The sequence below is a fragment of the Colwellia sp. E150_009 genome, from assembly GCF_053543955.1.
Map to the genome: position 1 here is coordinate 1 of NZ_JBHFOM010000006.1, position 57,671 is coordinate 57,671.

32 protein-coding genes and 2 pseudogenes (1 of these 34 running past the window's edge) are annotated in these 57,671 nt (G+C 37.6%); 12 read left to right on the forward strand and 22 right to left on the reverse strand.

Annotation, left to right across the window (positions count from 1 at the left end):
• Window positions 1-134: 134 nt before the first annotated feature.
• Entirely contained in the window at window positions 135-443 is a 309-nt protein-coding gene (locus ACE1OF_RS04280) for a DUF6957 family protein (RefSeq protein ID WP_448893007.1), read from the forward strand.
• A gap of 364 nt (window positions 444-807) precedes the next feature.
• On the opposite strand, the gene ACE1OF_RS04285 is transcribed toward ACE1OF_RS04280, so the two are convergent.
• The 19 genes from ACE1OF_RS04285 to ACE1OF_RS04375 form a co-directional block, all read right to left on the reverse strand.
• Entirely contained in the window at window positions 808-3,498 is a 2,691-nt protein-coding gene (locus tag ACE1OF_RS04285) for an RHS repeat-associated core domain-containing protein (protein ID WP_448893008.1), read from the reverse strand.
• Window positions 3,489-5,513 carry a hypothetical protein gene (locus tag ACE1OF_RS04290; RefSeq protein WP_448893009.1) on the reverse strand — a complete coding sequence of 675 codons (2,025 nt, stop codon included), beginning with the start codon at window positions 5,511-5,513 and terminating at the stop codon, window positions 3,489-3,491. Before ACE1OF_RS04290 ends, ACE1OF_RS04285 begins: the two co-directional genes overlap by 10 nt.
• On the reverse strand, window positions 5,506-7,041 hold the full coding sequence (locus ACE1OF_RS04295; protein ID WP_448893010.1) for a hypothetical protein: 1,536 nt from the start codon (window positions 7,039-7,041) through the stop codon (window positions 5,506-5,508). The genes ACE1OF_RS04290 and ACE1OF_RS04295 overlap by 8 nt, the downstream gene beginning before the upstream one ends.
• A 121-nt stretch (window positions 7,042-7,162) precedes the next feature.
• Entirely contained in the window at window positions 7,163-9,922 is a 2,760-nt protein-coding gene (locus tag ACE1OF_RS04300; protein WP_448893011.1) for a hypothetical protein, read from the reverse strand.
• Window positions 9,923-10,076: 154 nt separating this feature from the next.
• Window positions 10,077-12,854, reverse strand: coding sequence for a hypothetical protein (locus ACE1OF_RS04305; RefSeq protein WP_448893012.1), 2,778 nt, complete (start codon window positions 12,852-12,854; stop codon window positions 10,077-10,079).
• 150 nt (window positions 12,855-13,004) lie between these two features.
• Entirely contained in the window at window positions 13,005-16,787 is a 3,783-nt protein-coding gene (locus tag ACE1OF_RS04310) for an Ig-like domain-containing protein (protein WP_448893013.1), read from the reverse strand.
• Between the two features lie 91 nt (window positions 16,788-16,878).
• A complete protein-coding gene (locus ACE1OF_RS04315; protein ID WP_448893014.1) occupies window positions 16,879-17,628 on the reverse strand; it encodes an IS5 family transposase in 750 nt (249 codons plus the stop codon).
• Window positions 17,629-17,782: 154 nt separating this feature from the next.
• Window positions 17,783-21,592, reverse strand: coding sequence for a hypothetical protein (locus ACE1OF_RS04320; RefSeq protein WP_448893015.1), 3,810 nt, complete (start codon window positions 21,590-21,592; stop codon window positions 17,783-17,785).
• A gap of 68 nt (window positions 21,593-21,660) precedes the next feature.
• Window positions 21,661-24,504, reverse strand: a complete 2,844-nt coding sequence (locus ACE1OF_RS04325; protein ID WP_448893016.1) for a hypothetical protein — start codon at window positions 24,502-24,504, stop codon at window positions 21,661-21,663.
• A 177-nt stretch (window positions 24,505-24,681) separates the two neighbouring features.
• Complete coding sequence (locus ACE1OF_RS04330) at window positions 24,682-26,925, reverse strand: hypothetical protein (RefSeq protein ID WP_448893017.1); 2,244 nt, start codon at window positions 26,923-26,925, stop codon at window positions 24,682-24,684.
• Between the two features lie 44 nt (window positions 26,926-26,969).
• Complete coding sequence (locus tag ACE1OF_RS04335) at window positions 26,970-28,046, reverse strand: fibrinogen-like YCDxxxxGGGW domain-containing protein (RefSeq protein WP_448893018.1); 1,077 nt, start codon at window positions 28,044-28,046, stop codon at window positions 26,970-26,972.
• Between the two features lie 284 nt (window positions 28,047-28,330).
• Complete coding sequence (locus tag ACE1OF_RS04340) at window positions 28,331-30,271, reverse strand: Ig-like domain-containing protein (RefSeq protein ID WP_448893019.1); 1,941 nt, start codon at window positions 30,269-30,271, stop codon at window positions 28,331-28,333.
• Window positions 30,272-30,320: 49 nt separating this feature from the next.
• A complete protein-coding gene (locus ACE1OF_RS04345) occupies window positions 30,321-31,265 on the reverse strand; it encodes a fibrinogen-like YCDxxxxGGGW domain-containing protein (RefSeq protein WP_448893020.1) in 945 nt (314 codons plus the stop codon).
• A gap of 62 nt (window positions 31,266-31,327) precedes the next feature.
• Window positions 31,328-31,657, reverse strand: coding sequence for a hypothetical protein (locus ACE1OF_RS04350; RefSeq protein WP_448893021.1), 330 nt, complete (start codon window positions 31,655-31,657; stop codon window positions 31,328-31,330).
• Window positions 31,658-31,800: 143 nt separating this feature from the next.
• Window positions 31,801-33,897 carry a hypothetical protein gene (locus ACE1OF_RS04355; protein WP_448893022.1) on the reverse strand — a complete coding sequence of 699 codons (2,097 nt, stop codon included), beginning with the start codon at window positions 33,895-33,897 and terminating at the stop codon, window positions 31,801-31,803.
• A gap of 50 nt (window positions 33,898-33,947) precedes the next feature.
• Window positions 33,948-34,922, reverse strand: a complete 975-nt coding sequence (locus ACE1OF_RS04360) for a fibrinogen-like YCDxxxxGGGW domain-containing protein (RefSeq protein ID WP_448893023.1) — start codon at window positions 34,920-34,922, stop codon at window positions 33,948-33,950.
• A gap of 54 nt (window positions 34,923-34,976) precedes the next feature.
• Window positions 34,977-35,306, reverse strand: a complete 330-nt coding sequence (locus ACE1OF_RS04365; protein ID WP_448893024.1) for a hypothetical protein — start codon at window positions 35,304-35,306, stop codon at window positions 34,977-34,979.
• A gap of 139 nt (window positions 35,307-35,445) precedes the next feature.
• Window positions 35,446-38,193, reverse strand: coding sequence for a hypothetical protein (locus ACE1OF_RS04370; protein WP_448893025.1), 2,748 nt, complete (start codon window positions 38,191-38,193; stop codon window positions 35,446-35,448).
• 2 nt (window positions 38,194-38,195) lie between these two features.
• Complete coding sequence (locus ACE1OF_RS04375) at window positions 38,196-42,704, reverse strand: hypothetical protein (protein WP_448893026.1); 4,509 nt, start codon at window positions 42,702-42,704, stop codon at window positions 38,196-38,198.
• Window positions 42,705-43,065: 361 nt separating this feature from the next.
• On the opposite strand from ACE1OF_RS04375, the gene ACE1OF_RS04380 reads away from it, so the two are divergent.
• From ACE1OF_RS04380 to ACE1OF_RS04400, 5 genes and pseudogenes are all read left to right on the forward strand, one after another.
• A complete protein-coding gene (locus ACE1OF_RS04380; protein ID WP_448893027.1) occupies window positions 43,066-43,653 on the forward strand; it encodes an exonuclease domain-containing protein in 588 nt (195 codons plus the stop codon).
• A gap of 341 nt (window positions 43,654-43,994) precedes the next feature.
• Complete coding sequence (locus tag ACE1OF_RS04385; RefSeq protein ID WP_448893028.1) at window positions 43,995-44,270, forward strand: HU family DNA-binding protein; 276 nt, start codon at window positions 43,995-43,997, stop codon at window positions 44,268-44,270.
• Window positions 44,271-44,454: 184 nt separating this feature from the next.
• A pseudogene (locus ACE1OF_RS04390) lies at window positions 44,455-45,051 on the forward strand (tyrosine-type recombinase/integrase).
• Window positions 45,052-45,393: 342 nt separating this feature from the next.
• Window positions 45,394-45,918, forward strand: a pseudogene (locus ACE1OF_RS04395) (DNA-3-methyladenine glycosylase I); the annotation flags it as partial.
• Window positions 45,919-45,941: 23 nt separating this feature from the next.
• Window positions 45,942-46,736, forward strand: a complete 795-nt coding sequence (locus tag ACE1OF_RS04400; protein WP_448893124.1) for a class I SAM-dependent methyltransferase — start codon at window positions 45,942-45,944, stop codon at window positions 46,734-46,736.
• Window positions 46,737-46,892: 156 nt separating this feature from the next.
• On the opposite strand, the gene ACE1OF_RS04405 is transcribed toward ACE1OF_RS04400, so the two are convergent.
• Window positions 46,893-49,025 carry a TonB-dependent siderophore receptor gene (locus ACE1OF_RS04405; RefSeq protein ID WP_448893029.1) on the reverse strand — a complete coding sequence of 711 codons (2,133 nt, stop codon included), beginning with the start codon at window positions 49,023-49,025 and terminating at the stop codon, window positions 46,893-46,895.
• Between the two features lie 243 nt (window positions 49,026-49,268).
• Here ACE1OF_RS04405 and ACE1OF_RS04410 point away from each other — a divergent pair, with 243 nt between their 5' ends.
• The 6 genes from ACE1OF_RS04410 to ACE1OF_RS04435 all read left to right on the forward strand — a co-directional run bounded on the left by ACE1OF_RS04410 (window position 49,269) and on the right by ACE1OF_RS04435 (window position 55,869).
• Window positions 49,269-49,955: a response regulator transcription factor gene (locus ACE1OF_RS04410; RefSeq protein WP_448893030.1), complete on the forward strand. Its 687-nt coding sequence runs from the start codon at window positions 49,269-49,271 to the stop codon at window positions 49,953-49,955.
• Window positions 49,952-51,289, forward strand: a complete 1,338-nt coding sequence (locus tag ACE1OF_RS04415; protein WP_448893031.1) for a histidine kinase sensor domain-containing protein — start codon at window positions 49,952-49,954, stop codon at window positions 51,287-51,289. The genes ACE1OF_RS04410 and ACE1OF_RS04415 overlap by 4 nt, the downstream gene beginning before the upstream one ends.
• Before the next feature lie 81 nt (window positions 51,290-51,370).
• Window positions 51,371-53,527, forward strand: coding sequence for a TonB-dependent receptor domain-containing protein (locus ACE1OF_RS04420; RefSeq protein ID WP_448893032.1), 2,157 nt, complete (start codon window positions 51,371-51,373; stop codon window positions 53,525-53,527).
• A 132-nt stretch (window positions 53,528-53,659) separates the two neighbouring features.
• Window positions 53,660-53,950 (forward strand): hypothetical protein, encoded by a 291-nt coding sequence (locus ACE1OF_RS04425; protein ID WP_448893033.1) that lies wholly within the window; start codon window positions 53,660-53,662, stop codon window positions 53,948-53,950.
• A gap of 3 nt (window positions 53,951-53,953) precedes the next feature.
• Window positions 53,954-55,561, forward strand: a complete 1,608-nt coding sequence (locus ACE1OF_RS04430; protein WP_448893034.1) for a PepSY-associated TM helix domain-containing protein — start codon at window positions 53,954-53,956, stop codon at window positions 55,559-55,561.
• 2 nt (window positions 55,562-55,563) lie between these two features.
• Window positions 55,564-55,869, forward strand: coding sequence for a DUF3325 domain-containing protein (locus ACE1OF_RS04435; protein WP_448893035.1), 306 nt, complete (start codon window positions 55,564-55,566; stop codon window positions 55,867-55,869).
• A gap of 119 nt (window positions 55,870-55,988) precedes the next feature.
• Here ACE1OF_RS04435 and ACE1OF_RS04440 read toward each other — a convergent pair whose 3' ends face one another.
• Complete coding sequence (locus tag ACE1OF_RS04440) at window positions 55,989-57,608, reverse strand: PepSY-associated TM helix domain-containing protein (RefSeq protein WP_448893036.1); 1,620 nt, start codon at window positions 57,606-57,608, stop codon at window positions 55,989-55,991.
• Window positions 57,605-57,671, reverse strand: the final stretch of a protein-coding gene (locus ACE1OF_RS04445) for a hypothetical protein (RefSeq protein ID WP_448893037.1). 233 nt of this gene lie beyond the right edge of the window; the window shows 67 of its 300 coding nt (coding positions 234-300); the start codon falls outside the window, past its right edge; it ends in the stop codon at window positions 57,605-57,607. Before ACE1OF_RS04445 ends, ACE1OF_RS04440 begins: the two co-directional genes overlap by 4 nt.

Genomic DNA, 57,671 nt, shown 5'->3' on the forward strand with positions numbered 1-57,671 from the left:
AACACTGAATTTAGCAGATGCTATAGTGAAAGACCAATTCATACTGAATTCTATCCATTATATTGCTTAAAAATCTTGGCAATATTCAGCCCTAACTTTTAATATGAATGCCTATTTTTTTGGGGAATGATGCCATGAATACTATTGTAAAAGATTGGATTATTGTCTCTGTTTTAGATGATGAGCAACTGATCGGAGAGGTTTTATACGGCACCGTTATTGATGATATGACTTGTCGATTTGCTTCTGGAGATTATGTTAGCACTTCCCAGATAATGAATATTGATTCCTCTTTAATTACTACCGCTACAGGCAGCCTTTATCAAGTCCTCGGCAAAGGCCGCAGGGCTATTGTTGATTTTGATGACTTTGAACTTTTGCGTAATGGTTTTAGTCCAGAACATATAAAGGTATTAAAACAGTCATCATTACTAATTCACTAACCTTAGCGCCAAAAACAACAAAACCAGCTGCCGCTGGCTTTGAGTTGAGAGCAAAATTATTTGATCTCGATAGCTGAATCCTAGCCCCGACTAGCGAGGCTTTGGATTCAAAAATTCTAACCGTTTAATATAACCAGTTAAGATCCATTTTTCCTTTTCAATATTTTAACTAGAACGTTAAGATTGAAAATGTAAAACAAAATAATTATAAATATTGAAGCCACTTTAAACCACGACAATGCATATCCAATACTCCAGCCATAACTAAGATAAAATAGGAACGTAATTGCCCCTACGCCTAGAACACTTGCTATAGGAATATAAAAAACATATTGGAGAATTAGTTGCTTTTTAGTCATAAGTTTTAACACCTTCCATTATCCTGACAATTTGAATTGACTGTATCAGCTACAGAAGTCACAGCGTTTGTTGAGTTACCTACAATGTTACCTAAGGTCGCTCCGGGTTGCACGTTATTGAACATTGGTACGGCCTTAGCGTTCCCAAATGAAACTAGTGACCCATTCGCTTGCATTTTACCAGCTCCAGCTCCTGCAACAAGTCCAAGACCTGCACCTTTACCTGTCGCTTCAAGAACCTGTCCCGGAACTATAGTTCCAGTCTTATCAAGTTGGTTAAGTGAGTTGTTTACTGCGTTTGTTACGCCACCGGAAATCTCACCGCTTAACCCTTCTGTCAAAACTTTTGATGCTCCAGAACCCATGCCGGATGCAGGTTTTGTTAATGCTCTTATAGCTTTACTAGCTAATTTACCAGCAGCCCCACCTGTACCGCCAGATACAAAACCAATACCCGTTTGCATTCCAACTTCCCCCCAATCACTTACGCTTCCATCTCGTGCAACTTGCGTAATAACCTCTGCAACTCCACCAATTAAAGCACCCAAGAAAAACTGTCCAAATTTACCTGTTGGGTCATTCATATTAACAGGATCATTTCCCACATAAGCATAAAGATTCATCTGATCTTCATAACCCACAGGGTCAGTTTGCAGGAATCGCCCTAGCTTTGGATGATAAATCCGTGCTTTGTAGTAATACATCCCCAACTCAGGTAAAGCCAATTGACCAGTATAGCCAAAACGACCAACATTGTTACCATGTGGAATACCATACACATCGTAAGTATTAATGTTTGTCATAACATTATCAGTATTACTGACACCAACAATAGACCCTTGATAATCACTGTGTAAATACTGACGATTATTACTGCCAACCGAGCTACCACTGTACATCAATAAAGGTTCATCCACGCCTGAGCCGTGAACATAACGTTTTAATATCGTGCCACTGGTATTATATTCTGCAACTAAAGCATCACCATCATAAAGAAAACGAGTGGTAACACTACCACTGACCATTTGAAACAAACGTCCTAATGGGTCGTAGGTCAGCGTAGCATTATCAGAGCCAACCGCAGTTAATAATCGATTTTCCACATCATAGGTATAAGTAGTGAAACCATCAGAGGTAAAATTGCCTTGTGTATCGTGAGTAAAGGCCGTCGTGACTGAACCATCATCTATGCTGCTATATTGATTTAAGCCATTTGTTATATAAGTACCTAATAAATTTTCGTCACCGGTGTAATTAAAGTCCTTATTAGACAAGGTTTTAGTTTTTACCTGGCTTGCTGGGTTATAGGTAAATCCATATTGTGTGACTAACTTCTCTTGTAAGGAATGGCTGAGCGAACCTAGTCGTAAGACACCATCATATTGGTAGTTTGTATTGTTATTACTACCGCGATTGATATCGCTGCGTAAACCTTTACTGTTATAAATTTGTGTTAATACCGAAATACTGGTACTTTCAAATACCTCATCAAGTCTATCTAAACCATCATAATCATACGTAAAATACTTATTGTCAGGGTGAGTAATGCGAGTTTTGTTGCCGTTCTCATCATATCGATAACTTAAAGTTTTAGTAGTGCCGCCCATATTAGTAGTACTACTAATTTGACGGCCAAAGCCATCAAAATCATTGGTGATACCATTATCGCCTGCATCATCAGCATCACCGTCTCCGTTTCTATCAAACTTAGCGGTTAATGCTAGTCCCTGTAAGTCATAGGTATAGTAAACGTCTTCTGTGGTGCTATCGGGCCAGTCTTTTTTTACTCGTTGATTGAGGTCATCATAGACATATCTAATAATTTTAGTATTAGCAATATCATCATCACTGCGTTTATGTAGCTCTTCAAGGTTACCATTATCATCGTAGACATATTTCTCAAAATCTAACGGATTATGCGAACCTCCTCCTACTGTAGCCGCATCGGGAAAGTACCAATATTCCAATCGACCATAATCATCATAGGTTTGTTTGGCATAATTACCATTAGCATCCGTTACACTGGTACGTCGACCGTTAGTATCATAAGTATTGGTGATATATGTTTGTTCTTTTGTTGTGCCAACAGCACGCTCTTCGGTTAATACTTGGTCGAGACTATTATAGGTATAACGATAAATTCTGTCTGGGCCGACTTCCCCTTCTGCACCTAAAGTACAAGCGCTTGTTGGTAACGCACCATATGAGGAAGAATTCATACGTACTGCTTTACAATGAACTCGCCCATAGTCGTCATAGCTATACTGTGTTAAGGACATAACACTATCACTTGGTGTTGCAGTGTATGCTGTTAACTTCCATCCATAATCATTATAGGTAAACCCTTGTTTGGAGGCGATAGTAAAACCCTCCCAATCCACAGGAGCGATGGTCTCATTTTGCCAAGTAGATAATTCGCCTTGCTCAACCCTTTCCAAAAGACCGCTAGAATTATAGATGTTACGTGTAGCCAAATACTTTAGTGTACCGGCTGTACCGTCTGGGTCTGGATTAATAATCCCAGTAACTTGGCCATTTAAGTTATAACGAATGCCCGTTGTATAAGCGCTGGCAGATTGTGCTGCCGTTACAGGTGAAATGGTCAACACAGCAAAAATGAACAAGAGCGTATGCAGGATAGACAATATAAAGCGAGAGGAGAAAATCATTAAATATTCCTTATGATTTATAGACATGTTGTTACTCCTGCTTTAGGTTTAGTCTCACCTATTTTATTACCGTAAATATCATGGTCATAACAGGTGCGTAATGTTTTGCCGTCTGCGCTAATACTCTTGCCTTTTAATAATAAGTTACTTGTGCCATATTCATATGAAATAACTACTTCGTCGCTACCTTCACAAACACCTTCAATATAATTACTGTTTTGACAGTGCTTTTGTGCTGTTAATAGCCAAATACCATCTGGAGATGTCTCCGCCGTATTACTATTAATTTTATAGGTAGCAAATTTTTCGGTGTAGGTATAGCGCGTTTGTGGTGTTATACCTTGCTTGTTGGCGGGTGAAGTAACCGTTTCTACTTGCCCAGATTCTGGATGATAAGTGTAATCGGTTTGTTTTTTAAGCGCGTTTTTAATCCACTTTGGTTTATTACATACTTTAGTATTATCACAAGTTACAGGGTATAACGCCTGAATTTGCGTTTCTTCAGGCTTATCTTTTTGCATGGTGATATATTCAAGGTTTCCTCGTAAGTCATAGCTGTAATTCTTTTGAGGTCCAGAATTTGACGAAACTTTTTCTACAAAATTTCTATAATTATCTTCAAATTTGAAAATTCCATCTCCAGATTTATATATCTCATAGAGCGATGTAGGGTAGGTTACATCTCTTGTGACATAAAAACTTCCCTTCCAAGATAAAGAGTTTTTCAGCGGCCCCCCTTGTCCAATGGGTAAATCTAACGAATAAGCACCTGTTCCTCTTTCATTTGTTGCTGATACAACTTCGCCCAATTCAGTTATTAGCCAGCCATAACTTACTCCCCCAGTTGCACTGTAACTAAACTTATTTCTGTATTTGTAAGTAGAAGAAAGCACTGCACTTGTAGCTGGTTTAATACCAACCAATCTTGGCATTATTTTATCTCCAGGCTCGAAACTTACACTTTCATTGATACTTGTAGGGTCATCAAGATCACTCAAAACCAAATCGTGCGCCTCATAATGCAATTCAGTACTACGCGCTAAGGCATCGTTAACTGTAAACACGCTTTGTCCTATGTGAAATGCTCTTGGCATACCACCTGGCCATGTAAAAGTAGCCTTGGGCCAAGTATTCGTTAACGTACAAGGTTCAGAAGACTCAATTGAACAATATTCGATTGCGTTATTGATACCGACAATATATTTAGGGTTATGCTCGGACCATTGCAGAGCGCTTTCCGCTGGAATTCCCGCACCTATTGCTCCATTTTTAGCAGGATCTAATGGTCGACTATCGTCAATGTAATCATATTTCAGTTGAAATCCTGTATTTGTCGTTACGCTTCGCGAGCCATGCCTTGTTATCTTATAACCATTAGGGTATGTGATATCAGAAAGCGCGCCATTTGAGCGCGCATTGTCATATGCATCTCTTATAAAACGAACAATTGTACCATCAGATAGCGTCCAAATAAGATATTCCCTATCATCACTCACTTCTAATGTTTCACGAGTATCGCCTAAAGCCTCATAGCTATAATTTTCAGTGACGGATGTCGTTACAGTCGGTACAAAAGTACCATCAACGTATATTTTAAAATCAGCACTTCCTACGGGCGCAAATAAGCGCATCACATAAAAATTATGATAACTCACATTTTCATACATTAATGACTTCCCGAGTAGTGTATACCTCGCATTTCCAGCAAATTTGTCGGTATAACCACGAAAGCCTTTATATTCAAAGCCATTTGCATGTGCACTTATACTATGAGAAAGCCCCATGGCCCCACCAATTGCAACAGTATCGATTGAAGTTGTAACTTGACCTGTTGTCAAATTCACACCAAAATCATCAATCGTTTGATATTTAGGCGGAGCTATATCATAAGCATCGATAGAGCTAGAAGAAGCAGAATTGGTCGTTGAGACCTCTTCTGCTTTTGTATTTAGTGTAAAGAAACAAATAAATAATATTGTAATTAAAACATAATAGGTGGTGCTTATGTCCTTAGCGCGTACATTCAATTCATTATTAATCATTTTGTTTACTCCCTGCGGTAATTCGATTACCCGCTTTATCGTATTCATATGCTCTATCACCATTTTCTGTATCAATAACTTTGATTAAACGCCCTAGTGCATTGTATTGGTATTCAATGATTGTTTTTTTCGGCTGATACTCATAACCACCTTCTGTTTGACTAAAATTAATTTCAGTTAAACCGTCTTCACTGGTAATTCTAAAATCTTCTAATGCATCACCGCTAAATTCACCAAACTCGATAGTGTAGTTAGTTGATGCACTTACGCCAGCAATGAGGCGTTTCCATTCTGCAGCATCTAGTGCTGTTTGTGACCAAGAGCCATCACTATTATCAGTTAGCTTTAAATAAGTATCATCTGCTACCTTAATAAACAATTCACCATTAACTTCATAGACATTACCTTTAATTTCTGGCGTAACTTGCAGCTGAACATTATCAAGCACAAACTCTGTAGGCGTGGCTTGATCACTGTCCCCAGCTATCGTTAATTTGATATTACTGACTTCTCGAAGTGGGTCTATTGCCACATCTAACGCTAACGGGATTAATTCCGCTGACGTGGAAGTTAACTGAAATCCAGAGCTACTATCTGACCATGAGCCCCCAACGTAACTAACCCGTACCGTCACTCTCATTTGACGAGTGGTATGAATAAGACCACTTAAATTAACATTAACTAAATGAGTGCCTGATGCTGAAAAATCAGTATGAGTATAAGAAATATCATCCCAGTCATTCACTGAGCCTTTAAGACTTTGCTGTCCTACGAGCGGGCTTTCCGTTTCATATAACATGGATACATTAGCATTTTCTGCTATAAAATCATTACCCGCCTCAAAATCACCATGTTCGATAAGTCCTGCTGGAAAATCATCAACAAGAATATCATCGGTAACCGTAAAGTGAGCGATTTGCTCTACTACTTCACTACCACTGGTCACTTTCGTGGTTAAAGCATAATTACCCGCAACAAGTTGTTCAAAGTCGTGAAGGTATTGCTCACCACTTAACACGCCGTCCTGCCAATTAACCGCACCATTATTTAGAGATAAACCGAACTCGACGCCATCACCAGCACCATTTAAAACAACATCTTCTGCTAAAACAATATCAGCTCGCGCCACAAAGTTAAGTGCTGATGAAATCACCGCATCAACGGGGGTTTGTTGCTCATCTATTTGTCGATACACAATATTAACGTTGCTGGCTTGTTCAATGCCACTAGCAAGGTCACAATTATCGGCCGTCATCACTTCAACAGGCTCGCCCCTTCCATTCGCTATTTTAATCAGCGTATGTAAGCCATCTTCACCGTTTGCATTAACTGACCACTTTTGTTGATTTTCTGCCGATGCACACGTTGCTATATGAGTTTTATCATCCTGAGTTGTAAAAACAGCCACATTATTGTCAACCGTTAGCGCGGTAATATAATTCGCTGAAAAGGCTTGTGGTGATATGGCAGCAAAGGCAAGTAACAAGTATTTTGTCCATTGCTTTTTAGCTGCTTTCAAGTGTTCCATGTATTCGTCCTTTGTCCTATAAAAATAGAGTTTAAGCCTTTAAAACATTGACGCTTAAACTCACAATTGTTTAGTGTTCTTTAATTAATGTATCTACTTATTTAATACATTACATTAACCCTTAATTATTTGTGTTCGTTTCTAACGCAGTGCCGAGCAATTCGGTTTCAATATTTATCACACGTTGTGAATTTGTGCTGTCTTTCAGTTGAAAAAATTCACTGTACTGTCGAGGGAAGCAACCGTCGCTAAAACAATTTCGAATATAAAACCAGCTGTCACTTCCCGCTGTATTGTAAATGAATTGCTCATCAAGCTTTTGTTTAACCACCCTATTAGTAGGGCTGTATCCATATTGTTTATCCGGGCTTTTTACTAAGTAGCTTGATACCGCGAGTTGTTGACCACTCCATGAGACTTTATATTCATTTTCAGAGAGTTGTTCTATCGAGTTAATCGATATTGCCGGTAAGCTGTCAATACTTCGATTAAATGACTGCCTTACTTCAGTATATTTACCATAATTATCGTAAACAGTGGCTCTGATAGAATATCGGCCTAAATAAGGGCCAATAAAATGCTCGGAGAAGTCGGCCTCATAAGGCGCTTTTTTCACAATAATTGGGGCAGGATGTATTCCAGGTCCAGATAGTCTAAAATCAACTCTGTCTACGCTGCCATCATCATAGGGCGATGCTTTTAAAATAACTGGCTCAGCGATACTGATTGTCGAATTTTTTAATGGCCAGTCTATGACTAAACTTGGTGTTGTACCGCCTTGCCTTGGATCGGGCCAATCAATATCGATTTGATTACTCATATGTGAATTTTTAATTGTTTTCAACATTCTTCCAGCATTAACTTTGAATGAGATAACCCCGTTTATTGCATCCCCAGGAATAGCAAACGTATATTGCCCATCGGCCCAATTAACAAAGGATTGCTTCATCCACAGATAGCCGTTTGTTGTATGGTAACCAATGTTAAAATCATAGTATTCTGCTTGTGAAACTGCGTTCCAATTCGCTGTAAAGTTATAATCACTACTTAATTGAGGCACTACAGAAAGCAACTCTGGTGTTGTCAACTGCCTGTCAGAGCGGCCCGTTACTTTATGTCGCTCGCTCGTTCCATCAAGGTTGTTAATAGTGATGTAAAACGTCAATAAGCCATTGGGCACTTGGTCTGAAATAGTTTCAGTAAATTGTAACTCGTTTAATGTCACTGGTTTTTCTACAGTGATGCTTTCACCGCTTAAGTTTTGGTATTGATAAGTCAGTTGATAAGTTGCTTGACGCTCATGTGAAAATTCAAAATTAAACACACTATTGTTACTTGATGCATATAACTTACCAGTGGGGGCGGCATTGTTTAGCCATACTTGACCGACAATAGTTTTCTCAGGCTCTATAACAACAATATTTGACTTGTTTTCATGGCATAGCTCAACTTTACAGGCCTTAATATAGAATGAATGTGCTTCAACTTGATGACGAAATAGCGTTACTGAGCCACTAGCAGAATCTATGCTCACCTCTTGTTCAATTCCGTCTACAGTTTCGAATAGTTTAAAATATACACCACCTTTTGGTGGTACCCAGCCTAGTTCAACTTCACCTAACTGTATATTATGATTAGCTAAGGCTAGCTTTAATTCAGAAGAGGATATATCAAATTCATAGACTTTTGCCGAGCGTGCTTTATATCGTGAGCTTACTGTTGTCGTGTGAGGTGCGCCAAACACCCCCCCAATGTCAGTAAAAGCGACAGCTGAATTACCTTGCCTGGTTTCAAATATTTTTTGCCAATCACCAAACAAATCACGTTTATAATGTCTTGCATAAGTTTCAGATCCCAAAAGCAAATTATTATCTTTCATCGCTACGCTTTTGCCTAAGTTTAGAAAGGCAGCGCTATTTTCATAAATTCTATATACTTGCTGCCATTGTTCATTTACTTTTTCATAGATATAGGCAGCTCCTGCTCGATGGTTGTCCCATGGTGTACTCCTTCTCTTATCTCTGTCAGTAACTACTATGGTATTATCATCGATGGCAATAGCAAACCCATATTGTTTTGGTTTTTCTGAAGGTTCGGGGGCCAAAGTCGCTTCTAATACCCAATCACCGTTAGTATTATCATAAACATAAACTTCTTGAATGTTTCCACTGCTAACTATACGAGTACCCGCAATGGCCATTTTATTGCCATCGATAGCTAAACCAGAAAAACCAAAATTCAAACCATTTACCGGTGATTTAAATATTTTCTTTTCAACCCACTGATCTCCTTCTAATTTATACATATAAACGGAAGCGATATAACTCATTCCGTAAAAAGTATAACCACCTACAAGTAGGGTATTCCCCGACATTGCCATGGTATTACCAAAGTTTGTCCCTTCAAATTGAGGTGATTCAGTTGGTATCAATTCTTGATGAAGTAACCATTCACCTTCAGTTGAGCGTTTATAAATGAAAACAACGCCTCTTGACTTTATTCCATGAACCCCATACTTAGGTGAAGAAATAATAGCAAATTGATCTGATAACAATACTTGTTGGCCAAAGTTTGAATATTCGTCGGCATGATCCACTTCAAACCTAACTTCTTTTACATAACTGCCATCGCTTGATTTTTTATATAAGTAAGCACCACCTTTATATTTAGACTGAATTATTTCTCTTGGAGTGCCGACTAATATTCGGTCATTATGATAAGCAATTGATGAGGCGAATTCGTCCCTCCACCGCACGTTTTCAGGGCTTAACTCTTGTATGAATACTGGTTCACTAGCATAGATAGGGGATGAAAAAAGTGAGGCAAAAAAGAACGCTGTACAACAACCAAAAATAACCGCAGCTCTAGATAAATCAAACATCCATATTCCTAAGATAAGTCTTTTATTTAAAATCAAGTAAACAACCAGTGGACGGCTCTTGACAACTTGACGGCATAGACTACTAAATAATAAAAACAATGTATATAACTAGTTAAAAACTACAGGTATTATTCAACTTCTTCTGCTACAACTATTAGTTATTTGTATTTAACACTGTGCCGAGTAGTTCTGTTTTAATATTTATCAAACGTTGCGAGTTTGTGGCCTCTTTTAGTTGAAAAAACTCACTGTATTGTCGAGGATTACAATCGTCACTAAAGCAATTTCGAATGTAGTACCAGGTATCGCTATCTGCTGTGTTATAAGTAAATTGGTCATCCAGATTTTGTTTAATTCCTAGATTATTAGGGGCGTACCCATACTGTTTTTCCGGACTTTTAACTAATAAACTAGATACAGCGAGTTGTTGGCCACTCCATGTGATTTGGAAAGTATTTTCAGCGAGTTTTTCTATCGAATTAATCGATATTGCCGGCAAACCTGCAATACTTCGGCTAAAACTCTGAACCACTTCAGTATATTTACCATAATTATCGTAAACAGTGGCTCTGATATAATACGAACCTATGTTAGAGCCATCAAAATATTCAGAGAAGTCAGCTTCATAGGGAGCCTCCTCAATTATGATTGGCTTTGGTTTTACACCCGGGCCAGAGAGCCTAAAATCCACTCTATCTATACTACCATCATCAAAGGGAGTCGCCCTTAAGATAACTGGTTCGGCTATACTTATAGTGGAGTTTTTTATTGGCCAATCAATGGTTAAACTTGGCGGCAAGCCACCTTGATCTTCGGCCCCCCAGCCAACATCAATTTGATTGCTCAGGTTTGAATGTTTTATTAAAGCAGATTGTGCTGTTGGCGATAACATTGCGGCACCGACTTTAAACGAAACAGCATCAGTTATTGCTTCATCTGGAATGCTAAAGGTATATTGACCATCCGCCGAATTGTAGAGTGATTGCACTTTCCATAAATAACCACTGACTGTATGGTAACCAATAAAGAAATTATATGCTTCTGCTTGTTCAACGGGATTCCAATTCGCTGTATATTTATAGTGATTACTTAAATCATTTACCACGGAAAGTAACTCAGGTGTTGCCAGTTTTCTATCTGTTCGCCCAGTAACTTTATGTCGTTCATTCGTACCATCGGTGTTGTTAATGGTTATATAAAAAGTCAGTAAGCCATTAGCAACTTGGTCTGAAATAACCTCAGTATATTGTAACGCGTCTAGTGCAATAGGCTTGTCTACAATAACGGTATTACCACTTAAGCTTTGATATTGATAATACAGTTGATAGCTTGCTTGGCGCTCATGCGAAAATTCGAAATTAAACGCGCTATTTTTACTTAATGCATACAACTGACCAGCAGGAACGGCATTATTTAGCCATATTTGGCCGACAATGGTATTTTCTGGCTCAATGGTGATAATGTTGGACTTACTCTGATGACATACTTCAAGTTGACAAGCTTTTAAGTGAAATGAATGAGCAGCAACTTGATGACGGTATAAGGTTACTGAGCCACTGTTAGAATCTATCGCCACTTCTTGTTCAATGCCTGCGACGGTTTCAAATAGTTTAAACTGCACATCTCCTTTAGGTGGTGTCCAGCTCAACTTAATTTCACCCAGTTGTAAGTCATGGGTTTGTAAGGATATTTTTAATTCAGAAGACGAGATGTCAAATTCATATACTTTTACTGAGCGATGTTTAGCTATTGTCATGTGGGGTCCACCAAATACGCCACCATTGTTGGTAAAAGCAACGGCTGAATTTCCTTGCCAGATTTCAAACATTTCTTGCCATTTGCCAAATAAGTCGCGCTTATAATGTCTACCCTTTGTCGAACTACCCAACAGCAGGTTATTGTTTTTCAGCGCTGCCGTTACCCCCACCTTTTCAAAGTCACCACTATCGTCAAAAATTCTGTGTGTTTGCTGCCATTGGTTGTTGTTGTTTTCATAAATATAAGCGGCGCCTGCATACCAACTTGCCCATTGCTCGCTTCTTCTTTTACCTGGGTCAGTAATGACGATGGTATTATTATCAATAGCAATGACAGAGCCATACTGTTTAGGCTTTTCCGATGGTTCAGGTGCCAAGGTTGCCTCTAATGCCCAATCACCGTTAGTGTTATCGTACACATAAACTTCTTGAATATTTTCAGTACCATCTATCCGAGTACCTGCGATGGCCATTTTATTGCCATTAATGGCTAAACCTGTCAAACCATACCTCCAACCAGTTACTGGTTTTTCGAATCTTTTCTTTTCAACCCACAGCCCTCCCTCCAGCTTATACATATATACGTAAGAGTTATAATAAGAACTGTAATGATAACCCCCAACAATCAAGGTATCATTCGACATTGCCATGTTTTTACCAAACTGCTCCCCCTTAAGAGCTCCATCTGGCACCAACTCTTGATGGAACTGCCATTCACCTTCAGACGATAGTTTATAAATAAGAACCACGCCTTTTTTAATTATTCCATTAACGGTATAGTAAGGTGAAGAAACAAAAGCAAATTGATCTGATAACAATACTTGCTTGCCGAAGTATGAATATGTGTCGGCATGATCTACTTCAAATCTGACTTCTTTTACATAACTACCGTCGCTTGATTTTTTGTATAAATAAGCGCCACCAGGAGTTTTATACTGACTATTCAAATCACTTGGGGTACCGACTAATATTCGATCATTATGATAAGCAATTGATGAACCAAACTGATTTGTCCTATACACAACATCAGGGTTTAATTCTTGTTTGAATACAGGTTCGTTGGCATAGATGTAAGGTGATAAAAGAGTGGCAAAAAAGAACGCTGTACAACAACCAAAAATAACAGCCGCTCTAGGTAGACAAAACTTCCATATTCCCTTAGGTAAGTATTCCATTTAATATAAAGTTACTTTATTTACGTTCAAATAAAGATTACCAAACAATAAAACCCATGTATACATATAGTTAAACATATAAATTATTCGGTGAATTCTTTTTCAACACCGAACTGTATACTTTTATTTATTCTCTCTACAAATCAACTATCAGTTATTTGTACTTGTTTCCAACGCTGTACCAAGTAGCTCGGTTTTTATACTTATCAAACTTGGCTGACTTGTGGTGTTTTTAAGTTGAAAAAAATCACTGTATGTTCTGGGAGAGCAAGTATTGCCTGTGCTATAACAGCTAAAAATATAGTAATATTTACTATCATTCGAATGTGAAATTACAATATCACCACTCATTATCCGATAGTCGTGAATGAAACCTCCATATTCTTTAGTCGAAGTTTGCGCCAAGCTACTATAAATAGCGTTTTCAGAGCCAGTCCATTCTAACTTATAATTTCCATCTGATAATTTAGTAATACTTTGTATGGTGGGCGTTGGTAAGGCATTTTTGTTTCGAGATAAACTAATATTTTCTCTCGCTGTTTTCCCGAAGTCATCATAAGCTTTAACTTCTACATGGTAACTGCCAAACATAGAACCATTGAAGTTAGCAGTAAAGTCGGCTTCATATGGCGCAGTTTTATCCTCATAAAGTAAAACGCCAATGACATCGCCACTAATTTTAAAGATGACTTTATCAATAGAGCCATCATCTTGTACTACTGCAGAAATTTTTACAGGATCATCAAGTGATAAAACTTGGTTATTATTGGGTGTAATCGAGACTATTTGCGGTGCAGCACCACCGGTATCACTTGTACGCCATTTTAATTCTTCTGGCATACTGTTCAGAGACTCTTGAATAACCCTGTTCTCAGTATGTGCCACCACATAAACCGTAATAACACCTGGCTGAGCATTTTCTCCACTTGGGAACGATCCTACAGATAATCTTTTTGATGTTGCGTAAACTCGCTCTGAATGACCACTTACTTTCGATACACCATTATGAAAAACCATTATTACAGTATAAAAATCAGCGTAATCCACTGGTGTCCACGCCACGTTGAAATACCAATCGATATTTGAATCATTAGTGAAGCTGGTGATCATTGGAGTACTCAATCGTCGATGTAAATAGCCGACAACTTTACGGGTTTCGGTCGGTTGATTATTACTATATTCAGTTAAATAGAAAATTATTAGCCCGTTACTGGCGTCTTCAGGCAAAGTTATATCTAATTGATTTTCCATTCCCGCAATATAATTGTGTACCGTTTGTTGCTGCCCTTCAAAATCAATATATTGATAACTGACTTGATATTGTGTTGCATCGCTAATTTCTGGCCAGTTAAGATAAAAATCAAGGTCGGTGCTTTGAGGGTAACCTTGCGAATTAACTGCATTATTAAGGAAAACATTGCCAGCTAAGGCTTCATTAACAACTACAGATTTTTCAGTGCCTTCTTTACTGCACCCTCTAATATTGCACGCTTTAACAGTAAAGTCGTAACTACCAACGTCTAATGAAACTGAATATTCGAACCCAGACGTAACTTGGTGCACTGAGGTTATACCATTATTAGTTTGACTTATTTCATAATAATCGACGGTACCAATAACTTGTGGCCAAGTTAATTCGTAATTGGCTACTTCATATATTTCGTCTGTAATATCAAGCGATGCAACATTCGCAGGTAAGAATATTTCAAGTACTTCCGTTACCGCATTATTAGTAAAATTGCTACATCCAACATCATTACATGCTCTAACTTTAAAAGAATACACTCCATCTACAATATTTTGCATCGCTTGATTTGCATTACCTGAATAGATAAGTCCCAAGTTTTCTTCATACAATTCGTAGCGGTGCTCGTTAGTTGCATCACACCAGCCAACAAGAAAATCTTTATTATTCGCTGCAATATCGGGGCTGTTAATACAACTTGGCACTGTTGGTACAGGGATGAAAGCAATATTAGAAATACTAACCGAAGTATTACAAACACCTTTTAAGCAACTTTTGACGTTGAATTCATAACTTCCTGCTAGCAAATCTGGCGTATCATAACTAAGTCCGCTACTAGTTGTGCCAAGTGGCAAAAAGTTATCACCATCCCGGCTATACTCTACAATATGGTGTTGACCAACGTTATTTACTGTCCAGTTTAGCAATACATTGTAATTTTGTATTTCAGCAGAAACATTAGCAATTACAGGTGGCTTCTGAACAACGGATTGACTAACAGTAGATTCTTCAGAGCAGCCATTTACATTACATGAGCTCACCCAAAATACGTATTCCCCACCGACTAAGTCAGCAACAGTATGATGCTGTGCCCTGCTTGTAGAGTTTATATTAAATTCACCGTGGTCTGATATGGGCGAAAATGTATTTTCATATCTTATTTGGTGGTTTTCGGCTTTTCCATCGCTATTAATAGTTAATGAAATTAACCCATTATCGAGCGTTGATACGTTAACACTTGGTTTCTGTGGACTTTGCGGTACGTTAATCATTGATTGCTCATTCACTACAGACCATAACGAACAAAAATCAACTTCACATGCAGCAACCCTGAAAGTATATTGTCCCGTAAGTAAACCTGATAAATTTATACTGTTAACGGTATAGTTACCAAATAGTTGCCAACTACCATTTTCCAACTGATATTCCACAATGTAATTATTAGCTGTGTTAATAGTATTCCAATTAACGTCAAATGAATTTTTTAAATTATTAATACTAACAACAGGTTTTATTAAAGGTATTTGTATTTGCAGTGATGTGTCAATATCAAACGTTGAGATACTATAGGAACCTTCGACGTCATCTCGCTTAGTACCCATTACCAAGGTATAATCACCCGCCTGAAGATCCATTGTAAATAATGTTAATACTGGTATTCCATGTGTTCCTGTTGAACTTCCTTGTTGTTGTTTTATAACAGCTCCACTGGAATTAAGTAAGTATAAATGGACGCCATAATTATACCCTTGAACGGTAGACGATATTTCAAGTTGAATATTACGCGTTGATGAAAGACTAAATTTATAACGAGGGTTGTCCACAGAGCGATAATCGGAGCCGCCTGAGCTGACCCAATTACCGTTAGTTTTTTTAGGTGTATTTTTTATTAAGGGTGAGTCTAAGTCGAATGTTGAGATAGTATAGGTTCCTTCGACGTCATCTCGCTTAGTACCCATTATCAAGGTATAATCACCCGCCTGAAGATCCATTGTAAATAATGTTAATACTGGTATTCCATGTGTTCCTGTTGAACCTCCTTGCTGTTGCTTGATAATACTTCCATTCTCGTCAAGTAAATATAAACGAACGCCATAGTTGTAACCTTGGACAATCGACGTTACATCAAGACGGACATTTCGCGCGGCTGACAAGCTAAATTTATAACGAGGATTATCTACTGAGCGATAGTCTGTTCCGCCTGAGCTGACCCAACTTCCACCTGTTATTCTGGCTGACATCCTTTGCAGTGTTGTGTCAGATGTTGATATGCTAAATGTACCACTTTCACTATCTCTTTTAGTACCTACCACTAAAGTGTAAATACCTGCTTGAATATTCGAAGAAAACTGGGTTAACACTGAAGCCCCGTTAGTCCCTGTGACGCCTCCTCGTTTCTCTTGGATCACCACTCCATTGGCATTAAGCAAAAACAAATGGATACCATGATGAAAACCGCCATTGAGAACGGCAGACACTTCAAATTGCACATTTTTCGCGGATGAAAGACTAAACTGATAACGAGGGTTGTTTATTGAGCGATAATCTATACCACCAGAACTAACCCAATTCCCATTTGTAGCCCCAAATCCATAAACAGAATTAGAGATCCCTCCTAATAATAGAAGTAAGAAAAACAAACAAGTGCATTGTTTTATTGCATTCTTACCTAACATCCTTGTAATCAAAATATTTTTCCTTGTTAAACAATACTAGCTTGAGAAAACTAACAATTAATAAATGTATTTGTAATTTATATATCTAGGGGCTGTTGATCTTTCACATTGGCAGCCAAATCATTGAACATGCAAGAGCCAGCATAGTCTCAAACTGTAGTTTCAACTTATCATACCTTGTTGCTATGGCACGGAAGTGCTTTAGCCTTGCGAATGCATTTTCAACTAAGTGCCTGTATTTATATAAACACCAATCAATATCACCATTACCTGTTTTAGAGTTCTGTTTCTTAGGTATTATGGGGCTTGAGTTCCGTTCACGAACTTTATCTCTAATAGCCTCACTATCATACCCTTTGTCCGCAATTACAAAATCACTCTGCGGTAATAATTCAATCAGTTCATTCGCCACCTTACTATCATGAACATCACCACCTGTAATAATGAATTCAATCGGTAACCCATAACTATCAACGGCTAAATGAATTTTACTCGTGTTGCCACCTCGGCTAAGAGCAATAGCTTGCTCATGCTCTGAAGCTGCGCCTGTACTATGTTGATGAGTTTTAACATAACTGCCATCAATGAATTCCCATTCAGTACCGCTATTTTGGGCTAGTGATTTGAATAACCTCATTAATACACCTTTTCTTGACCAAAGAAGAAAACGACGATAAATCGTATTCCATAAGCCAAAACATTCAGGTAAATCTCGCCAAGGACAGCCCACACGTAAACGATAAAGTATTCCCTCTAGCGTTTGTCGATGTTCAAGCTTGTTATAAACTCTATCTTCAAGCAATATAGCTTTTAGTTTCGACCACAGCTCATCAGTGAGCATTAATCGGGGCATGACAATCTCGTTTAGTTTGGTTTTGGCGAAGTAAATTATACTAGATTGTCACTTACGTATAAAATTCAAACAAAGATCAACAGCCCCTAATTAGAATGGTTAACTTTTTTACAACATTAGATACCTTTTACTAATTATATCGGTAATTTAATCATCAATTATTTGTACTAGCTTTTTCAAATGCTGTACCAAGTAGCTCAGTTTTAATGCTTATTATACTTGGCAGACTTGTTGTGTCTTTAAGCTCAAAAGTGGCACTTAGTTTTCGCAAGGTGCATTCCACATTAAAACAACTAAAAATTCGATATTCATTGTCTATTGGCTGATTCGTAATCGTGGTTGGGCTTACGGCATTACTGTTGATGGTTTGATATATATCACTGCTGCCGATTGGTCTTCTAACAATCATATGTTTTACCGCATCGCCACCGGTCCAGTTTACAATAAATGTGTTGTCTTCGGGATTGGAAATACTTTCTATGGTCGGCGTTACATTGGTATCATAATCGCGTGTAAATCGGTGACTTTCACTGGTGTTTTTACCATAATTGTCGTACGCGGTGACCTTTATTGAATAAGTGCCCAAAGCGCCACCATCAAAGTATTTGCCAAAATCTGCACTGTAAGGTGGCGTAGAAATTTCTTTGGTTCGTACAATACTATCGGAAGTATGGCTATACAGTGTAAAAATCACTTTTTCGATACTGCCATCGTCAACAACCTCTGCTGACACTATCAATCTATCTAATGGGGAAGAGTGTCCGTTTTCAGCGGGTACTAACTGATTAATAACAGGCGGCATGCCACCTGTTGATGGCGTGCGCCACTCAATATCTGCCGGTAAACTTAACGCTGACGGTGCAAGTTGGTCACTGTAGTTATATGCTTTTACCTGCATAGATATAATACCGGGCACTGTTTGTTGACCTATATAGGTATTCACTAACTCTGGCACATGTATCCATTGCTCGGTGGCGCTGGTATGCTCTTGTACTTTTGGGTAACGTGTAGTACTGCCATTTGAGGCGAAGGTATACACTTGATAATAATCAGCGTGCGCTACGGCATCCCATTTTATTTGAATATACTCATCGCTTGTTAAGTTATTGATTAAACTTAGGTTCTCTGGTTCTGCTAGGCTTCTTAGCATATCCCCCTGAAGAACTTGTGTTGGAATATCACCACTACCAAAGGTCTTCAATGTAAAATAGACCTCACCATTAATCGCATCATCTGGCAGGTTAATAATAGCGGTAAGCTGCGTACTGGCATGGTCGATCGTTGTCTCAATAAGCTGACCACTAAAGTTATGATAAACCGTGGTTAGTTGATAACCCGTGGCATTTGACACATTATCCCAAGAAACAACAAACTGCCCTGTAGGATTTTCGCTATCGCCATTATCGTCAAAACGAAAATTCACCACATTAGTTTCATCTGAAACGGTTACGGTTTGTATTGGTGTTTGGCTACTACAACCATGATGATTGCACGCGCTAATTTGATAGCTATAATCTCCGGGGATATTTTGCTCAATAGTGAAATTTTCCCAAGGGTTAAACTGCTGTACTTGGTTGTTAACCGATAATTGATAGTACTCAACACCATCAATAGGACACCATCTTACTTGATATTGTTGATTTGCATAAACGGTGTTAGGGGCAATTAAACAGCTTGGCATTTCAGGCGCATTGCTTGGTGCAGGCCTTTCAACTAACTGACTGTAATTGGTCGACAAGGTGAAATCAGCAGTTTTTCCCTCTTGCGAAGTCGCAGCAACAACTTGATAACGACCTGGCATTAATAAGCGGTCAATCACCGCATCTTTAACCCAACCATTGATATTAATCCTTTCTCCGATGGTTACTGTCTGTCCATTTTCAGCAAGCAGATATAAATACGGGTTTATCAAAAACTGGTCTGTATGTAATTTTAATTTTACTTGCTGCTTTTTATCTATATCCAACCAATAATGAGGGTTTTTAAAGGAGGTCGTGTTTTGCCCTGCGGACGATGACCAACTGCCATTTTTAGTGTCGACCACAAGCTGAGGCATATTACTGATAACCCCATTATAGGTAGAGACGGTAAATTCACTGGCCGTAGTATCGTTATAGGTGGATGCTACTAGTTGGTATTGACCCGCAGCCAAATATTTAGAAATGGTTATTCTTTTATTATCTGACTCATCACGAACACCATCAAGCAGTACTTGCCCATGTTGATCTAGTAACTGAAACCAGGCCCCAACCATCAATTCCGTTTCTAAATCAATATTAACTTGTTGTGCTTCATTAACGGTTAAGAGATAACGCATATCGTTAGAAGTAATGGGCGAGTTTGCCACTCCAGCAGCCCACTGGCCTTGCTTTATTGAAGGAATAAGAGGAGTGATATCGGGATGCAATGAGTATAACGTATAATTTCCCGAGCCACTTTCATACACCGTAGACAATATTATTGTGTACTCACCTGCTTCTAAATTTTGACCTAACATCAGTAAGTTTGGTTTTTTACTTGAAACCCTAGTAGTTACAATAACTTCATTATTTTTGTCAACCAAGCTCATCTTAGCCCAGTCACTTAAAAAAGTATGAAATTCTACTGTTATATATTCTTCTTCAGCTAATGTTAATTTAAATCTAGGGTTTTTCGCAGCAAAAATGTCGTCAACATTTGAATTTTTAATTTCACCTTCAATTTTAGTTGTTGTATAGGGTAATAATGTAGCCCCTGTACTTATTAGCTTAAATGGTTTATTTATTTGACTCGCAACACCTCTAGTATAAGGTAATGCTAAAACATAATAACGCCCCTTAGTAAGAAACATGGATAAATTAATATTATTTTGATTTAGCCTAGTTTGACTAACTATCGCGTTAATTTGTCTATGATTTTCGTCTTCTAACAAAATCAATACCGCAGTATTTTCTTCGGGTGATTTCAACCGAATATCAACAGTTGTATCTTCTGAAATATCCAAAACATAGCGTGGAGCAGAAGGTGACTGTTGGCCATCAGAATACCCCCAATAACCATCAATTAGGCTTCGGGCGCCTGGATTACCTCCGATGTATACATTCTCACTTTCAACAAAAGTGGAGCAGATCTCCCTTCCAGGAATACAAGCCTTGACTCTATATTGATAATATCCATCAGTTAAATTTTCGATTTGAAGTTGCTTGATATCTGACAGTGTTTTGTAGTGTTGATATGGTTCATCGTTAATACTCTGTTCGACAAAATAATACATTGGCAGCATATTGGCATGTTGCCAGGTTAAATCGAGCTGGGAATCAACAGTGGTTAACAGTAAACTTGAAATTATTCGAGGTGTTTGATAAAGCCAGCTACTCCAGTATGATTGAGGTGTGCAACCATTTGAAGTACAAAGGCTAATTGTAAATCTGAATCCTCCTCCTGGTAATAAACGGCTTGCGACATCTTCAAGTTCGTTCCACGAAATATTTGATAACGTCCCCGTAATGGTTGGATTAGCTTGGCCCTGATAATTCAAATCAAAAACACCATCACTGTGACTATTGCTAACAAACATGTATATAAGACCATCTCCCCTTGTTTCAGCATGTATATTTAGTCTTTCATCAATATAAGCTAAAGATATTTCTGTAACCTCTGTTTGTACTGATGGCTCTGAACATCCGGTACTGTTACATGCACTCACCCGATAACGATAATCACCTGAAGAAAGTTTAGAAAAATCAACCGCTGTGACTGAATAGCTACCGACGATTTGCCACGCCTGCTCTTTATATGAATTTTCGAGTTGATAACTCGTAGCGCCTTCAACACCTGTCCAACTAACCGTAAAGTTTCGGCTGTTCTCTTGAATAGACAAAACAGGGCTATCTAAAACACTAAAAAATGCATTTACCTTACAGACTAGAGTTAAGTTAAACACCAATACCATAATACCAATGACAACTGTTCTATTTAAATGCATATCCCTTAATTTTCCATTGTTTTAAATCAGCCTATTTGTGCTAATTTCTTATTGTTTACAGTGACGTTTTAATTCTTAACTGTTCCCAGTAATTCGGTATGAATAATCAACTTTGAATTAACATTGATGTTCACAGGCAGTGACGGAGTACAACCAGCAGTATTACAGGCATCAAGTCTAAAGCGATATTCCCCATTTGCAGATCTAGCTATTACAAATGACGATGCATCCCCAGGAATGATCTCAGGGCTAAGAACAAAGCTTGCGCCGTTAAATGATTGATATAGCTGATAACTCTCTACATGCTCAGCCAGCTGCCAAGATAATTGAATATTTTCCAGACCATTGTTTATCTTTTTTACGACTAGCTCTGGCGCTTGGGGTTTGGTTACTAAGTGATACAAAATAGTTTCAGACCAAGCAGAAAAGTATTGTACGCCATCGAGTGTCTCTTTCGTTTTAACTCGAAATTCATAAATAACATTTACTTCTGGGTTGAATAGCGCAGTACTATAATTGGCGGTATTGGTGAATTCTTGCCATGAGCCCTTGTTAAGGCGCTTTTCAATAAAATGTTGCCCTGTTGTTGATGCAGATTGCCACGTTAGGCTTAGATGAGGTTGGTAACCTGTATTTGATCTGACAGTCAATGAATGCGGTATACTGATTTCGCCTGATTGCTCTAACACTCTAATCGGCGCAGTCATTGACACATAGGGCGTATATAACCCACCTCTTGACGCTCTTACGCGGTAAAGGTGAGCACCCGGCTCTGTATTACTCACATTAAACTGCTCCTCAAGGGTAGAGCCAACACCAAACCATAAACGATTGTTCATATCATATTTTTGCACTTCATAGCTGACACCCGCATTGGTTGATGTAGTACCAATCTGCCAACTGACATTTATATGCTCGCTGTTTGACTCAACAACATGTTCCGCATATACAGATAAAGGCGCAAGCAGGGTATTTTCACTATTAGTGACTGTAATACTTGGTCCTAATACCCAGTCTGAAAATTTGCGCGTGGTGTTTGAGCGCACTTTAATTCTAAACTGATACGTGCCGCTTAATGGTTGAAACAAAGGACTACTCTTGTTAGCAGTATTGGTATACTCTTGCCAGTAACCATTGTTATATCGGTATTCAAGATAATACTGCACATTTTCTTCAGAAGAATCCCAGTTAATTGAGATGAAATTGTTACTTCCTGCATTACTATAGTGTGTTGTGATGTTACTGACTATACTGGGTACAGCATCTATGGTGAAATTTTGTCTTAGAAATCGAGAATAATTGCCTTGTTCGTCAATAGATCTTATTTTAATAATATAATTACCATCTATTAAATTAGAGGTATTTATCTGAGTTTCAGAAGTCGAACCATCAAAAACTTCAGACCAAGCATTATTAATTTTCACCTGATAGCGTTCTGCACCAACAACTTGTGGCCAATGCAGATAAACTTCATCAACGTCGATATAAGTGTTTACCTCTGACGGGGGGGGAATTTGGCTAATCTCATTTCCTCTCGGGTAATAATCACTATAAGTCCATTCGGAGTGAAATTGCTCTGGTAGATATCTAGCCTCTGTGCGGGCTCTAAAACGATAAAGGCCACTGTTTATTTTCCCATCTACCCCTATAGGAGCACCATTAACTTGTGCTGAGGAAAATAAATACGCTCTCCCCCCTCCAGTTAAATTTACAAAATGCCATTCACCATTATCTATTTGCACTTCATAACGCCATTTATCAACAACTTGGTCAGAAAAATTATCAGTCGTTAGGGTAAAGCCCTTGTCTTCTGTTATATAAGGGTCAACACTTAAAAAAGGAGGTGTAGGGGTTGGTGGTTTTTCGACTATGTTAATTTCGTTACTATATACCCAGTCTGAAGTTAGACCGCTGGCCGCCTTTGCCCGAACACGCATCTGATATGGTCCACTGGCAACGCTATTTTGCGCATTGACTGACGTTGTAGTGGTAGAGCGATATTGATTAGTATGCCAAATATTATAATTTAACTGGTTATAGTCATATTCATATTCAGCAACGCCAAAGACTGGTTGCCAATTACCGTTATAACCTCCATAAATTACATCTTCTAATTCAAAAGGATACGGCTTTTCAATTTCCACTTTGGCATATATTTGCCCATACCAATTACTGAATAATGCATTTCTTGTTGACCTTAAACGAAAATAATAATGGTCGGGTGCTAAATCCTTTATTTCCATTCGGTTTAACGATTTATTATATGTGACTTGCTCGCTCGGCAAGCTATACCAGCTAGTTAAACTCGTTTTTATCTGTAAGTTGACCCCATCATTACCAAACATCCGAGTCATTTTAATGTAGGTTGTATTACCAACGGCGCTAGCTGTTGAGCTGACAATGATGTCTTCCCTAGGTAAAAATGGCGCAATAAGTGGCACTTCCACCACAAACCAACTACCTCCGCCACGACGTATTCTAACTTCGGTAATAGCCTCGCCGACTTCATAACTACAACCGCCCCAAAAATACTCATCTGGTGGGTTACCATAATTATTGGTGATTTCGAAATGCGAACTAGAGCTCCTTTCATCACCATTACCGCATGATTGCCAAGAATTCTGGTTATTACGTTTTTGAATCTCAAAGCTATATTCGCCACTTCCTTGCCAAATCAAACCTATTGACCTATCTCTTTCGAAATATGAACGAACAACACTATGCTCCATATACCCATAAACGTTGTAGCCTGTATAGGTTCCTAAAAAGGCACGGCTCACGGTGGTGGCTGAAGCAGTTGATATAAAAAAAACATGAGTGAAAAATAAAAAAAGAATTAATTTAAGGTTTTTCAGGCGATAAGAAAAAACGCCAGCAATAGCAGCGATGAATACATCCAAAATTACTTTCATCCTTGTTCCCTGTAGGTACAACTTAAATATGCTCTGTGAAAACCTGATTTAGCCTTCAAAATATGCGGAGCTAAACTAACAACAAACGATACTTTTTGCAATTATTATATCTAGTTAAAATAGTTGACTATTTTTTATTATTAGATTCATTTTCCGATTATCTTAGCAAATGAATCATCAGTTACTTGTACTTGTTTCTATTGCAGTGCCTAGCAGATCTGTATGAATGATGATGGAATTACCCCAAACACTGACTTTTACAGGTAGAGACTGAACACAGCCAGCCGTATTGCATGCTTGAAGGTAGTAATAGTGCTCACCTATCACATTACTTGCTAAAGGGATCTCTGTTTGACTAATATCTGTTAGCAATAACACATCTGTATCGACATCCATTTTCTCAAATAAACTGAGAGTTACAAAGTCAGTTCGAGCTCCAATGCTTAAAGTAAAACTGCCTGTTCTATCTGGTAAACTTTCCAACGATAGTGTCGGTATTTCTGGCGGTATAGTCGCTTGAAGGTTTAACTGAAAGTAATCGCTGTATGCTCTAGGCAAGCAGCTAACTCCAGCACCATAACAACTTTGAATGTAATAAAAGTCATTTTCATTGTTACTTGGTGTTAGCGTTACTGATTTTGAAATATCGTTAATATAAGGGCTATTGATAAGACTGCGAGCTTTAGTGCTCACTTTAAACAAATGATTAACCAATGCACTATCAGAGCCTCGCCACTGAATATTATATTTGCCATCATTTTGCTGACTAATTGTTTCAACGATAGGCGAGTTAATTGACGCAGCATTGCGAGTGACTACGCGATATTCTGAAGCAATTTTTAAGTAATTATCATAGGCCGTTGCTTTTAGGTTGTATTGACCAAACATTGAGCCATTAAAGGATGACGTGAAATCAGCGATAAAGGGCGGATTTTCTACAATTTTCATCTGGTTAATGTTTTCGCCCGTCACTTCAAAAATAACTTTATCAATATAGCCGTCATCTTCGGCAGTTGCGGTTAATATAAAGGCATCGTCAATACCGATACTGGTATTATTTTCAGGGGTAAATGATGTAATAACAGGCCTAGTACCCCCTGTATTTTCCGTGCGCCAAGCGACCTCAGCAGGTAAGCCTTTCCAAGATTGTTGCAAAGCACCATTTGCTTTTTGAGCAATAACATACAGCGTTATCTTTTGGTCATCGTCGGGCAAGCCGCCATAAGTAGCGATATTGAACCCTTTACTTGTCCCGTTAATATTATAGATATAGATAGTCGTTTTTTTACCATCTCGGTAAAAGATAGCTTCCAATGTATAGTTATCCGCTAGCGCTACCGATGTCCAACTTGCAGTAAAAGAAGTGTCGTTAGTATTATTAGCACCAAATGCGTTAATTATTGGCGACGCTAGAACGCGATAAAGTTTACCAACGACCTTTCTGGTTGTTGTTGGTTTACCCGCAATATATTCGGTTAGATAGAATGTGACTAGCCCATTAGCGCTATCGTCGGGCAAAGTAACAACGGCAGCATTTAACTCACTATTGACTATATCGCTAACGTCAATTTGTTGATGGACGGTTTTACTGCTTAGTGTGAGGTCATGATATTTATAACTTAACTGGTATTGCGCTACCTCGGGGTTATCCGGCCAATTAAGGTTAAAGGTTAAATCAGTACTCTGTGGAATATTTTGACTGTTTACAGGATTAGATAAATATAAATCGCCTACGAGAGCTTGCTCAATAGTAATGCTTTGTACATCACTATTGTCACTACACCCTGATGAATTACAAGCTCTGACGATAAAATCATAGTTACCTTCGTGCAAAGATAATAAGTAATTGGTTGCTAAAGGCGTATTATCATCTTTTTGTACTATTTTATGAATAACAGATTCACCATTTATCCATTGTTCTACTTCGTAATAACTAACAAGGCCAGTGCTCGCTTGCCATTGCATGGTATATTCGGCAATTTCATAAATGGTTTCAGGAAAGGTAACATTATTAGTAGATGATGGAATGGCCACTTGATCAACTATTGTCGTTGTTATAGCGCCTAATACACTGCAAATATCATTAACACACGCTTGAACTTGGTAGTTATAATTACCCTCATTGTTTTTTATTAGGTAACTAGTCTTCGGCCCTGAATATACCAGTAATGCATTGTTCTCATATAGCTTGTAATCACTTGCTCCATCAACACCGCACCAGGAAATTTGATATTCTTCCTGAAAAATGACTTCTGCAGGTGATTCAACGCAATTAGGAGGCGACACTGGCTTTCGTCCATCTTTAAATTCATAATCGATTATCGGTGTAATCCAATTAATAGTCGTTGCAGCATTTACAATGCTCAGACTAAACAACCACAAGATCATCACACTAATTAAAAAACTAAATTTTGTTTCCATTGATATATGCATCCAAATAAATGGCTAACAGCAATAAATAAGAGTTACTTAACCCAAACATTAAACGAGGTAGATGGAACACTATTAGACATAGTCTCTTCTAAGACTGAATATCCGCTGACGTTAAATGCCCCATGCCCACCTTGGCCAGTTATCCAAGAAGTGATATTCACACCCGACCAGCTACTAGCCGTTGCTAGCGTGCTTATGAAAGCACTACCAGAGCCATTGTAATTACTGCATGAATTATTTTGGCTGAATTTTCTTGCGTCACTTAAACCACCTGTTTTAAACCTAACCGTTCTACACTCATAGTTAATAGGTCTGCTATTCAATGAAAATTGAAATTCACCGCGTTCATGAGTATCCCCTGTTCCATAGCGCCAGTCCATGTTTGGATATGAGGTATGGCAGTCGCTTGACAAGTTGCTATTAACCTCGTGTCGATAAACACAAGTCGGCTTAAAATAACGGATTTTTTGCTGAGATGATTCATCTAATACAACTTTGTAGGCAACATTAACCAAGGTATTTATTAAATCATCGGAAAGTTTAAAGGTAGCGCCTTGATCAGTATTGCTACTTTCCATATTTAGAGCACCTGTGGTGTTCCAATTATCAATATCATCTTGTGCACCACGCATGACCAATGTCCAACCGCCATCAAGAACATCCATATGACAAAATACATCTAACTGCCCTGTGCCTGGTTGTATAGTATAAATACCGTCTTGTGCACTAGGGATGTTTTGTAAAATTTCATCGCATGAAGCATAGATACTGCTATTAACTGGAGCGTTATTTTGTGTGCCAAAAGACAAATTTAATGGTGATTCAAATGCCGTTATATCACATGTGTTTTTCGTTTCAACGGTCACATTGATCTTCGCTGCAACTGCAGTCATCAACATAGGGTACATGGCTCGTCCCATACCCTCACTAAGCGATATTGCCCAAGTGTCATTATTTTCAGCAGTAACACAACTGGGTATTAAGTGAGTTTTCGAGTTAACTACAGAAAAGTATAAAATGTCATTTTCTACTTTTAAAAAACTTACTTGTCCTGCATAACTATTGAAAGTACATAGCAAAATTAGAGCTAGGCTCGATATTTTATTCATGTTTAAATCGCCATTAATTAATATATAAAGGTTTGAATTTTTCTGTCTATTCGCATGACATAATTTATCTTATGTCATAGTCGATAATTTATAAGGGGATAAAGAATTGCGCGTGCCTAATGATGCCGCGAAGATATTCGCTGCTATGAGTATGTTTAGAACTACTTTCATCCTTGTCCCTGTATTAATAACTTAACTTGTCCTATGAAAACCTGATTTAGGGCTTAGCCTTCAATATATTCGAGGCTAAACTATCAAAAAATCACTGTTGTCTTACATGAAGTTTAATTCTTAACCGTTCCCAGTAATTCTGTTTTTATAGTGATGATGGAGCCGGTACTTGACCAGTTTTTTAGTTGAAACTCATCACTTTCTTTTCTAATTTCGCAATTTTCACCATAACAACTTTTGATGTAAAATCTATTCAATCTCTCATCAGCTGTCATTAATGGATAAGTAAAGCTTGGAGCACTTAAGTGTCTATATATTCTTGGATACCACTCTCCAATACCATCAGTTTTTTGCATTAGATGGTTTGAAGTAGCACCATTGTTTTCGCCATTCCAAGATACTTGAAAGTTATTTCCTTCCAGCAACCTAATTTCAGTTACTACGGGACGAGGAATGGCATCAGCATTTCGTCTAAATGAAATAGATTTAATGGTTTGTTTGCCATAATCGTCTATTGCAGTAACATCAATATAAATACGCCCTGTATGACTATTGTTTAACATATTTGCAAGGTCAAATTGGTAAAGGTTATCCGTCACTGGGTTGAATTCATCCTTAATCCTCGGAGCTACATTATCGCCCTGTACTTTGATTATGACTTTCTTTACAGCGCTATCGTCGGTAATCTCCGCTGAAATAATGATTGGCTCTATCAATGAATAAGTATTTAAATCACGTGGACTGTTTATTGTAATTTCCGGAGCTGACCCGCCCGTATCAGATGTTCGCCAAGATAAAACGTAAGGCTCGCTACTTATTGAACCTTCTAGCTGATTATTATTGCTCGATGCTTTTACCTGAGCATATATAGTCCCTGCTTTAGGAAAAATACCAAGCGAAGATATAGAAAAGTTACGCTTTAAGTCTGCTGTGTTAGCAAAAGATGTGCTAATTAATGAATCATCTACGCTACTAAGGTAAAATATTTCCACTTTATAGGTATCAGCCAACGGTACAGCTTGCCACTCAACAGTAAAATATGTGTCATTAGCACTACTATACGAGAAATCAGTAATGACAGGAGTAGCAAGTTGGCGCCGCAGCTGTCCAATCACTTTAGCCGAGTACAACGGTTCCCCATCAACAATAGGCATGAGATAAAAGGTGACTTGACCATTTTGTGCATCTTCAGGCAACGACACATGAAAAGATTCGGCTTCTGCTCCTAAAGCTAACTCCACTTCATGACGCTGCCCATCAAACGTTTGGTAAGAATATTGCAATAGATAACCATCTTTTAACTCAGGTACTTGCCAATTCAAATAGAAATTCAAGTTTGTGCTTTGAGGTAAGCCATTACCATTTTCAGGATTATCTAAATAAATAACATCGGTTGCTGCGGCCTGTATGCTAGTTGTTACGGCTTCTGAAAATTGACCACAACCAGATTCGTTACATGCCTGCACTCGATATGTTCTTTCGCCAGGTGTAGAAAAGAATTGCGCTATATCCTGAGCGCCTACTATTTCAATGACTGATTGACCGTTTTCTGTAATCTCTAACTGGTAATGTTCAATATAGCCTTCTGCTGCCGACCAATTTAGCTGGTAGGCAACAGCTTCATAGTTGGTACTGTTTAGGTTAATATTCGGCTGTCCTACTGGTGTTTTTAATGGCGCTATTGATATGGTTTGATAACTAGTATCGTCACTACATCCCGAACTATTACACGCCCTGACTTTGTATGTATACTCACCTTCTATATTACTAGTAATAAATGAAGTTGCAGCGCCCACATAAACAGCTTCAGCATGTTGATTAACTAATTGATAACTTGTTGCTCCGTCAACGCCACACCAAGATATTTGAAACTCTTCCTGATATTCTGCAAATGTTGGAACATTCAAACAATTTGACATCGGTATAGAGGGTAACTGACCCTTAGTGATAAAGTCAGATACAGGCATTAACCAACCAATGCTAGCATGTACGTACGATGTACAAGCTAACAGAAGCATGCATGAAAATCGAAAAATGGAGAGTAGCTTAATCATCACAATAACCCGATTATTTGCTGAAAGTAAGAATTATTATCAAAGATAGTTATCGAACCCAAAGATTAAAAGAAGCACTAATATCAGGGCTAGATTTTTGAGACCCGTCACCCAAAGCATATTCAGTGCTTGAATCTAAACCAACCTGCCAACCGATGACGCTATTAAGACTTGTATTAATAAAGTAAGTATTGGTACCAGATAGCTTTGAGTGCCCTACTACCCCCCCGAAGCTAGAATGTGTCCAAGGATATAATGCAGGATTTTGAAAGTCTGCCGTTTCATAAGAAACAATGCAATCTCCACCTGCTGATGCATTATGCCTGTATGTGCATGTCGGCTTAAAATATCGTGTCATGTTATTGTGTGTTACTCGGTAACCGTGACTATTCAATAAATTAATAAAGGTGTCTGAATACTTAAAAGTGGTGCCATCAGGTAGGTTTTTATCCAATACATTGTACTCTGTAGTATGACTATGCCAATTAAGTGGAACATCACCTTCTTGACCATGCATCACAAGCATCCAACCTCCGTCCCATTCCATGTCACAATAGGCGTTAATAGTACCAGCGGTGCCTGGACGAATAGCATATAAACCATCTTGTGCAGTTGGATTATTTTGTACAATTTCATCACAAGACTTATACAATCCAGCACTTGTCGGCAAAGCGTCGTCTGTACCAAGAGCAATTTCTATTGGTGATTCAAATCCCGTAACGTCGCAACTATTTTTAGAGTTTATGGTCACCAAGGAATTTGCTGCAACCGCCGTTACCAACATAGAATACATCGCGCGGCCATTTAAATTTCCCATGGGGATAGCCCATTTTTGTTGGTTTTCAGTTGCAACACAGTCGGGAATTGCATGAATTTTCGCTGAAGTTGTTGAAAAATAGACAACTTCATCTTTTACACTTAAATAACTAATTTTCGAGCTAGCAAAAGATTGGCTAGTTACTGCAATTAAAAGCAAAGTTAATAATTTTTTCATTGTTATTTCTCTATTCAAAATAGTCTGCATTATTTTAGGGATATCAATTACAAAAAAGCTGTTCAGCCAATGTTTATCGCTTCAGGTTTTTCAATGGTCGTGGTATTAGTACAAGCATTTGCTGACTCTACCGAAATACTTAAGTTACTGGCATAAGCGGTGGTTAGCAGAGTGAGTTTTTGGTCAGCGTCTTTTTCAGCCAATTCAAACACCCACAGTTGACTATTTTCGGTAGCTACACAAGATGGGAGGCTATGCTCTTTGGCTTGCTCAAGCATGAAATAGACAAAGTCATTTTTTACACTGAGGTATTTGACTTTTGAAGAGGCGTTCGCGCTTATTGATGCAGAAAATATCGTTGCTGCAATGAGTACATTTTTCACTACTTTCATCCTTTTTCCTTGTAATTTTTCAGTATCCAGTAAAGGTTATCTAATAACCCTCAATTACTTGGGCGATAATTTATCAACTTGGTTGTCTCTACGCAAGAAAATAATAATTCATTTGAAAACAGATAGTTTTAGGTAACGAAAGTTTATTTAATTGGCGTACCAAGCAATTCTGTTCGAATAGAAAATCCTTTTGGCTGAACTGTTGGAACGAGTAAAAAAAACTCGCTTCTTCTTACTTCACATGCTGCACTACTTGTACAGTGATTAGCTTGAACGCTGTGGCAATCAGTACCAAAACACGTTTCAATATAATAAAGCTCTTCATTGTTACTACTTGGTGTTACGGAAAATTTCTCGGGCTCTATATTATAGTCAACTATACTAACTAAATTTTCATTAATTTTTTTATAAAGGCGTTTAACGTCGGCGTGTTGATAGCCAGTCCATTCAATCAAATATTCGCTGTTATTTTCGGCTGCTGTAATATTACTTATTACAGGGGTGTTATAACTACCCACTTCGCGAGTAAATGTAATTAACTTGGTTATGTTGTTTCCACTTGTGTTAACTACATTAATGAATAAGTTATAATTGCCCGTTTTGGCGGTGCTATTACTTTCAAATAATGGCTCAAAGCTTTGAAAATAATTAAAACTTGAGTCCATAATTTTGTAAGAAAAATCAATTTTTGGCCCTTGCAAGGTATATTCAATAAAATCTATACCAAGCCCATTCTCATTACTATTACAAGTGCCACTAACTCCTTTATCACAAGCGAAAACATTGGCAATTATGATGTCGTCAAGTGAAAAGACTGTAGAAGGTAAAGGTGTTATAACATCCAACACTAACTGGTTACTCCCTTCTCGCCAAGCAAGGGTTTTTGTTTCTGTTAAATTAGACATTATTTGTAATTGCACTGCACTAGGGTAACTATCTGGCCGCATTGCTTGCCCCTCAACATGCACAGCCCCCGCAATTGGCGTTACACCATTTTTATCTGCTAATGAATTGAGGTTAAATTCAGTAACAAATTCACCATTTTCTTCAGTTGGTAACGGATAGTTTGGCGACGATTGGTCAGCATCATAATACAAAACTCCTCTGTACCTTTGTTCATTGCCGTTTTTTAAAGCTGAATAACTAACAAAAATTTGATAACGGCTTGCTTGGTCAATTTTTTTGAATTTTACTTTGAAATAATGATCACAGTTTCCTGTGGTATCACATTTTCCCGTCATATTAGAAAAATGACTGATGCTAGGTCTTGCAAGCTGTCGCTTAATTAATCCATTAACTTTAAGTGAATTTACAGCATTATTTTGCCGATAAGGGATAAGATAAAAACTGACCAAACCGTTGCGTACATCTTTTGGCAATACAATTCGCTGAGAAAAAGCATTTCCCGGTAAATTATTAATGGAGTGTTCGAGCCACTCTTCGGTATCTAGGTCGCTATAACCATAAATTATATCGTAACGGTCAATGTTGACCTGTTGCTGCCATTGCAAATCAAATACACCGTCAATGCTGGCGTAACCTCCCTCCCACGGCACTAAATTCGTTATTTCAAGACCTTGTTCTATAGCTGATTTCACCTGATAAGATATAGGTTCTGAATATTCACCACATACCTGTTCTATACATGCACGAATACGGTAACTATCACTAGAAGTGGCATTACTCATTTCATAGTTTGTCGCTACAACAATGATAGTTTCAGTGCCACTATCGTTGTTGTGTTCAATTTCGTAATGAGTCGCATTAGATGTTGCACCCCAAGTTAACAAATAATTTGCTTTTTCAAAAATTGTTGTTGGTTTTATGATGCCTATTAGTTTACTGGGTGGCTCAGGTGGAGATATTTTGATAGTAAAAGTATCTGAATATATTGAACAGCCACTTTTAAAGCAGACTCTTAACCAGAGCTGATGAAGACCTTGTTGCAAGTGATTTGTACTATAAGACAAATTGTCATGGGTAATATCTACAGTCGATTCTGCTAAGCCTACTAATTGATATTTAATAGCCCCCTCAACAGCACACCAACTAATGGTAACGGTAGCACCAAAGTGTGAATCAGATGGCACATTTATACATTGTGGCGGCTTTGTTAAATCAATTTTATTAGTGGTAATAAAGTCTGATACAGGTACTTGCCACACAGTTGAAGCCTTAACTGAGAATGGCACGATATATATCAGGCAGTAGCAGACAAAACTCGCTAATAACTTGCTCATATTAAATCTCTAGGTTGAAGGAGCTTTATAAATCAAGAATTAAACTTCAACTAACGTACCCACAAATTAAACGAACCTTCATAATCTGCACCATTTCGCCAAGAGGTACCATTTGCATATGTTCCTCTCCGCAATGTTCTGTCTGCTACAATCCAGCCATAAGTTTGATGGTTAGTTATTATATTAAAGGATTCATTACCATTATCTTGTACATCTTTCAGACCTAAGTAATATCTATTTGAGCTCGATTTGGGGATATATGTATCATTATAAGGCCATCGATTTACAAATTCTTCAGATTCATATGAAACTGCGCATTCATAACCACTCGAATAGTCGGTTTTTCCTAAATGGTTGTATGCACATGTGGGTTTAAAGAAAATGCTTAAACCGTTGTGATTCACCCGATAAGACTCTGTCTTTAAGTAATTAATTAAGTCATCACTAAACTTAAATGTGTTTCCTGAGGGGGAGTTATCATTTGCCACATTAATTGAAGCAGTTGACGTAGACCAGTTAGACGGAATATCGCCTTCTTTACCCCGCATAACCAAAGTCCAGCCACCGCTAAACTCCATATCACAATAGACGGTGATTATCCCTGGTGTGCCGGGCTGTATAGTATAATGGCCGTCTTGCGCTGCAGGGTTGTTAATGAGTATTTCATTGCATGATTTATAATAACCAGCGCCAACAGGCAAATTACCTTCTTGACCAAAGCTAAGTTCACTAGGCGCTTCAACGCCAATTATTTCGCAAGTGTTTGCTGGTTTAACGGTAAGTATGCTTTTACTAGCAATTGCAGTAACTAGCATTGAATATTTAGCCCTTCCAATATTATCGTCTAACGAAAATGCCCACATATTGGCGTCTTCTCCTGCTCCACAACTAGGAACCGTATGTTGCTTTGCATTGGTAGTAGAAAAATATACCGCATCATTTTTTACACTTAAATAACTAATGTTGGAATCGGCAAAACTGCTGACAGCAAAAGCGGTTAACAACAAAGGAAGTACTTTTATCATGATAAATCTCTTGGTATTTAAATTCGGTTAATATAAGGGAGTATATAATGGCAGTTAACCAATATTTATAGCGTCAGGCTTTTCAATAGTCGTGGTATTGGTGCAAGTATTGGCCGTTTGCACGGAAATACTTAAGTTACTGGCATAAGCGGTGGTTAACAGGGTAAGTTTTTGGTCGGCATCTTTTTCTGCTAACTCAAATGCCCAGAGTTGGCTATTTTCTGTTGCAACACAAGAAGGTAAGATATGCTCTTTGGCTTGCTCAAGCATAAAATAGACAAAATCATTTTTTACACTGAGGTATTTTATTTTTGAAGACGCGTTCGCGCTGAACGATGCAACAAGTATTGTTGCTGCAATGAGTACACTTTTAACTACTTTCATCCCTGTTCCCTGTAAATACAACCATAACATGTCCCATAAAGGTCTGATTGTAGCCTTCAAAATATGCGCTCGTAAAATAACAATTAATAAATGTATTTGCAATTTTTATATCTAGTTAAAATATAAAGACATTTGTATTTTACTTAGTCACGGCCGTTCCTAATAGTTCTGTTTTAAGTGTTAAGATATTTTCATCAACGAAGGGATTTAGAGTGAAATTTTGACTGCTTTTACATGTACCAGAATAACAGGCATAAATATAATAATAAGAAAAAGGGTGCCTAGCGACGACTCTTGTATAACCGTTGGTTATTGCATTAGTTACCGCATATCGTTCACCTTGGTCATTAACACCCACAATCATAGTTCTGTTGGCATAATTGGTACCATTCCAGGTAATGCCATACATGGCATTACCTAAATTTTCTACGCTAATTACCTGGGGTGGTAATACATCGGTCGCAGAAAGACTAAATTGATACTTTTGTTGCGACGATTTACCATAGTTATCAAAAACGTCAATTGTTAACAAATAAGAGCTGATTGTTTGACCATTAAAATACTCGGAAAAATCATGACTAAAAACATGACTGATACCATAACCAGCTGGATCAGAAAAATTTATTGCTGGCACGTTAACATTAAGCCCAGATATCTTAAATATAGCTTTGGCAATACCGCCATCATCAGAGGCCAATACTGACACATTAACCGGTTCCCCTAGCGTCATTTTAGTTTTCGTGGGATTTTGTAACTCTAGCATTGGCGGATAACCACCAACATCTGGTGTCCGCCATAACACTTCCCTAGCGATACCACGATTTGACTCAGTTATTGCTTGATGACGTTTTTTTGCCACCACTTCAATAAAAACAATGCCTTCAATGGCTTTGTTTTGTGAGAGGTTAAGTAAATTAAATTCTTTTTGGGTTTCTGTGATCATTGAAATAGTGGAAGACTGTTTACTACCATTAACAAAATACACTACCTGTAAATCATAAAAATCAGCTAATGGAGATGGCATCCAACTGGCAGTAAATTGGGTATCGTTATTTAGGGAATAAGACAAATTGGTGATTTCTGGGGCTTCCAAATAGCGTTTTAGCTCACCAGTAACTTTATGCTGTTGCGAACTGCCATCGTTAAAAAACATGGTTAAATAAAAAGTAATAAAACCATTAGCGGTATTTTCGGGCACGTTAATGGCAAAACCTTGTTGATCTACCACTATATCTTGAGTACTCGTTTGTGGTTGCAGGTCAAAATCGTTATAGCTGTAACTTAGTTGATATCGGTTGGCTTGGTAGTCTTTAAATAAGGAGAAGTCGAATAGAGTGGAATTACTTTGCGGCCATACTCTTCCGGTAGGAATATTATGGTTTAATCCCAATTCACCTGACACAACGTTTGATTCCCCCCAGACAATTAGCGGCTCCGATGTCTGTCCATCACATTGCGTGTTACAAGATTTAAGCACGAACTGATATTCGCCGGAGCTAAGCAAATATAGTGTCTGTTTGCCTAAGCTTGAATTTATCGCGATTTCGGTTTCCAAACCATCTGGAGTACGCTGAATTAAAATGTAATGGTTAGTATCTATGGGTGGATTCCAAGTTAAAACAAGCTCACCAGTTGAGACAGTATGAGATTTTACTTGTAAGGCTGGCCAGTCTTTTGACAAATCAAATTTAAACGATTGCACGGTTTCGGGGTTTGAATGAATATTGCCCATTAATATGCCAATGCTGGAAATGTTAATATTGCCGCCCCAGTTATATACTCGCATGCCCTCGCCCTGAATATTGCCAATATGTATGTAGTTTCCTAATACGCTTTTTTTATAGTGCGAGGCTAAACCTCTGCCGCCAAGCACTATATTATTATTAGCAATATCAATTGAAGAGCCTACCCAATGGCTTAGTTGATTATCCTTTAAAATGGCAACTTCATGCCAGTTTAGTAAATTGTCTTGCTGGAAAACATAGGCGGCGCCAGATGTGATGCTTTGACTGATGTCAGATCTCTCACTATTAGCACCGACAACTACGGTACCGCCGTCAATACCAACACTCCAACCAAACGTTGATGCGTCGAAACCCTTACTGGCTTTTAACGTTGTTTGATAATGCCATTGTCCTTGTTGATTTTTATTAAAAATCAACGCACCTCCAACACTCCCCTTGCCTAATTGGTAACTATCAGCGTAATCACCAACAACAAGATTATTGCCAGAAATGGCAACGCTGACCCCAAAGGCATAACCTCCATTAGGTGTTTTTAATATTTGGCTTTCAGCCCATTCAGACCCGTCAAATTCGTATAAGTAAACAGAACGACCATAGTTACCACTATAACCACCTACCACAATAGTGGTGTTTGACATAGCCATTGTACGACCAAAATTATTACCGCTACGACTGATTACCCCCTCACTCGGCACAATTTTTTGAATTTCAAGCCATTGCTCGTTTGGTTGCTTTTTAAAGATATAAATAGCGCCTATATAATCATTACCAAAGTGGGGCTTTCTATTGGCCGCAACAACCGCAACATCACCATTTATGGCAACAGAACTACCAAAACTGTCACCCGCTAAGCCATCACTGGCCACTAGCTTAGCTTGTTCAATGTATTGTCCTGAAGGCAATTGCTTATAAATATAAGCAGCACCCGCCCTAGCTCCGTCAGCATTAAGCCCTGCATTGGCACCTATGATAGCGTAATCACCAAAACTATCATTATCAATACCAAAGTTACTGCTGCTGTCGGCGTCACTTGCTGTAACTTTTTCCCATAAATGTACTTCATAGGCCTTAGCGGGCAATGCGATAAGCATAGAAACTAACAATAAAGTACTAGCTAATAATGATTTTATTTTTAATGACATGTTTATTGACCTGATGGGGGAGCAACTGTTCCCAATAAATCTGTTTTGATGCTAAGTATCGATTTTTTTTCGTAAACGTCAGAAGTGAAATGGGAACATTTTTCAACCTCTTGGTTTGATACCGAATCCTTTATTAAGTAACAAACTGCTACCCCAAAATTAATACTCTTTGTTGTTGGCAAAGTGAAAGTATATTGGCTTCTATCATTTATGTAGGCCTGAGTGTTTTGGTTGTAATAAATTCGGTAGCGGTTAAATTGTGGCGAACCTGTTAAATCCTGCCACGTCGCTGTTGCAGTGCCATCGTTATTATCTACTATTGTCAAGTTGTTCGGCGCTGCAATTAAGTCGTTGTCAGCCCTCATCGTATAATAGGCGCTTTGAACAGTAGTTCCGCTATTACTGCTGGCAATAATGCGGTAGTTATAGAGGGTATGCCCTAGCTCAGCTAGGTCGAAACTAAGTGAAGCTTCGGTAGCTGAACTTTGAGTGATTCCCAAGCCTATTTCTCTGGTAATAGTGTCAGAATATAATATTAGCCTTGCTTTTTTTATTCCTTTAGGGTGCGAAATAGTTGCGTTGATAGTTCCAGGATTCATTGGGTTTACATATCGATATCCACAATTCATTTCACCGCTAGGGCAACCTGGTGGTGGCGCAGTAAAAACCAGCTCAGGTGCTACTATCTCACCTGCTAGATATGATATTGGCACATAATCATCTGATTTTCGGCCAAAACCAGCCGATGAGCTTAAACGATGCGCCTCACTAGTTAGCCTTAAATGGTCGCCATTAGTTGCGTCAAAAACCCCGCTAACACTCCAAACAAAGCTATCGGAATCTGTTTTTTCAATGAGATGAAGATAATCAGTATAATAACTGTCCGCCGTAAGGCGATATTTATAACTTTCATCGGTATATGGCTTAACCCAGATTTTAAACCAATCTGGTGTTTTCATTGATTTATCCGGTGCATCAACAAAATACATTTGTGGCCCCAGCGGTAGTTTAATCTGGTAAGTTTTTGGCGGCGAGTAACAACCAATATCATTTCGACATAAGAGTAACCGAACAGCCGCTGCATCAACTCCTTCACTGTGTTTAATAAAACTAAAAAGGCGAAGTGTATTTATCGTGTTGATATCATCAAATGCTGATTGGTCAATTGATAGCTCTTGCCAACCATCTACGATAGGTTGGTCAAATAAAGTTTCATCTTCAGTATAAAAATAACGCACATAATCGTTTTCGCCATTTAAATCATATTGAAAATCGCCTTTAAAGGCTTTAGATGAGCTAGTTGTAACAGGGTGAGCGGTAAAAGAATTGCCACCTAATAAAATAGTCAACTCTTCAAAAGTAGTATCTCCACCAGTTACCGTCGTTAGTTTGAACTTCTCACTAACATCAGCATTTTCCAATGTAATACGACAAGCGTTATCAGTACCTGTACAAATAGGTACTTCCACACAAATGTATATTGTATCGCATTCCAATTGACTCGCTTCTTGCCAAACACCACCGACTTCATGCTCTAACTTAGTTAACCCTTCCCAAACACCATTGACCTCATGCTCTATCTTAAAGTTTGCATTTAAAACTTCCGGCCATCTCATGTCAATGACCCAGTTGGTGTCAGTACTGTTACGCCAATCGAGTTTATACTCCCATTTATTAACGTTTGCATCCTGTAATAACTTATCAACAGGTGTCTCTATTTGTCGAGGTTCAACATCAACTGATGTCTCAGCAATGGTTTGTGTAAAGTCGCTACCTTCCCATGTGTAACTAGCAACTAGTTTAGCCTCAATAGCTCCCGTTTCATTGATATCAAACCACAAACCTTCAGAAAATCCCGATGCATAAGTACTAAAATCACTTGATGGATCCCTACTCGCGGTTTCGAAGTTATTATTTAGTGAATAGGTTTGCCAATCAAATGTTTGAGTATTGGTTATATATCGATAATGTAATTTAACATCACACCGTTGTGGACAATAGTAATCCATCGGTTTGATTGGGCTAATGGTAGGGTTTTTATTTGTGCCCCACTTAGCCTGTGCATAAATTCCATTATGCATTATCCCTTTTCGATTTAATGGCGTTATTGTTAATTCAGGGGGTTCAGCCTCTTTAATAATAGAGAATTGAGCAATACCCCAAGGAGAGACTTGTACTGGAGTTATCTGAACGCTTCCAGCATTGCCGATATAGATTTCATAGTCCACATATTCAGGCCCAGGTGTATATGAATCTGGGTAAGGGTATTTAATAACACTACCGCGAGTAGTAGATGTAACTTCAATTTTAGGGGTTTTATGAAGAGAAGGTAGTAGCGCTTTAAATCTTACAATACCATCACTTGCAAAGGTTTCTGATAGTTTGAATTCTGGCCTTATAGTATAAAACTGACTTTGGCTAGACAATTCAACATCTTTTGCTCCACCAATTCTGTCGGCAATGAGCTTTGCATGTAAAACAGGGCCAGTATCATCTTCCTTATCTACAATATATGGACTTCTGGGTTTTAAATCGGTCAAATCTACATCAAAGGTGAAATTACTTAATTCTTCTACAGGAATCAAAATGCTATTTTGAACGCTACCTTGAGAATAGGCTTTATGTTGATACTCTAACCTGAAATTTTCATATTTCTCGACTATACTCGCTTGACCTATCTGAATATTAATTGGCGCATAAAAGGTATCTTGTTTTAAGGGATTTAAGGTGATTACGTTAAGCTTATGCAGACTGACCTCCTCCATAAGCACTTGATTTTGCCATGCTCCATCAATGAAGGCATCGCCTGTTAGCTGCCAATCGATGGCACTTGCGGGCGCTACAGCTGAAGTATCAACGGTAATAGTACAAGATTGACCTTGCGAGCACTGATACTGCGCTAAATCGACAGTAGTCTTAACACCGTTTACCGTATAGCTAAATGCTAAATTTTGTTTTTCTCCTGCAAGTAACTCACTGGGAATATTAAGTGTAATTGTTTCAGTTTGATATTTCCCAGTGTTAACTGGGACAGAATACGTAACAGGTAGCGGAATAAATTCGCTAAATTTAGCGTTGATAACGCTCAGGGTAAAATTATCAGAGATACCGGCACTTGTAGTCGCGGCAACGACAATATATTTCCCTGGCACTAAGTCGAGTTTAATACTGCCATAATTTTGCCCTGTACTCGGTGTTGCAGGTATTATTTCGCCTTGCTCATTAAGTAAATACAGATAAGGTTCGCTATTATTGTCTGAATTAATAAGAATTTCATAACGACCAGCCTCTTCAATGGTTAACGTTACCGGCTTATTGCCTTTGTCTTGATAGCTTTTCCCACCAGAAGAGATCCAACTCCCTTGGTACGTTTCAGGAGTAAGCCCTGACAGCATTCCGCCATAGGTTGATAGCGTGAAATTTCCATTCTCGTTATGGCTGGTGGTTGAGGCAACAACATTATACATTCCAGCTTGAACGGAAGCTTGAATACGGGTGATATTACTTGAACCTCCACCTTCTGCAACTATCCCACCATTTTGATTTATTAAATACAGGTAACCATTATGAATAATTCCTGTGCTGTCCATTTGAATGTCAACAATGCCATTTTTATATACTTCAAGCTTGTAGCGAGGGTTGTATCCAAAGGTTATATTATTTCCAGTCGTTTTATCCCACTCCCCATCTAGGGTTGATGTTGTTTTGGGGGTCATCGGGCTCGACAAATCGTAAGTTGTTATGGTGAAAGAGCCTATACTGCCGGAGTCTTTTGTGACCGAAAGCACTAAGGTGTAATCTCCTGCCTGTAAGTCTGCTGAAAAACGTACAGGCGATGAGCTACTTGATGACATATCAGTTCCCTGAAGTTCATTTATCACAAGCCCTTGAGAATCTAATAAATAAAGATAAAAACTCTGTTGATAAGCACCGGATGTAAAATTTCCTGATATATCAAATGTAATATTTTTGGCTTCGTTAAGATTAAAAGGGTAATGAGGATTATTGATAGAATGAACATCTTTAGCTACAGCTCTTACTGGAAGTGCCCAACCACCTTCTGTCGTCGATGCTATTTTGGCGGTCATCGGGCTCGACAAATCGTAAGTTGTTATGGTGAAAGAGCCTATACCGTAAGACTTAATAGTTGAAACTACTAACGTATATGAACCAATGTCTAATTGATGAGATAAACTCAGAAATGATTTACTTCCTTGCTTTTCTTTTAAGACTTCTCCATCAGAATTTAATAAGTATACATAAAGCCCTTGCTGGTATGTGTTTGAAGTAAAGTTTGATGATATTTCAAACAACACTGTTTTAGCTTCGGTGACACTAAACTGAAAATGAGGGTTTTTGGTTGAGTGAATATCCTTTTCAACAGATGACTCCCAATTGCCTAGTATGCTACTTGCATAAGCGAACGTGAGCGTCGAAAAAATAAATGAAGATAATACTAAAACAAGACTTAATATTTTTACGAAATTGATATTACAATGGCGTGAGGCCATATCCTTATTCCTATCCAAAAAATAACATCAAAAAACGTTAATTTTGTCATAAGTTGACAAAGTGAACTGCGCAGTCTATCGCTGCTTTTTAACGTTGTAAATAATAACTTAACGTGGAGTTGGCAAATAACAAATTTCATCTCCCTCCCAAAAAAGAACATCATCAATCATTCTCACTTTATCAACTTCACTCCTAAGATATACTTTCTGCCCTAACTTCAATGTATAAGGAGTTAGTAATATAACGAGATAAGATTTTTGCCATACAAATCCTAACAATAATTCTCTAAATAGGGTTATTATGGGAGTTCAGGAGCGAGATTACTTAATGAAATAGCCCTTAAACTAAAAGAAATATAAAATGAAAAGTAACAATGATATTCCTAATGGTTTAATAGACACTTCAACTTTTGATTATTATGTCATTGTAGACTTAGAGTCAACGTGTTGTGATAAAGGAACAATCCCTACAAATGAAGGTGAAATCATTGAAATTGGTGCTGTTGTCGCCAAAGGTAAGAGCCTATCATACCTAGCCTCCTTTACAACCTTTGTAAAACCAATAAGGATAACGACGTTAACACCCTTTTGTACTGAATTGACGAGCATTACACAACAAGATGTCGACAGTGCCCCTAAGTTTTCTGTTGCCGCATCAACGTTTGAACAGTGGCTATCAAAATATCCCAATCATCTCTTTTGTTCTTGGGGAAATTACGATAAAAATCATTTAAACTCTGAAAGTCTTCAGTATAAGATACCTTGTCCTATTCAAGCGCCCCATATTAATTTAAAAAGATATTTAGCGCGATATCAAAAAGTAAAACGAATGGGGTTACAAAATGCGTTGTTACATTACAATATCCCTTTTGATGGCGTATGCCATCGAGGTGTTGACGATGCGAAAAATGCCCTTAAATTATTGCCTTATTGTTTAGGTCGACAATAAATTTGAGCTGTAAAATCCTGCACACGAGATTTATATTCAAAGTATAACTACCTGCTTTTATCAACCTCACCTTTAGTCACAGTACAATTACATTGGCGCAATGTCTCCAAAGTGTTAAAAGTTAGCTTGTTGATATGGGCTCCCACAGTTAGCAATGAGCTTGCAATGGACCTTAGCTAGATATTTCCTTTTTCACTAAGTAATCATAAATTCTATGCAGCAATGTGCCCCTTTCCGAGTTAGCCCTAGGCATCTACGACGACTAAGAAAGACAATTTATATTGCTCTCTCCATTGTTATTTTTTAGTATGTTCGTAACAACAATAAAAGGAATAACAATAATGAACAAAAGCGAATTGATAGCTAAAATAGCTGAAGGCGCAGATATTTCAAAAGCTTCGGCTGCTCGTGCGTTAGATAGTCTAATTGGCTCTGTAACAACTGAATTAGCAAATGGCGGTGAAGTAGCCTTGGTAGGTTTTGGTACTTATAAAGTCAATGACCGTGCTGCTCGTACTGGTCGCAATCCTCAAACAGGTGCAGAAATACAAATAGCTGCAGCGAAAGTGCCCGCATTTAAAGCCGGAAAGGCATTAAAAGATGCGGTTAACGTATAGAAAATTTTGATTTTCAAATTAGCCGCTGTTAATGCGGCTTTTCATTTTTACTTTAATAATTTTGATTACTCCAGCTCCCAGTTTCCTATATCAACTATAGATTCACCTTTAATTTACAACGAGCTTTTATATACCCCACCTTTTCAACTTAACTAATAATTCCACACACCAATAGGAGTTGATCATGACAGCTTGGAACAAAGGTAAACGAGTTGGTCAGAAAAAAGCGTTTAAACTTGAAGAGATTTGGCGCATTCGAATAAGATTAGAAATTGAAAATAAGTTAGAACAACTCGCTTTATTTAATTTAGCTATAGATAGTAAACTTAGATCGTGTGATTTAATAAGCTTAAAAGTTCGATATATTTCATCAGCCTCATTAATTCAATCTCGTGCGATGATTGAGCAACAAAAAACTCACAAAGAAGTTCAATTTGAAATAACACCAAAGACTCAACAGTGCTTGAACTAGTGGGTATATTTAAAAAAACTATCGCCCTCTGACTTCTTATTTCCTAGTCCAAGAAAACTAGGGCAACATATTTGTTATCACTATTATGCTAATATCGTCAAAGGTTGGGTTTCCATCTTAGGCTTAGATATCACCCAATATGGAACGCACTCCCTTAGACGAACAAAAGCATCCTTAATCTATGCAAAGACAAAGAATTTAAGAGCCATACAGTTATTGCTTGGGCATTCAAAACTGCAAAGTACAATTGAATATTTGGGTGTTGAAATAGAAGATGCTTTATCTATTTCAGAAAATACTGAAACTTAGTGTTTATCGGAAATATCTCAAAACCTGAGGAGCAGTCGTCCCAGACTCAAAACCAAGATAGAAAGTATGAAGTTGTGGCCAATATTACTGAGACACAACAGATAATTAATTTTTAATAACTTGGTGTTCAAAGCAAATATTATTATTGGCAAAATTGAATGTTATCCTGTGCGATTGTACAATTAGGATAATATGGACATATATGTACAATTTTTACATATTTAGTCCATAAAAAATTACTTACTTTATGGACACCTTGAATTCATGCCATTCTCTTATTTCACTTACAAATTAATACATTATCTGTGTTCGTATTTTAATTCCTTATGGGTGGTTACACGTGTGGTGGAAAATAAATGGCCTGATTTTGAAGAAAGTTTTTTCAATTTTAATATTGAAAAAATACTGATGATGCCAGAAGAAATGCTAGAACAAAAAGCAGCAGATCCTAAAATTATTCGTAATTACAGCAAAGTAAAAACCATTCAAGCCAATGCGCAAATGATATTTAACCATCACATTGAACATAAAGCATCGTTTGCTCAATTTATTGCCGACTGGCCAAGTAGTGATATTATTGGCTTATGGACTTACCTAAAAAAGCATGGGAAACGCTTAGGAGGCAATACTGGCCCTTACGCTTTGCGCTTGTTAGGCAAGGATACTTTTATTTTAAGTTCAGACGTTGAAGGCTACCTTAGAGCGCAAAAAGTCATTGATGGTGGCTTACAAAGCAAAAAAAGTTTAACCGCCATTCAAGCCTATTTTAATCAACTTCAACAAGAGTCAGGGTACAGCCTTACCCAACTCAGCCGATTAATCGCTTTTGCCAGTGGTGATAACTATGTTCATGTTGAACAAGCATAATGAATGACTCACACCCTAAAAATATTGCTGTTGCTTATTGTGATGCTATTGACAGTGATCGTTGCAAGCTTATTGCGAAAAAATGGCATTTAAACTACCTAGGTGACTCAGCCGCAGCAACTAAACAAACACAACTTAATTTTTTATTACAGCTTAATAACCACATATTAGAACTGCTAAAACTAGATGAACCTAAACTGGGTGGCATTAACGTTGATTTTGTTGAAGGCGCTGTAGCTCACCGCAGAAAATTTGGCGGTGGCCGAGGTCAAGACATTGCCAAAGCCATAGGTCTTAAACACGGTTTTACCCCACATGTTTTAGATGCAACCGCAGGTTTAGGCCGCGATGCCTTTGTATTAGCTAGTTTAGGGTGCCAAGTGACTTTAATGGAACGCATGCCCATTGTCGCAGCCCTACTTGATGATGGACTTGAACGAGCCAAACTTAATCGCGACGTTGGTGATATAGCCAACCGTATGAAATTAGTGCATGCATCCTCTATAGACAACATGAATTTAGCCCAACAGGTCGACGTTGTTTATTTAGACCCCATGTATCCACACCGAGAAAAATCTGCGGCAGTGAAAAAAGAAATGCGCGTATTTCAATCTTTAGTGGGTGAAGATTTAGATGCCGATGATTTATTAGCCCCTGCATTGGCATTAGCAAAGTATCGTGTGGTAGTTAAACGCCCTAGTTATGCGCCACCATTAAGCTGTACATCACAACCGAATAAAAAACCAAGTACCTCTATCAAAATGAAAAAAAATAGGTTTGATGTGTATGTAAATCAAGCAATCCCTAAAGCTTTTTAACATAGTGAACAATGGCATATAATCATCTAACTAATAGCGCATTCCCTAACTAACTTCATCTTAAAATTGCATCACTTTTTTTAGTGAAGCAACTTATAACATTGAATGGATTACAACCCCTAACAAGAAGCAAATAGCCAATTTTAAACACAAAAATTACCAATTATACTTAACGCTAACCTCAGTATTACTTGGTTCGCCAAAATACCCCTGATTATAAAAATCAATGCTTGAATAGTATTTTTCATCAAACACATTATTTACATTAGCAGTCAATTCCCAATCGCGAGCAAACTGATAGCTAGCCATCAAGTTCACTACTGCATAACTATCTTGAGTAAAGATTTCTCCATTTGGTCCTGCACTAGGATTAGTCATTTTACTTTGCCAATTAGCATTAACGCCTAATTTTAATGAAGTTGACACCTTGTAAAGTACGCTAGCCTTCAGCATGCTTTTAGGTAAGTAAGTAGCATAATCTGAACCATCAGCATCTTCAGCTTTATTGTGTGTGTAACTAAAGAAAATGTTCAACTGCTCGGTTGGCTTACCATTGAACTCTACTTCGTAGCCTTTACTTTTGGCACCTTTTACCCCAATAGAAGGAAAAATAGTCGTACCTGGTAGAGGATCAGTATTATTAGGATCTGCTATCGCTAAATTATCTTCTTTAACTTCATAAATAGCAATACTTGCACTCAGCGCTTCGTTAAAGAAGTCACCTTTAATACCCAACTCAATATTAGAACCTTCTACAGGCCCAATCTGCTCACTATTTACATCACGAGCATCCTGTGGCTGGAAGATTTCAGTATAACTTGTGTATGCTGATATAATATCAGTTATGCCATAAATCACACCAACATAAGGCGTATTAACATTATTATTTTCATATTTACTGCTAGACCAAGGAGCTATCGATTCTGTATCATAATTAGTAATGCGGTTACCTAAAATAGTAGTTAAATTGTCTGTCAGGTTTAACTTAGCCGCAATATAAACGCCCTCTTGTGTATGAGTGTCGGTTGTGGAATATCGTGGAGTATTATCAAAATTTGGCTTTGCCACACCATTACCCCAATCATACAGGCTAGGAACAATTAGAGTATCATTGGTACCATATGAAGAAGCGTCTACATCTTGCTTAGCATAGAGCGCGCCCGCCGTTAACTGGTGTTCTCTACCAAATAACTCAAATGGCCCAGAGGCAAGCACACGAAAAGAGGTTTGTTCGCGGTCAGAAACATAATGATTCGGTGACGTACCAAGCCCTTCACCAGTTGCTTTATCTAAATATCCAGAAAAATACAACAGGTATCCATCCATTTCTCCTTCACGGTGTTCAAGGTCAACTTTTATATCCCAACCATTATCAAAAGCATGTTCCAGTTGCAAAAATGCATTAGTACTCTTACGCGCCCAGCTATTCCATGATGAAGCCGTAGTCGTACTCACAGATAAATCATCGGTCTGACTACCATCAGAATAAAATAACGGTAATGCACCCCACATACTTCCTTTAGGATTACGCTCACTATAATCCGCACCTACCGTCAAACGGGTATCCATTGTTAAATCAGCCGTAACAACAGCGTATAATTGAGAGTTATCTTGTTCTGACAAATTTACATAGCTATCGCCCTGTTCGTGTGCTATTGCTACAATACCTTTTACATCACCACTTTCACTCAACGTTTGCGAATAGTCGCCTTCTAAACGAAAGTTACTCCACGAACCAAGGCTTACTTTAGCATAGCCACCATCGTCTATTCTTGGTCGTTTTCGAATAAGGTTAATAGCTGCAGAAGGTTCACCCGCTCCTGTTAACAAACCCGTTGCTCCACGAACTACCTCCACTCGTTCAAAAATAATTGAGTCCGCCAGAGCCTCACTAAAAAAACTATTATAGGAAATTGGCACGCCATCAAATTGAAAGTTTGTTACATTACGACCCCGGGCACGAAAAAAGAAACGATCAGTTTCTGCCTGTTGCGCCTGAATCCCTGGTGCAAATTGCATAACATCTGCTACAGTATCAAGCGCAAAGCTATCCATAAATGTTCTATCAATAACCGAAATAGATTGTGGCGTTTCACGTAAAGTTAAAGGAAGACCAGTGGCTGTTGTTGCCCGATCTAAAGGACTTCCCATCACCTCTATTCGTTCAAATATTTTATCTTTTGTTGCTTTCTCTTTATTTTCTACATCATCAGCCTGAGCAAAAGTAACCAACGGAAGTACAGCCGAACCAATAACCAAACTAACAAGCTTTTTAGTAACGATATTCATTATTCATCCAATATTTAGTATTGTGTTTTATTTGCTATGTATGATAATGATAACAATTCTTATTATCAAGTGATTGCTCATTTTTATTGTGGTGATAGAACGTTAAGAAATACAGAACAGTGCGTAACTAAATCTAGATAATATGTGTCTAACAAAAATGAAATTGCTAATTCTTTCATAGCGCTTAATATTACTGTTAAAATGATAATGATTGTTATTAACAAAAGTTATTGAGGCTAAACAGTGTTAAAAATAAAAGTTTTACTCATCGAAGACGATACTACTTTAAATAATTACCTTACCGATTTATTAACTAAATCAGGGTACATTGTTGAACAATGCTTTGATGGTATTAGTGGATTAAAGTTAGCGCAAACACATCAACATCAGCTTATTTTACTCGACAAAATGCTCCCTAAACTAGACGGTGTTTCACTGCTAAAATCATTAAGGGAGACGAGTCAGCAACCCGTGATTATGATTTCAGCAAAAGGTGCAGAAGAAGAAAGAATTTTAGGGTTAACGCATGGCGCAGATGACTACGTAGCTAAACCATTCAACAGCCAAGAACTACTACTCAGAATTGAAGGTTTACTTAGAAGAAGCCAACCGCAAACACAAGCGAAAAGGCAGGTTGAAATAGCTATTGATGGTTTAACCCTTAATGCTGCTAAGCAGCAAATTTTAGTAAACAATAAAGAAGTGGAATTTACTACAATTCAGTTTAAATTGTTATGGGAGTTAATTTCACAACAGAATAAAATCATCAGCAAAGCAGATTTATATCAAATAGTGTTAAATAAAAAACTAGGTGCCTACGATCGAAGTTTAGACATGCACTTAAGTAGAGTACGCCGAAAGCTTAATGAGGCTAACTGGTTAGGCGAACGCTTACAAACAGTTCACGGAAAAGGATATTGTTTTAAATGAAGCGTCAATTTCTTTGGAAGTCATGCTTAATTATTGCTACGGGCTTAGTCGCGTTTTTTTACATTTTAAGTGTTTTAACGTTAAAAACTGAAGAAGGTATGAGTTTTATTGCTAAACCTGATCGCCAGCAATTAAAAGCATGGGCTAAAACAGCAGAAGCGCTGTATTTGTCTGGAGACAAACTCGCATTAAACCAATGGATAACTGAGCTAAAACAAAAAGAGAGTACACGAGTATCTATCGCTAGCTTTAATATTGAGAATATAGCTGGTGAAAACATTAATGTTGATACTGTAGAAGCTTATCATTTTGGTCGCAACGTTGATTGGAAGATACATTTATACTTTGAACAAAACCCAATAATGGAGTTACCCTTTTCAAAAGCTAAAGGTAGCTTTTTAATAAAACTGCCAGATCGCATGAGACCTGGTGAATATTGGTTAACCACTAAAATTGTTTTGCAAATAATATTGCCTATGACAATTTTGATAATACTTTCAACATGGTTATACAGACACATTATTACACCGTTACATCAACTTGAAAAAGCAACGTCAGCTTTTAGCAAAGGTAATTTTGACGTTAGAGTTAAAAAACTACTAGGTAATAGAAATGACGAGCTTGCTCATTTAGCCGCTACTTTTGACCAAATGGCTAGCCAAATAGGGGAATTAATAGCAAGCCAACGACAGCTTATTTCAGATTTATCACATGAATTACGAACACCATTAACCCGCCTAGATATAGCTGTAAATAATTTTGAAATGGACAATAGCCATCAACACCTTGAGCGTATTTCTAGAGAATCTGTCTATATCCGTAAATTAGTTGAAGATACATTAACATTAGCATGGCTTGACAATGAAAAACCCATTATTCAGCGCGAAAATGTTGACTTAGTCGATTTATTAGATGTTGTTATTGATGATGCTAAATTTGAATTTTCAAATCGAGAATTAATACTTGAAACTCCAAACAATGCGATTATTAGTAATAGTAGCCATCAGGCACTTTGCCCAGCATTAGAGAATATCATTCGTAATGCATTGCGCCATACTCCTGTAGGAAAAAAAGTTACCGTAAAATTAATAAAGCAGAATAATAATTATTGTATTGAAGTAATAGATCAAGGACCAGGCATAGCAACACAATATTTAGACAAAATTTTTCGTCCTTTTTTTCGAGTAGAAAACTCACGTGAAGCAGGAAATGAAAGTTTTGGTCTTGGCCTTGCCCTAGCAAAACGTCTGTTAAATAGTGTGAGAGCTAATATATCAGCAGAAAATCATCATGCTGGCGGCTTAATGGTATTGATAACAATTCCCATTACATAAATGTAACAAATGTAAAAGTTGTATAAATACACAGCTTAAATGGTAATAATTCTCATTAATATAATTAATCGGGAATTAACCATGGCATTTAAATCTAATAAAAAACAAGTATTTCGAACGGCACTGATAAGTGTTAGCGTTATAACAGCCCTTGTGAATACTAATGCATTAGCTTCTCAAGTAGTGAATGAACAAGACACAAAAGCGATTGAAAAAATTACAGTAGTTGGCGCTACAACCAATACAAAAATAACCCCAGATCAGCTTGAAAAATATCAAGCAAACGATTTAGCAGATATATTCCGACAAACACCATCAGTAACCGTTGGTGGGTCTTTAGGCATAGCACAAAAAGTTTATGTTCGCGGTTTAGAAGACTCAATGGTCAATGTTACTGTTGATGGTGCGCCACAAACAAGTACGTTATTTCACCATATTGGCCGTGTGTCAATTGAACCTGAACTATTACAAAGTGTTGAAGTACAAGCGGGTACAGGTGAAGCTACGGCAGGCACAGGCGCTGTTGGTGGTGCTATTCGTTTTAAAACTAAAAGTGCTGATGATTTACTAAATAAAGATGAACAGTTTGGTGGTATGGCTAAGCTGAGTTACTTTTCAAATAGTGGCCATAAAGAAAGCCTTTCTTTATATGGTAAAGCGACAGAAAAAGTAGGTATATTAGCCTCATTTGTAAATGTTAGCCAAGACAATATGGAAGATGGCGACGGTGAAGAAATTCCAGGTTCTGCTGCCGATCAAGCGCTTGCTTTTGTAAAAATAAATGCTGAACTAACAGAAAATCAAGATCTTACCATTAGTTATGAAAGTCGAGAAGAAGAAGGCAAATTCGGTAAACAAACTAACTGGGCGCCATTAGCTGATGATCCCTTATTTCAATCTTGGGGTGATCGTGAAACGATAGTGCTAAACCACACATGGTATTTAAATGAGCTAGTTAATATAGAAACGACACTATATCAAACTGATTCATCGTTTAAACGAGAGCTATACACCTGGGATGCATCAATTGAAACCACAGGGTTTGATATTCGTAATACCAGCGATTTTGGTGAACATTCTTTCACCTACGGACTTGAACGTAAAGTTGATAAAGTACATTCTCAATCTTATGAAGATTTTGGCGGTATTTATGATGAAAAAGGCACTGTCACTGGGCTATACATTCAAGATCACTGGCAATTAAATGATGATTTACTTGTTAGTTTTGGTGCACGTCATGATAGCTATAAATTAGATCATACTGGCGAATCAGCTAACTGGGTTAAAGTAGATGGTATATGGGTTGTTGAAACTAACAGTGATGGTGAGCCAGTAACAACAAGCGATTCATTTTCAACTAAAAAGCAAGACGGTTTTAGCACTAACTTTGGTGTAATTTATAGTATAACCGAGCACCTTAAATTTTCGGTAAGTTACGCAGAAGCATTACGTGGTAGACAGGTAGCTGATGCATTTACTGTAGGCGAGCTAACCCACAATGAAAATTTAGAACCTGAAGAAGTTGACAATAAAGAGCTTGGTTTACAATACAACGACGGTACTTTTATTTTTGAAGCATCTGCTTATATTAGTGAAATTAATGATGTTGTATTTGATAAATTTAAAGGTAGCGAAGGTGTTTTTTATGAGAATATTGGCGATTTAGAATCAAGTGGTTTTGAATTAGTCATGGGGTATCAAGCAGATAATTTTGATGTTGTTATTAGTTACAATAGCAATACCGTTGAACTAAATAATGCTCCATTTGTGTGGCCAGATGCAAATGCCGAATCAGGATTTAGTACTGTTGTACTTGATGGTGTTGATTTAGCTGCATACGAATACGGTGGGCTAGGTAATGCCGTTGGCGATTCTTTAAATATAAACTTTAATTATGAAATGAGTGACAACTTAGAAATGGGTTTAAACGTCAATTATGTTGCAAGTTTAAATAACATTGAAGTGTTTCACCGCTCCATTGAATTAGGTTGGCTAACAGAAATAGAAACAATTGATAAACCTAGTTATACCGTTGTGGATGCTTACGTTAAATATTCACCTATAGAGAACTTAACTATAGATATAGCCATTCAAAATTTACTTGATGAATCATACAGAAATCACGGCAGTGTTGCTGACTATGGTCAATTAGGTAAAGGGTTCGAGGGTTATAGCAGTGTTGTAGGTATTAAAGAAGCAGGCCGTGATATTTGCCTAACGGCCTCTTATCACTTCTAATCTACAATAAGTTTTATTTGATACTACAAAGCACGAATTTTTGATCGTGCTTTGGTCGTATTTTATAGCATATAGTCTTTAATCAAAACCACGCCTATCATTGGCTTTTTAGCATCCGCAGAAAATAATATTATGACATTTATTAAAAATTACGCGAATTCAATCAACATTACTGCAAGAATTTTTATCGCACTAATTGGGGGCTTTATATTAGCTAACTTGGTGGCAATAATTATTTCATATTTACCTGCAGATAATAAAGTAGATGGTATTGTGATGGGTATGATGGTTAGTTTTATTATTTATACCATTACCGTTTTGGTTGTTTTTTCAACCAAAACGGCAAAAAAAGCAGGTATCAGTGTTGTTAGCGGTTGTTTAATTGCTTACGGCATTATAGCTTACCTTAATTATGGTAGTTAACTCATGAAACCACGATTTCGACAATCAATGAATTGGCTACATACCTGGGTTGGCTTTTCCTTCGGCTGGCTATTATATTTTATATTTATTACGGGCACTACGGGATATTTTGACAGCGAAATAGATCGCTGGATGAAACCTGAAATTACGGTTGTTGATCAAGTTATCAGTCAAGATAAAGTCATTGCAGCAGCTGAACTGCAGCTAAAAAAATTAGCCCCAGAGTCTACACAATGGTATATCGGCTTACCCGCTTCACGGACACCATTTGTTCAAATTCAATGGTTACAATCAGCCGATGTAGAAAAAAATATATTAAGGAGTTGGCATAAAAGATACCTAGACACCCAAACAGGTGAAGCAAACGATGCAAGAAAAACGGCAGGCGGAGAAACCTTGTATCGCATGCATTATAATTTACATTATATACCTCAACTTGCAGGCTATATTCTAACAAGTTTAGCAACAATGCTAATGTTGATAGGTTTAGTGACAGGAGTAATTATCCACAAAAAAATATTTATTGAATTTTTCACTTTTCGAGCTAAAAAAGGAATACGGTCATGGCTAGATATTCACAATATTTTTAGCGTTTTACCCTTACCTTTTCACTTAATGATTACCTACAGTGGTTTATTACTTTTAATGGGCATTACCATGTCATCAGTAATCGATTTTCGCTACGGTGAAGGGCAACAAAACCATAGAAAGTTTTATAACGAAGCAAAATTAGACATTAAAGAGCAACAATACATTGATTTACCAACAGAAAGCTTCTCTTTAAAAACAGTGCTAAATGATGTCGCTATACGTTACAAAAACCATAAAATTAATTATATAGGGCTCATTGAACAAGGCAGTAAAAATGAGCAGTACGAAATATGGTTTGATAAATATGAAGGCATTCACTTAGTCTCAACAGTTAAATATCGTATTAATAGTAACAAAGTAGAAATTCAAACAGCAACAGAGAAGGCTGGCAGTGCAGCCCAAATATACGACTTATTTGAACATTTACATGAAGGGCTTTTTGCCAATATTTATGTACGCTGGTTATATTTTTTATCAGGATTACTTGGCGCAGGAATGATCGCAACAGGTATTATTTTATGGATAAAAAAGCGACAAATAAACAAACCCAAAAACAAGCAATTAAATGTTATTTCAGTTATAGAACACATTAACATTGGCATTATTATTGGTTTACCTATTGCCATTGCTAGCTACTTTTGGGCAAATCGGCTTTTACCTATAGACATAACAGATCGAGCTAATTGGGAAGTTAATTGCTTTTTTATTGCAATGCTTGCAAGCATCATTTTTTCTTTATGCCTTTCAACAAGAAAAGCATGGTTAAATTTACTTTGGTTTAGCGCAATTATTTACTTAACATTGCCTTTAGTAAATTTAGTAACAACCGAGCATAATATTCTGTTAAGTATACAAAAAAGTGATTGGTTAATGCTTGGTTTTGACCTGAGTATGTTATTTTTTGGAATATGCTTTGCTATGGCTGCAATAATAGTTAATAAAACTAAAGAGCAAAAAAAGTCTACCCCTATTCTGGCCAATTTAAACACCAAGAAAAAACTAAAAGCAGCGGTGCATTAACTATGAGCATTTTAATTGAACTGATATTACTCATGTTTGGCTTTATTTTATTAAGTCTTTCGTTATCACGTCACTATAATCAGGTTCATAATAAACACTCGCAGCTACCAACACGTACTTTATGGATATTTAGGGTAAGTGGTTATGCTTTATTATTAACATCAATTATTTTAGGAATAAATTTATGGGGGTTAACATTAGGGTTAGTTTATTGGTTTGCTAGTGCAATGCTAATCGCCCTATTGATATCATTAACATTAAGCTTTAAGCCTCATTGGCTGTCATTCATTTCAGCTTTTAAAAAATAATGAGAGTGCTTAAACTAAAACAACAAGCTTCAATTTAGGAAAATATTCAATCAACACTTTACCATGTTGATTGAATTAATATCTTATGCTTTAAAGTACAATGAATAATGCTGCTTATATTAAGTACAACTGGGGTTTCTATTGTCTACAACTTCAGCTAGCGGTACGCTTGATAATGCCCAAATACTATTACGCTCACCATAATAAGCTCGGTGCTTCGTTTTGCATGCGCTGTAGTAAAATAACCCTGAAAACACTAAGGCAACAAGCTCAACCATAACCGATGATAATTGATTAGTTTCCCATAAACCAATACCTGGTATAACCAACGTTAATATGGTTGTTGTTGGAATAAATAAACACGCTAAACTCATTAAATACTGTAAGTTAATAGCGCTTTTGGCTGCCCCACAAAAAAAAGCATAAATAAGTGATGCAAAAAAAACTAAGTAATAACAAGTTAAGTAGTGATTGTTAACTTGGTCACCTATTAAATTCAACCACTTGCTTGCGAGTAATGTTATTGCAACCGCTAACATTGAACCTAGACATACACCAATAGTTAACGATGCCATAAATCGATTAGCTTTTGTCTGTACTGTTTGTTTTTGTCTACGCTTTTCTAACCACAGTAAATTACCGCTATAAAATAGAAACGCGCCTAATAAACCCATAATAAAATATAACCAACGCCCTAAATCACCACCATATCCACCAAAGTGTAACGAGAAAAAACTTGCAACTAATGGCGTATAAATATCCTTTTCACTCATTGGTATGCTGCTAAAAGTTACCTCAAAGGTATAGGGATTCATATAGATGAAATCCCCCGTACTATTACGCATCATTTCTTCTTTATTGACTATTGTTATACCCACCGATGGACGCGGTGAATTCAGTCCTGTAAACGCCATGGATCTAATTTCATAACCGTCTGTTAATTCATTTACTTTGCTAAAATAAGTATTAATAGAAGGTAACTGATCGATAGAATGTATCACCGAGGATTTTTTAGCTTGTTCAAAAAGTGGTTTATCACCATAACCTACGCTAAGGCCACCATAAAAAGCATCATGAAAAGCAAAGACAACAACGGTAATAGCTATAATAATATGAAATGGCAAGCTAACAATACCAATAAGGTTATGACTGTCTAGCCAAAATCGATTAGCCCCTTTATTTTTTCGCAAAGCAAAAAAACTTTTCGCCATGGTGGGTAGCAAAAAGATAACACCAGAGACTAACGCTAAAAAATAGAGTACTGCTGCTAGCCCCAAAATCAGAACACCGAGATCTTCATGCCCTATTTTACCTATAATACCTGCGGTGCGATGTAAGTTATCAATTAAGTCACCTAATTCATTACTCAAATTTGCTTGAGTAATTAGTTCGCCCTCTTCTGATAATGTTGCATGTCTAACGGTATGCTTTAATTGCAAACCACGACCACCGCCTTCTTCACTCCAGATTAAGGGAGATAAATGTTCGCTAATATTTATCGTAAAGCCTTGTTGAACTTTATCAAAAGTTGTTGAGGCTTTGGTAATTAACTCATCAAATTTATCTTTAGGGATTGGTGATAAATGATGCTTTGAAGGTGTTGCCCAATGAGATATTTCTTTTTCAAACATACTCAAAGAGCCAGCATAAAAACCAATAAACAGGACTAACCCTGCAATAATTCCCGTCCAAGTGTGAATAGACTGATAGGTACGTAAAATATCGCTGCGAATTTTCATGCACCTGCCCCCAATAAGAAAAATACACCGTAAGCAAGAATATTTGCTAATAATAAATAACTC

Coding starts and splice junctions, on each gene's coding strand:
- ACE1OF_RS04280 (WP_448893007.1), top strand. CDS start 135: ATGAATACTATTGTAAAAGATTGGATTATTGTCTCTGTTTTAGATGAT.
- ACE1OF_RS04285 (WP_448893008.1), bottom strand. CDS start 3,498: ATGTCTATAAATCATAAGGAATATTTAATGATTTTCTCCTCTCGCTTT.
- ACE1OF_RS04290 (WP_448893009.1), bottom strand. CDS start 5,513: ATGATTAATAATGAATTGAATGTACGCGCTAAGGACATAAGCACCACC.
- ACE1OF_RS04295 (WP_448893010.1), bottom strand. CDS start 7,041: ATGGAACACTTGAAAGCAGCTAAAAAGCAATGGACAAAATACTTGTTA.
- ACE1OF_RS04300 (WP_448893011.1), bottom strand. CDS start 9,922: ATGTTTGATTTATCTAGAGCTGCGGTTATTTTTGGTTGTTGTACAGCG.
- ACE1OF_RS04305 (WP_448893012.1), bottom strand. CDS start 12,854: ATGGAATACTTACCTAAGGGAATATGGAAGTTTTGTCTACCTAGAGCG.
- ACE1OF_RS04315 (WP_448893014.1), bottom strand. CDS start 17,628: ATGCCCCGATTAATGCTCACTGATGAGCTGTGGTCGAAACTAAAAGCT.
- ACE1OF_RS04320 (WP_448893015.1), bottom strand. CDS start 21,592: ATGCATTTAAATAGAACAGTTGTCATTGGTATTATGGTATTGGTGTTT.
- ACE1OF_RS04325 (WP_448893016.1), bottom strand. CDS start 24,504: ATGAAAGTAATTTTGGATGTATTCATCGCTGCTATTGCTGGCGTTTTT.
- ACE1OF_RS04330 (WP_448893017.1), bottom strand. CDS start 26,925: ATGGAAACAAAATTTAGTTTTTTAATTAGTGTGATGATCTTGTGGTTG.
- ACE1OF_RS04335 (WP_448893018.1), bottom strand. CDS start 28,046: ATGAATAAAATATCGAGCCTAGCTCTAATTTTGCTATGTACTTTCAAT.
- ACE1OF_RS04340 (WP_448893019.1), bottom strand. CDS start 30,271: ATGATTAAGCTACTCTCCATTTTTCGATTTTCATGCATGCTTCTGTTA.
- ACE1OF_RS04345 (WP_448893020.1), bottom strand. CDS start 31,265: ATGAAAAAATTATTAACTTTGCTTTTAATTGCAGTAACTAGCCAATCT.
- ACE1OF_RS04350 (WP_448893021.1), bottom strand. CDS start 31,657: ATGAAAGTAGTGAAAAATGTACTCATTGCAGCAACGATATTTTCTGCA.
- ACE1OF_RS04355 (WP_448893022.1), bottom strand. CDS start 33,897: ATGAGCAAGTTATTAGCGAGTTTTGTCTGCTACTGCCTGATATATATC.
- ACE1OF_RS04360 (WP_448893023.1), bottom strand. CDS start 34,922: ATGATAAAAGTACTTCCTTTGTTGTTAACCGCTTTTGCTGTCAGCAGT.
- ACE1OF_RS04365 (WP_448893024.1), bottom strand. CDS start 35,306: ATGAAAGTAGTTAAAAGTGTACTCATTGCAGCAACAATACTTGTTGCA.
- ACE1OF_RS04370 (WP_448893025.1), bottom strand. CDS start 38,193: ATGTCATTAAAAATAAAATCATTATTAGCTAGTACTTTATTGTTAGTT.
- ACE1OF_RS04375 (WP_448893026.1), bottom strand. CDS start 42,704: ATGGCCTCACGCCATTGTAATATCAATTTCGTAAAAATATTAAGTCTT.
- ACE1OF_RS04380 (WP_448893027.1), top strand. CDS start 43,066: ATGAAAAGTAACAATGATATTCCTAATGGTTTAATAGACACTTCAACT.
- ACE1OF_RS04385 (WP_448893028.1), top strand. CDS start 43,995: ATGAACAAAAGCGAATTGATAGCTAAAATAGCTGAAGGCGCAGATATT.
- ACE1OF_RS04405 (WP_448893029.1), bottom strand. CDS start 49,025: ATGAATATCGTTACTAAAAAGCTTGTTAGTTTGGTTATTGGTTCGGCT.
- ACE1OF_RS04415 (WP_448893031.1), top strand. CDS start 49,952: ATGAAGCGTCAATTTCTTTGGAAGTCATGCTTAATTATTGCTACGGGC.
- ACE1OF_RS04420 (WP_448893032.1), top strand. CDS start 51,371: ATGGCATTTAAATCTAATAAAAAACAAGTATTTCGAACGGCACTGATA.
- ACE1OF_RS04425 (WP_448893033.1), top strand. CDS start 53,660: ATGACATTTATTAAAAATTACGCGAATTCAATCAACATTACTGCAAGA.
- ACE1OF_RS04430 (WP_448893034.1), top strand. CDS start 53,954: ATGAAACCACGATTTCGACAATCAATGAATTGGCTACATACCTGGGTT.
- ACE1OF_RS04435 (WP_448893035.1), top strand. CDS start 55,564: ATGAGCATTTTAATTGAACTGATATTACTCATGTTTGGCTTTATTTTA.
- ACE1OF_RS04440 (WP_448893036.1), bottom strand. CDS start 57,608: ATGAAAATTCGCAGCGATATTTTACGTACCTATCAGTCTATTCACACT.